Source organism: Streptomyces sp. NPDC005955, from assembly GCF_042871255.1.
GTDB lineage: Bacteria > Actinomycetota > Actinomycetes > Streptomycetales > Streptomycetaceae > Streptomyces.
The window spans coordinates 112,604-167,415 of the sequence record NZ_JBIAIF010000007.1 but is presented as its reverse complement, the minus strand read 5'-3'; the positions used below and the strand labels follow the sequence as shown (position 1 = coordinate 167,415).

Annotated in this window: 59 protein-coding genes and 1 tRNA gene; 37 read left to right on the top strand and 23 right to left on the bottom strand. The window is 71.9% G+C overall.

Features of this window, described 5'->3' with window-relative positions:
- Nucleotides 1–464: 464 nt before the first annotated feature.
- From ACFYOU_RS19205 to ACFYOU_RS19105, 21 genes are all read left to right on the top strand, one after another.
- On the top strand, nt 465–671 hold the full coding sequence (locus ACFYOU_RS19205) for a hypothetical protein (RefSeq protein WP_391307028.1): 207 nt from the start codon (nt 465–467) through the stop codon (nt 669–671).
- A complete protein-coding gene (locus ACFYOU_RS19200) occupies nt 671–835 on the top strand; it encodes a hypothetical protein (RefSeq protein WP_391307026.1) in 165 nt (54 codons plus the stop codon). The genes ACFYOU_RS19205 and ACFYOU_RS19200 overlap by 1 nt, the downstream gene beginning before the upstream one ends.
- Before the next feature lie 152 nt (nt 836–987).
- Nucleotides 988–1,170 carry a hypothetical protein gene (locus ACFYOU_RS19195; protein WP_391307024.1) on the top strand — a complete coding sequence of 61 codons (183 nt, stop codon included), beginning with the start codon at nt 988–990 and terminating at the stop codon, nt 1,168–1,170.
- Nucleotides 1,171–1,310: 140 nt separating this feature from the next.
- On the top strand, nt 1,311–1,784 hold the full coding sequence (locus ACFYOU_RS19190; protein WP_391307023.1) for a transcriptional regulator: 474 nt from the start codon (nt 1,311–1,313) through the stop codon (nt 1,782–1,784).
- Between the two features lie 90 nt (nt 1,785–1,874).
- Nucleotides 1,875–2,111 (top strand): DUF6284 family protein, encoded by a 237-nt coding sequence (locus tag ACFYOU_RS19185; protein ID WP_391307022.1) that lies wholly within the window; start codon nt 1,875–1,877, stop codon nt 2,109–2,111.
- Nucleotides 2,108–3,016, top strand: a complete 909-nt coding sequence (locus tag ACFYOU_RS19180) for a protein spdB (protein WP_391307020.1) — start codon at nt 2,108–2,110, stop codon at nt 3,014–3,016. The genes ACFYOU_RS19185 and ACFYOU_RS19180 overlap by 4 nt, the downstream gene beginning before the upstream one ends.
- Nucleotides 3,013–3,321: a hypothetical protein gene (locus ACFYOU_RS19175; RefSeq protein WP_391307018.1), complete on the top strand. Its 309-nt coding sequence runs from the start codon at nt 3,013–3,015 to the stop codon at nt 3,319–3,321. The genes ACFYOU_RS19180 and ACFYOU_RS19175 overlap by 4 nt, the downstream gene beginning before the upstream one ends.
- Nucleotides 3,321–3,683 (top strand): RRQRL motif-containing zinc-binding protein, encoded by a 363-nt coding sequence (locus tag ACFYOU_RS19170; protein WP_391307016.1) that lies wholly within the window; start codon nt 3,321–3,323, stop codon nt 3,681–3,683. Before ACFYOU_RS19175 ends, ACFYOU_RS19170 begins: the two co-directional genes overlap by 1 nt.
- On the top strand, nt 3,667–3,849 hold the full coding sequence (locus ACFYOU_RS19165) for a hypothetical protein (RefSeq protein WP_391307014.1): 183 nt from the start codon (nt 3,667–3,669) through the stop codon (nt 3,847–3,849). The genes ACFYOU_RS19170 and ACFYOU_RS19165 overlap by 17 nt, the downstream gene beginning before the upstream one ends.
- A gap of 103 nt (nt 3,850–3,952) precedes the next feature.
- Complete coding sequence (locus tag ACFYOU_RS19160) at nt 3,953–4,210, top strand: hypothetical protein (protein WP_391307012.1); 258 nt, start codon at nt 3,953–3,955, stop codon at nt 4,208–4,210.
- Between the two features lie 13 nt (nt 4,211–4,223).
- Nucleotides 4,224–4,610: a DUF6251 family protein gene (locus ACFYOU_RS19155; RefSeq protein WP_391307010.1), complete on the top strand. Its 387-nt coding sequence runs from the start codon at nt 4,224–4,226 to the stop codon at nt 4,608–4,610.
- A 78-nt stretch (nt 4,611–4,688) separates the two neighbouring features.
- Complete coding sequence (locus tag ACFYOU_RS19150; protein ID WP_391307009.1) at nt 4,689–4,922, top strand: DUF6257 family protein; 234 nt, start codon at nt 4,689–4,691, stop codon at nt 4,920–4,922.
- A gap of 88 nt (nt 4,923–5,010) precedes the next feature.
- Nucleotides 5,011–7,089, top strand: a complete 2,079-nt coding sequence (locus ACFYOU_RS19145) for a cell division protein FtsK (RefSeq protein WP_391307007.1) — start codon at nt 5,011–5,013, stop codon at nt 7,087–7,089.
- A gap of 148 nt (nt 7,090–7,237) precedes the next feature.
- Nucleotides 7,238–7,483, top strand: a complete 246-nt coding sequence (locus tag ACFYOU_RS19140) for a hypothetical protein (protein ID WP_391307006.1) — start codon at nt 7,238–7,240, stop codon at nt 7,481–7,483.
- Between the two features lie 24 nt (nt 7,484–7,507).
- The gene (locus tag ACFYOU_RS19135) at nt 7,508–7,696 is read left to right on the top strand and encodes a hypothetical protein (RefSeq protein WP_391307005.1); all 189 of its coding nucleotides are present in this window, start codon (nt 7,508–7,510) and stop codon (nt 7,694–7,696) included.
- Nucleotides 7,693–7,896 carry a hypothetical protein gene (locus ACFYOU_RS19130; RefSeq protein WP_391307004.1) on the top strand — a complete coding sequence of 68 codons (204 nt, stop codon included), beginning with the start codon at nt 7,693–7,695 and terminating at the stop codon, nt 7,894–7,896. Before ACFYOU_RS19135 ends, ACFYOU_RS19130 begins: the two co-directional genes overlap by 4 nt.
- A complete protein-coding gene (locus ACFYOU_RS19125) occupies nt 7,868–8,572 on the top strand; it encodes a hypothetical protein (RefSeq protein ID WP_391307002.1) in 705 nt (234 codons plus the stop codon). Before ACFYOU_RS19130 ends, ACFYOU_RS19125 begins: the two co-directional genes overlap by 29 nt.
- A gap of 92 nt (nt 8,573–8,664) precedes the next feature.
- A complete protein-coding gene (locus ACFYOU_RS19120) occupies nt 8,665–9,570 on the top strand; it encodes a bifunctional DNA primase/polymerase (RefSeq protein WP_391307000.1) in 906 nt (301 codons plus the stop codon).
- Nucleotides 9,571–9,573: 3 nt separating this feature from the next.
- Nucleotides 9,574–11,049: an ATP-binding protein gene (locus ACFYOU_RS19115; protein ID WP_391306998.1), complete on the top strand. Its 1,476-nt coding sequence runs from the start codon at nt 9,574–9,576 to the stop codon at nt 11,047–11,049.
- 444 nt (nt 11,050–11,493) lie between these two features.
- Complete coding sequence (locus ACFYOU_RS19110) at nt 11,494–11,685, top strand: helix-turn-helix domain-containing protein (protein ID WP_391306996.1); 192 nt, start codon at nt 11,494–11,496, stop codon at nt 11,683–11,685.
- Nucleotides 11,686–11,753: 68 nt separating this feature from the next.
- Nucleotides 11,754–13,133 (top strand): tyrosine-type recombinase/integrase, encoded by a 1,380-nt coding sequence (locus tag ACFYOU_RS19105; protein ID WP_391306995.1) that lies wholly within the window; start codon nt 11,754–11,756, stop codon nt 13,131–13,133.
- A gap of 154 nt (nt 13,134–13,287) precedes the next feature.
- On the opposite strand, the gene ACFYOU_RS19100 is transcribed toward ACFYOU_RS19105, so the two are convergent.
- Nucleotides 13,288–13,369, bottom strand: a tRNA-Tyr gene (locus ACFYOU_RS19100).
- Nucleotides 13,370–13,556: 187 nt separating this feature from the next.
- Here ACFYOU_RS19100 and ACFYOU_RS19095 point away from each other — a divergent pair.
- Nucleotides 13,557–14,045, top strand: coding sequence for a YajQ family cyclic di-GMP-binding protein (locus tag ACFYOU_RS19095; RefSeq protein WP_386999884.1), 489 nt, complete (start codon nt 13,557–13,559; stop codon nt 14,043–14,045).
- 169 nt (nt 14,046–14,214) lie between these two features.
- Complete coding sequence (locus tag ACFYOU_RS19090; RefSeq protein WP_391306993.1) at nt 14,215–14,673, top strand: NUDIX domain-containing protein; 459 nt, start codon at nt 14,215–14,217, stop codon at nt 14,671–14,673.
- A gap of 74 nt (nt 14,674–14,747) precedes the next feature.
- Here ACFYOU_RS19090 and ACFYOU_RS19085 read toward each other — a convergent pair whose 3' ends face one another.
- From ACFYOU_RS19085 to ACFYOU_RS19030, 12 genes are all read right to left on the bottom strand, one after another.
- Nucleotides 14,748–15,143: a YccF domain-containing protein gene (locus ACFYOU_RS19085; RefSeq protein ID WP_389771020.1), complete on the bottom strand. Its 396-nt coding sequence runs from the start codon at nt 15,141–15,143 to the stop codon at nt 14,748–14,750.
- Nucleotides 15,140–16,003, bottom strand: coding sequence for a zinc metalloprotease HtpX (gene htpX, locus ACFYOU_RS19080; protein ID WP_385496038.1), 864 nt, complete (start codon nt 16,001–16,003; stop codon nt 15,140–15,142). Before htpX ends, ACFYOU_RS19085 begins: the two co-directional genes overlap by 4 nt.
- 272 nt (nt 16,004–16,275) lie before the next feature.
- Complete coding sequence (locus tag ACFYOU_RS19075; RefSeq protein ID WP_391306990.1) at nt 16,276–17,967, bottom strand: proton-conducting transporter membrane subunit; 1,692 nt, start codon at nt 17,965–17,967, stop codon at nt 16,276–16,278.
- Nucleotides 17,964–19,574, bottom strand: a complete 1,611-nt coding sequence (locus ACFYOU_RS19070) for an NADH-quinone oxidoreductase subunit M (RefSeq protein WP_391306989.1) — start codon at nt 19,572–19,574, stop codon at nt 17,964–17,966. The genes ACFYOU_RS19075 and ACFYOU_RS19070 overlap by 4 nt, the downstream gene beginning before the upstream one ends.
- Nucleotides 19,575–19,580: 6 nt before the next feature.
- Entirely contained in the window at nt 19,581–21,572 is a 1,992-nt protein-coding gene (locus ACFYOU_RS19065) for an NADH-quinone oxidoreductase subunit L (protein ID WP_391306987.1), read from the bottom strand.
- The gene (gene nuoK, locus ACFYOU_RS19060; RefSeq protein ID WP_389771011.1) at nt 21,569–21,970 is read right to left on the bottom strand and encodes an NADH-quinone oxidoreductase subunit NuoK; all 402 of its coding nucleotides are present in this window, start codon (nt 21,968–21,970) and stop codon (nt 21,569–21,571) included. Before nuoK ends, ACFYOU_RS19065 begins: the two co-directional genes overlap by 4 nt.
- Complete coding sequence (locus ACFYOU_RS19055) at nt 21,970–22,686, bottom strand: NADH-quinone oxidoreductase subunit J (RefSeq protein WP_391306985.1); 717 nt, start codon at nt 22,684–22,686, stop codon at nt 21,970–21,972. Before ACFYOU_RS19055 ends, nuoK begins: the two co-directional genes overlap by 1 nt.
- Nucleotides 22,683–23,354 carry a 4Fe-4S binding protein gene (locus tag ACFYOU_RS19050; protein ID WP_391306983.1) on the bottom strand — a complete coding sequence of 224 codons (672 nt, stop codon included), beginning with the start codon at nt 23,352–23,354 and terminating at the stop codon, nt 22,683–22,685. The genes ACFYOU_RS19055 and ACFYOU_RS19050 overlap by 4 nt, the downstream gene beginning before the upstream one ends.
- 3 nt (nt 23,355–23,357) lie before the next feature.
- Nucleotides 23,358–24,323 (bottom strand): NADH-quinone oxidoreductase subunit H, encoded by a 966-nt coding sequence (locus ACFYOU_RS19045; protein ID WP_389771002.1) that lies wholly within the window; start codon nt 24,321–24,323, stop codon nt 23,358–23,360.
- Nucleotides 24,320–25,855, bottom strand: a complete 1,536-nt coding sequence (locus tag ACFYOU_RS19040) for an NADH-quinone oxidoreductase subunit C (RefSeq protein ID WP_391306981.1) — start codon at nt 25,853–25,855, stop codon at nt 24,320–24,322. The genes ACFYOU_RS19045 and ACFYOU_RS19040 overlap by 4 nt, the downstream gene beginning before the upstream one ends.
- Complete coding sequence (locus ACFYOU_RS19035) at nt 25,852–26,547, bottom strand: NADH-quinone oxidoreductase subunit NuoB (RefSeq protein ID WP_391306979.1); 696 nt, start codon at nt 26,545–26,547, stop codon at nt 25,852–25,854. The genes ACFYOU_RS19040 and ACFYOU_RS19035 overlap by 4 nt, the downstream gene beginning before the upstream one ends.
- Nucleotides 26,538–26,939: an NADH-quinone oxidoreductase subunit A gene (locus tag ACFYOU_RS19030; RefSeq protein ID WP_385496028.1), complete on the bottom strand. Its 402-nt coding sequence runs from the start codon at nt 26,937–26,939 to the stop codon at nt 26,538–26,540. Before ACFYOU_RS19030 ends, ACFYOU_RS19035 begins: the two co-directional genes overlap by 10 nt.
- Nucleotides 26,940–27,300: 361 nt before the next feature.
- Here ACFYOU_RS19030 and ACFYOU_RS19025 point away from each other — a divergent pair, with 361 nt between their 5' ends.
- The 6 genes from ACFYOU_RS19025 to rarD all read left to right on the top strand — a co-directional run bounded on the left by ACFYOU_RS19025 (nt 27,301) and on the right by rarD (nt 36,111).
- Nucleotides 27,301–28,545, top strand: a complete 1,245-nt coding sequence (locus tag ACFYOU_RS19025) for a sensor domain-containing protein (RefSeq protein WP_391306976.1) — start codon at nt 27,301–27,303, stop codon at nt 28,543–28,545.
- A 926-nt stretch (nt 28,546–29,471) separates the two neighbouring features.
- A complete protein-coding gene (locus tag ACFYOU_RS19020; RefSeq protein ID WP_391306975.1) occupies nt 29,472–30,824 on the top strand; it encodes a sensor domain-containing protein in 1,353 nt (450 codons plus the stop codon).
- Nucleotides 30,825–30,962: 138 nt separating this feature from the next.
- Nucleotides 30,963–31,622: a LuxR C-terminal-related transcriptional regulator gene (locus ACFYOU_RS19015; RefSeq protein WP_385496056.1), complete on the top strand. Its 660-nt coding sequence runs from the start codon at nt 30,963–30,965 to the stop codon at nt 31,620–31,622.
- Between the two features lie 233 nt (nt 31,623–31,855).
- Nucleotides 31,856–33,811 (top strand): 2-oxoacid:acceptor oxidoreductase subunit alpha, encoded by a 1,956-nt coding sequence (locus tag ACFYOU_RS19010; RefSeq protein ID WP_391306973.1) that lies wholly within the window; start codon nt 31,856–31,858, stop codon nt 33,809–33,811.
- Nucleotides 33,804–34,883 carry a 2-oxoacid:ferredoxin oxidoreductase subunit beta gene (locus ACFYOU_RS19005; RefSeq protein ID WP_389770986.1) on the top strand — a complete coding sequence of 360 codons (1,080 nt, stop codon included), beginning with the start codon at nt 33,804–33,806 and terminating at the stop codon, nt 34,881–34,883. Before ACFYOU_RS19010 ends, ACFYOU_RS19005 begins: the two co-directional genes overlap by 8 nt.
- 343 nt (nt 34,884–35,226) lie before the next feature.
- Entirely contained in the window at nt 35,227–36,111 is an 885-nt protein-coding gene (rarD, locus tag ACFYOU_RS19000) for an EamA family transporter RarD (protein WP_391307246.1), read from the top strand.
- Here rarD and ACFYOU_RS18995 read toward each other — a convergent pair.
- On the bottom strand, nt 36,108–37,529 hold the full coding sequence (locus ACFYOU_RS18995) for an MFS transporter (protein ID WP_391307245.1): 1,422 nt from the start codon (nt 37,527–37,529) through the stop codon (nt 36,108–36,110). The genes rarD and ACFYOU_RS18995 overlap by 4 nt on opposite strands.
- 146 nt (nt 37,530–37,675) lie before the next feature.
- Here ACFYOU_RS18995 and ACFYOU_RS18990 point away from each other — a divergent pair, with 146 nt between their 5' ends.
- Nucleotides 37,676–38,125, top strand: coding sequence for a winged helix-turn-helix transcriptional regulator (locus tag ACFYOU_RS18990; protein WP_391306970.1), 450 nt, complete (start codon nt 37,676–37,678; stop codon nt 38,123–38,125).
- 48 nt (nt 38,126–38,173) lie between these two features.
- Here ACFYOU_RS18990 and ACFYOU_RS18985 read toward each other — a convergent pair whose 3' ends face one another.
- Nucleotides 38,174–38,851: an ABATE domain-containing protein gene (locus tag ACFYOU_RS18985; protein WP_391307243.1), complete on the bottom strand. Its 678-nt coding sequence runs from the start codon at nt 38,849–38,851 to the stop codon at nt 38,174–38,176.
- A gap of 24 nt (nt 38,852–38,875) precedes the next feature.
- On the opposite strand from ACFYOU_RS18985, the gene ACFYOU_RS18980 reads away from it, so the two are divergent.
- From ACFYOU_RS18980 to ACFYOU_RS18960, 5 genes are all read left to right on the top strand, one after another.
- Nucleotides 38,876–39,334, top strand: a complete 459-nt coding sequence (locus ACFYOU_RS18980; RefSeq protein WP_389768435.1) for a VOC family protein — start codon at nt 38,876–38,878, stop codon at nt 39,332–39,334.
- 151 nt (nt 39,335–39,485) lie between these two features.
- Nucleotides 39,486–40,442 carry a M28 family metallopeptidase gene (locus tag ACFYOU_RS18975; protein WP_389768437.1) on the top strand — a complete coding sequence of 319 codons (957 nt, stop codon included), beginning with the start codon at nt 39,486–39,488 and terminating at the stop codon, nt 40,440–40,442.
- Nucleotides 40,443–40,696: 254 nt separating this feature from the next.
- Nucleotides 40,697–41,764, top strand: coding sequence for an iron ABC transporter substrate-binding protein (locus ACFYOU_RS18970; RefSeq protein WP_385496018.1), 1,068 nt, complete (start codon nt 40,697–40,699; stop codon nt 41,762–41,764).
- Between the two features lie 151 nt (nt 41,765–41,915).
- The gene (locus ACFYOU_RS18965; protein WP_391307242.1) at nt 41,916–43,433 is read left to right on the top strand and encodes an ABC transporter permease subunit; all 1,518 of its coding nucleotides are present in this window, start codon (nt 41,916–41,918) and stop codon (nt 43,431–43,433) included.
- A 25-nt stretch (nt 43,434–43,458) separates the two neighbouring features.
- Nucleotides 43,459–44,532: an ATP-binding cassette domain-containing protein gene (locus ACFYOU_RS18960; RefSeq protein ID WP_391306967.1), complete on the top strand. Its 1,074-nt coding sequence runs from the start codon at nt 43,459–43,461 to the stop codon at nt 44,530–44,532.
- 9 nt (nt 44,533–44,541) lie between these two features.
- Here ACFYOU_RS18960 and ACFYOU_RS18955 read toward each other — a convergent pair whose 3' ends face one another.
- The 3 genes from ACFYOU_RS18955 to ACFYOU_RS18945 form a co-directional block, all read right to left on the bottom strand.
- Nucleotides 44,542–45,477, bottom strand: coding sequence for an ABC transporter permease subunit (locus tag ACFYOU_RS18955; protein ID WP_391306965.1), 936 nt, complete (start codon nt 45,475–45,477; stop codon nt 44,542–44,544).
- Nucleotides 45,464–46,438 (bottom strand): ATP-binding cassette domain-containing protein, encoded by a 975-nt coding sequence (locus ACFYOU_RS18950; protein ID WP_391307240.1) that lies wholly within the window; start codon nt 46,436–46,438, stop codon nt 45,464–45,466. The genes ACFYOU_RS18955 and ACFYOU_RS18950 overlap by 14 nt, the downstream gene beginning before the upstream one ends.
- A gap of 91 nt (nt 46,439–46,529) precedes the next feature.
- Nucleotides 46,530–47,474 (bottom strand): alpha/beta fold hydrolase, encoded by a 945-nt coding sequence (locus ACFYOU_RS18945; protein ID WP_391306964.1) that lies wholly within the window; start codon nt 47,472–47,474, stop codon nt 46,530–46,532.
- Nucleotides 47,475–47,667: 193 nt separating this feature from the next.
- On the opposite strand from ACFYOU_RS18945, the gene ACFYOU_RS18940 reads away from it, so the two are divergent.
- Nucleotides 47,668–48,615 carry a WYL domain-containing protein gene (locus ACFYOU_RS18940; RefSeq protein ID WP_391306962.1) on the top strand — a complete coding sequence of 316 codons (948 nt, stop codon included), beginning with the start codon at nt 47,668–47,670 and terminating at the stop codon, nt 48,613–48,615.
- 105 nt (nt 48,616–48,720) lie between these two features.
- Here the strand turns inward: ACFYOU_RS18940 and ACFYOU_RS18935 are convergent, their stop codons facing one another.
- The 5 genes from ACFYOU_RS18935 to ACFYOU_RS18915 all read right to left on the bottom strand — a co-directional run bounded on the left by ACFYOU_RS18935 (nt 48,721) and on the right by ACFYOU_RS18915 (nt 53,883).
- Nucleotides 48,721–49,995: a sigma-E factor regulatory protein RseB domain-containing protein gene (locus tag ACFYOU_RS18935; protein WP_391306960.1), complete on the bottom strand. Its 1,275-nt coding sequence runs from the start codon at nt 49,993–49,995 to the stop codon at nt 48,721–48,723.
- 265 nt (nt 49,996–50,260) lie between these two features.
- The gene (locus ACFYOU_RS18930) at nt 50,261–51,271 is read right to left on the bottom strand and encodes a polyprenyl synthetase family protein (protein WP_391306958.1); all 1,011 of its coding nucleotides are present in this window, start codon (nt 51,269–51,271) and stop codon (nt 50,261–50,263) included.
- A 442-nt stretch (nt 51,272–51,713) separates the two neighbouring features.
- Entirely contained in the window at nt 51,714–52,589 is an 876-nt protein-coding gene (locus ACFYOU_RS18925; protein WP_391306956.1) for a Cof-type HAD-IIB family hydrolase, read from the bottom strand.
- Nucleotides 52,590–53,003: 414 nt separating this feature from the next.
- A complete protein-coding gene (locus ACFYOU_RS18920; RefSeq protein ID WP_391306954.1) occupies nt 53,004–53,294 on the bottom strand; it encodes a DUF4287 domain-containing protein in 291 nt (96 codons plus the stop codon).
- A gap of 40 nt (nt 53,295–53,334) precedes the next feature.
- Nucleotides 53,335–53,883 (bottom strand): dihydrofolate reductase family protein, encoded by a 549-nt coding sequence (locus tag ACFYOU_RS18915; RefSeq protein ID WP_391306952.1) that lies wholly within the window; start codon nt 53,881–53,883, stop codon nt 53,335–53,337.
- Between the two features lie 120 nt (nt 53,884–54,003).
- Between ACFYOU_RS18915 and ACFYOU_RS18910 the strand changes: the two genes are divergently transcribed.
- Nucleotides 54,004–54,630, top strand: a complete 627-nt coding sequence (locus tag ACFYOU_RS18910; protein WP_391306951.1) for a TetR/AcrR family transcriptional regulator C-terminal domain-containing protein — start codon at nt 54,004–54,006, stop codon at nt 54,628–54,630.
- The last annotated feature ends 182 nt before the right edge of the window (nt 54,631–54,812 follow it).

Below are 54,812 nucleotides of genomic sequence, written 5' to 3'. Positions count from 1 at the left end.
CTCGGGGCTCGCTGTCCGTGGCAACGGTCAGCGAGTGCAGCCCTGTCCTGCCCCCTCGTTCGAGAGGTCAGCAAATGACTCAGCGAATGCTCTGGGCGCTTTCGTGCTGGACCGGTACGAACGGCTAGCCCTTCGCGTCATCCCCCTTACTGCGGGCGTTCCGGGAGTTCCCCGGGCGTCGGCGGTCAGGGTTCCAGCACTGGGTGCTGGCGGTTGCCTCCCTCGCCCGTCCGGCCCGTTTCGTGGGGTCGTACGGGCGGGGTGTGGGGAGTCGGGAAGTGATCCGGCCCAACAAGGTGCGGCACCCGGGTTGCCCCCCGGGTGCCGCGTACAGGCACCTGATCTGGAGGACCTGTGGGAACGAGTTTGACAGAAGTGGAGCGAGCCGCGCTGGCCCGTAAGGCTGCTGAGGCGAATCGGCGTAGTGCTGATGCCGCTCGTGCTCGTGGCGGGCGGTGAACACGATGGGCTGGGGACGCAGCAACCAGGGCCCGTCGGAGGCGTTCGCCGCGGAGGAACAGGCACGGGCTGATGGTCTGGCCCGGCGGTGTGACGAGATCGCTTCGGCGCCGTCGCATCCGATGCGGAACAGCTTGGAGCACTTCCAGGCCGCGTACCGCAACGCGTCGGGGAACGCCGCGGAGCACACGGCTCAGCCGGAGGTGCGCTGATGGCGCAGGACGAGCGCACCGCACGCATGTTGGAACAGCAAGCTGACGGATGGGCCGCGGACTTGGGGTCGATGGACCCGCCGCCGGCCCCGGCTGAGCGGGCCTATCAACAGGCCCTGATCCGCGGCGCCTACGAGGACGCGGCTCACCTCACGGGCCGCTGACCCGCGGCTTGTGCGACACAGCCCTGGTCCCGCTCGTGCGGGGGCCGTGATGGTGCCGGATCGAATCCGGCCCGGGGCGCTTTCCTGTGCGTGCTGACGTGCAGGGATCTGCCGGATTCCCGGCGCTTACACCTTTGTTGAGAGGACATCGCATGCCGACGTACCGCTTCTACGCCACCGTTCAGATCCCGCAGGACCGTACGTCTGGGGAGGCCATGGGCGAGGTCACCGAGAGGACCACGGCCGCGGCCGACGCCGCCGTCCGGAAGTGGGCGGCGGACGAGCACGGCGCTGACGCGCAGAACGTGCGCCTGATCGAGAAGACCGGCCGCTGACCGCGGCTTTGCGTGACACAGCCCCGGTCCCGCTCGTGCGGGGGCCGTGACGGTGCCGGATCGAATCCGGCCCGGGGCACCCCTTCACCGCGTTGCGCTCCTGCCGGTCCGGCTGGGGCATCCCTGACCAAGGAGTTCCGATGGCTTCGGCCGCTGTTTTCGCTGCTGTCTTCGTCGCCCTGTACGTCGCCCACAGTGTGGGTGACCACTGGGTCCAGACCTCGCACCAGGCCGCGCATAAGGGTGCGGCGGGGTGGGTGGGCCGTCTGGCGGATGTCCGGCACGTCGCCACTCTGACCGCCACCAAGGCCGTGGTCCTCGCCCTGGTGGTCTGGCTACTGGACCTGCACCTCTCCGCGCTGGGTCTGCTGCTGGGGTTCGCGGTCGACGCGGTGACCCATTGGTGGGCCGACCGCCGCACCACCCTCGCCCGCCTGGCCCGGCTGCTGGGGCAGGCCGAGTTCTACGCCCTGGGCACTCCCGCCCACCCCGCGCACCCGGTCACCGTCGCCGGTACTCCGGCCGCGCATCTGGGGACAGGCGCCTACGCGCTCGACCAGTCCTGGCACCACGCGTGGCTGCTGGTCGCCGCGCTGCTCATCACCACCGTCTGAGCTGACCACCTGTTCAAACGGCGCGCGGCCCCGGTGTTCCAGCACCGGGGCCGCATTTCGGGCCGTTGCACCTGAGAGGAATCACGACCCATGACCACGGTACTGAAGATCGCCCCCAACGAGGGGCCGACGGATGCCGAGCTGGACGCGATCGACGTCGAACTTCCCCTGATTCGGGCGGAGATCGACTACTTGGACGCGCAGATCACGGTGTTGGACCGGCCCCCGTCCGAGGTGGACGCCCGCCGTCTGCGTCGGACCCGGCGCCGGGTGTTGGACGCCCGCCGGGCCCTGACCAACCGCGGCATCCCGGGGGAGGCGGCATGAAGGGGGTGCGGACGGTGCTGCCCGCCGTCGCGATGACGGCCGTGAGCATGGTGCTCACGTTGGCGGTGGTCGTGATGTGGTTGGGCGCCGCGATGCCGTGGCCGATCGCGTTGGTGGTCGGTTTGGGGTTGGACGGAGGGTGGCTGGCCACCCTCGCCTACGAACGCCGTCTCGCAGCACAAGGCGACCACAGCCGTGTGGTCACGGCTGTGGGGTGGGCCTTCGGTGTCGTCGCAACGGGCGTTCTGGTCGCCCACGCGGTGTCGGCGGGGGAGTCGACGGGTGCGTGGCTGGCTGTGGCGTGGCTGCCGATCGCGGCCAAAGCCTTGTGGGTGGTGCACGGATTGTGGGAGCAGACGGCGCTGACACCGTCCGCGTTGGGGGCGATCCGGGGTATCCAGCAAGAGGCCCGTGACGAAGCGGCCGTCGCTCGTGCTCGGTTGCGGGCGGACGCGGCGACGGAGGAGACGCGGTTGACGGCCGTGACGGAGGCTGGCGCCCGCGTCGCCCGCGTCCAAGCGACCACGGCCGTCACCCTGTCTCGGGCGTGGTCGATGCTGGAAACCGCGCGGGACGGGCAGGACACTGGTAGGGCTCTGACCAGCGTGACGACCCGCGTCACACCCGACGTCACACCCCAGTGGTCTCTTCCGGTCTGGGGGCCCATCGACCCGGTGTCCCCCCTGGCCCTGGACGGCACGTCGACGCTCACGGACGCGGCGTTGGACGCGGTGGTCACGGACATTCGGCACAGCCGATCGCCCGCCCTGTCCTACCGAGAAATGGCCACCCGCTTCCGCGCGGCGGGGCACTCCGCGTCTGAAGTACGGCTGCGGGGCGCGTGGAAGCGCGTCGTCACCGCCACCTCCGCGGACCGTGTTCCGGCGGGGGAGGACGGCTCATGACGCGCTGCCCCGCGGCCCACCCGGGCGATCCGACCCCGTGCCGCGGCCCGGTGGCCGTCGCGGTCCTCGACTCCCGGAACACCCGCATCGAGGGATGCGAGCACCACGCGGCCCGCACCCTGGCCACCCTGAACCAGGCCCGCGTCTACGACCTCCTCCACACCCCCGGCACCGCTTCCGGCGCCGCGGTCCGCGTGTTCAACGCCGCCGACGGGCTGCGCCCCCACTGTTGGGACACCACCTCGCCGCGCCCTTGGGCGGACCAGCGCAGCCGCGCGGAGCTCCGCGCGGCGGGGGGCGGGTGATGGGGGCGCTTCCGGTCTACCCGTGGAGGCTTGCGCCGGCGGGGCTGGCGACGCGGCGGCAACTGCGCGCCCGCGGGCTGCGGCCCGGCGGGCAGGACGTCGTCGCTCAGCTCGAACGGCCCCGCCGTCGTGGGCGGGGGCCGCTGGTGGCCTACCTCTACCGGGTCGACCGGGCGCTGCCGGTGCGTCCGATGACGCCGGGCCGTCGGGCCGCCCTCGCGAAAGCGATGACCGCCCGCTGCACCTGCCCCGCGTGTGGACAGACCGCCGGGTACTGCATCCCTCGGTCCTTGGGGGCCTGCCTGCCCTGCACCGACAACCGCTCTTCGGACAGGGAGGTCCGTGATGGGCAAGTGGCGTGACAAGACCCCGCGCAAGGGCGACGAGATCACCCGCCCCGACCCCGGCCCCATCAACCCCGCCGGCACCACCCCCGGCATGTGGGGCGGAGGCGGACAACGCCCCGGTTGGTCCCCCGCCGGCGCGCACCACGCCTGCCACCGTAGGAACAAGCCCAAGGCCAGCTAACCGCCCTGTCTGACGACAGCCCCGGTCACGCCGTGACGGTGCCGGATCGAATCCGGCCCGGGGCGCTCCCCTGCACCACACACATCACCGAAAGGACACCGGCATGTTCGGAAAGAAGAAGGCCGCCGCCGCTGCTGCTGATTGGGAGCGGCGGGGGAGGGCTGCGGCCGACGAGCGGATGGCGGAGCAGGACCGGGCCGAGGCGAACGCCCGCGCGGAGAAGTGGGGCCGCCTTGCCCGCCTCTCGGCGGCGAAGGGATACGACGCGAGCAAGCAGATCGCGATCGACGCCCGGGCCCAGGCCCTCCAGGACGCCCGGGACGCGGAGATCCGCGCCCTCAACGCCAAGCGCCGCCGCTGACCGGGAGGAAGCAATGGACCACCTGCCCGAACCGGCCCGAGTGGTGCAGCTCCCGGACGGCACCTACACCTACATCCACCCCAACCACCTCCCCACCACGCACCCGCCGGCCGCCACCATGCCGCAGCCGCAAGTGGTCCACGTCCACCAAGCGCCCCCAGACCGCACGGTGCAGCGCATCGCGCTCGGCTCCGGTATCGGCGCCGGGACGGTGGCCGCGGGGGTGTACTTCGGTCCGCTGCTCGTTGGCGCTCTGACCGCCATCGCCGCGAACCTCGCGATCCTGGCGTTCCTCGCCGTGGCCCTCGCGTGGGGTGTCGTGACCGTCGTCCGGTCTATCGGTGGCCCCGAGGGCACCACCGCCGCGAAGAACCTCGGCACCTTGCGGCGCAAGGGCTGACGGTTGCCCGATCCGCCCGCACGAGCCGTGCGGGCGGTGAGGGGAGCCGGGACAGCCCCGGCCCAGAAGGGCCCGAACATGCCGCACCGCAACCCGTCCTCGACCCAGCGGCCCGACGTGAAGCTGACCGCGGGAGAGAAGGCCACCCTGGCGTGGCTGGTCGCCCGGATGGCCAAGCGGGGCCTCGCGGACCCCGACAAGCAGGGCACCGGAACGGTCGACCTCTCCGACCTCCAGCGCAAGGCCGACCGCATCTACGAACGCGCCGCCCGCCGCCAGGACACCAACCGCGGGGCCGCGAAGAGGAAGTAGCCACGCCCCGGGGACGGCGATGCCTTGGCCGGACGGCCGTCCCCGGGGGTCTGCCCTCCCACTCTTCCGAGCAGCAGGAGCATCCAGCATGACAAACACGCCCACGGCGGCGCACCTGCGTCCCGTGCCCGACATAGACCATGACGATGGGACGTCCGCCGCGCCGGTCGCGGTGGACAACCCGCTCCTGCTCAACCCGGGCGTCACGGTGGAGAAACGTAAGCCGGTGCTGGCCGGGTGGCTGACGAACCGCCGGGACTTCCTGGCGACCGCCCGCCACACGGGCGCGAACCTCGGCTACGCCGCCCTCTACCACGGTGTCCGTGCCCCGGTATATGCCGGTCGGCTCGCGCTGATGGCACCGAGGGGAGCGTGCCGGTTCGTCGCGTCGACCAACCGGTGGGTGTGGGACCGTGAGGCCGCGCCCCTGCGTGACCACGCGGTGCGGGCCGAGGACGTCGAGGAGTACATGCGCCTGGCGAGGCTTCGGGCCGGTCGTATCCGGCTGCGCGGTCTGGTCACCCTCGTCGCCGCCGTGTTCGGCACCGGGTTCGCCCTGTGGCTGTACGTCGTCGCCCCCGCGTTCCTGTACGCGTTCGCGGCGGGCGGGGTCCTGCTGCTCGGCGCGGCCGGGCAGCAGCCCGACGCCCCGGTCGTCGGCCCGGCGGTGCTGAAAACCGAGGTGCAAAAGCTCACCGGCTCGATCGTGCTGCGCGGGCTGGACTCGATCGGGAACGCGAAGGTGTCCGCCGCCATCAAGAAGGGCGGCGACATGAACGGTCTGCGGTTCACCAGCGAGATCGTGCGGGACGGCCCCGGCTACCGGGCCGACCTCGACCTGCCCTACGGCGTCACCCCGGACGACATCATGGACGCCCGCAAGCCCCTGGCCTCCGGTCTTCGCCGCAAGGTCGGCTGCGTCTGGCCCTCGCCCGACCCCGCCGAGCACGACGGACGGCTGGTCCTGTGGGTCGGGGACAAGCCGATGAACGAGACCACCAAACCCGCGTGGCCGCTGCTGAAGACCGGGACGGTGGACCTGTTCAAGCCGGTCGTGTTCGGCAACGACCAGCGCATGCGCGACGTCGCCGTCACGCTGATGTTCGCGGCCGTCGTCGTCGGCTCCATCCCCCGCATGGGCAAGACCTTCCTCATGCGGCTGCTCCTCCTGATCGCCGCCCTCGACCCCCGCGCCGAGGTCCACGCGTTCGACTTCAAGGGCACCGGCGACTTCGGCGCCCTGGAACCCGTCTGCCACCGCTACCGCGCCGGGGAAGAGGACGACGACATCGCCTACGTCGTCCAGTCGCTGCGCGAACTGAAGGAAGAGCTGCGGCGGCGGGCGAAGGTCATCAAGTCTCTGCCGCGCTCGCGCTGCCCGGAATCGAAGGTCACCCCCGCCCTCGCCGACGACAAGTCCCTCGGGCTGCACCCGATTGTGGTCGGGTTCGATGAGTGCCAGGTGCCGTTCGAGCACCCCGAGCACGGCGCGGAGATCGAGGCGATCTGCACCGACCTGGTCAAGCGGGGCCCCGCGCTCGGCATCGTGACCCTGTTCGGCACCCAGCGCCCCGACGCGAAGTCCCTGCCCACCGGGATCAGTGCAAATGCGGTCCTGCGGTTCTGCCTGAAGGTCATGGGCCAGCCCGCCAACGACATGGTGCTGGGCACCTCGATGTACAAGTCGGGATACCGGGCCACCATGTTCTCCCGCTCCGACCGGGGAATCTGCTGGATGGCCGGTGAAGGCGACGACCCGCGCATCGTCGCCTCCGCGTTCGTGGACGCGGTCGCCGCCGAACAGGTCGTGGCCCGCGCCCGCCAGGCCCGCGAGGAGTACGGCAACGTCACCGGCCACGCCATCGGCAAGGGCCCCGACAAGGCCGCCAGCACCGACGTCCTCGCGGACGTGCTCGACGTCATGGCCGAGGGCGAGAAGGCCGTGTGGTGCGAGCGCATCGCCACCCGCTTGGCCTCGCTGCGGCCCGACACCTACGCCGGGTGGAAGGGCGAGAACGTCACCGCCACCCTCAAGCCCTACGGCATCAAGCCCGGCCAGGTCTGGAGCACCACCGACGACGGCAAGGGCGCCAACCGGCGCGGCATCGAACGCACCGACATCACCGCCGCCATCACACGCCGTAACGCCGACCGGGCCGCCGCCTGACCCAGCACACCCGCTAGACCTAGCGGCTGGGGCCGCTAGGTCTAGCAGCCGCACTAGCGCCCTACACGGCTTCTGACCAGCCACCTAGCGTCTAGCGGCCCACCTGCGGAAACCCCCGCAACCAGCCCTGGAAAGGGGAAGGCACCCCATGCTCACCGCTAGTGCCCTCATCGCACTCACCACCCTCGCCGGTTACGCACTGTTATGCGTGGTCGCGCCGTTCGGGACCTGCCGCACATGCCGGGGCTTCGGCCACAAGGTCGTCACCGACCGCAAGGGACGCCCCAAGCGCGACAAGCCCTGCCGCCGCTGCAAGGGCCACGGCAAACGCCTCCGCCTCGGCCGACGCCTCACCAACCACAGCCGCGCCGTCCACACCGCCGGGACCCGCTGAACCACCCACCGAAGGAGACACCACATGGCCGTCACCATCTCCCTCGTCGCCCTCTTCGGACTCGTCCTCTTCTTCCTCCTCAAGGGCGGCTCCCTCACCCCCACCGCCGCCTTCACCGCCACCGGCTTCGGATTCTTCCTCGCCTCCACCGGCGCCGCCGACCCCATCATCCACCTCACCACCACCCTCATCAACACCATCCCCGCGCTGTGACCAACCAGAAGAAGAACCCCGGAACCTGCACCCGCGACGACTGCGACAGCGGCATCGTCCCCAACCCGACCTGGCCGGGCGAACTGACCCTGTGCCCGGAGTGCAACCCGTGCCACGACGACGCACCGCCCTACGACGACTCCCCCCTGCCCGCAGCACTGAGAGGAACCCATGATCCGTACCGGATACGCCACCCGTGAGGGCACCGCCCTCGACAACGCGGACTCGGCCAGTGTGTACGTCCTCTCGGATGGCACTGTCGGGGCCGCCGTCATTGACGGTATCGGCCACGGCCCGCACACATCCCGCACCGCCCCGCTCCTCGCGGAAACCGCCGCCCGCTACAGCGCCCACCGGGGCCCGCTCCCCGGCCTCCTCGCCGCCGCGCTCCTCGTTGCCGACGAGGGGCCCGACGGCGAGGAGGCGGACGCGGTCGCCGTCGCCGCCCGCGTGGACGCCACCGGCAGCCACGTCGCGTGGGTGGGCGACTGCCGCGCCTACGGCTGGAACGGCCAGACCCTCACCCTGCACACCACCGACCACACCATGGGCGAATGGGTCCGGACCCGCCTCGACGGCCCGCCCATCGAGATCTCCCGCCCGTACGACTCGTGGGTTCGGCTGTCCCTGTCCACCGCGACCGTCGCCACCACCCACGAGACCGACATCCCCGACCCGGTGCTCATCCTCGTCTCCGACGGCGTCCACGACCAGGTCCCCGCCGACACCCTCACCGCCCTGGCCCGCGCACACGCCGACGACCCGCAGACCCTCGCCACCGCACTCGTCACCGCAGCCACCACCGACCACACCGGCTACCGCGACGACGCCACCGCCATCGTCCTCACCCTCCCGGCCCACCAGCACCACGCCTGACCACTTCGTCCAACGCCGAGGGCGGCCCCCGTCTCGCCAAAGTCCGGGGCCGCCCTCATCCAGCACAAGCCAATGAACTGGAGGACTCCAGCATGACTCAACCGACCCCCCGTCCGCGACCCCCCGTCCGGGTTCCCCGCCTCTTGACCATCGCGCTCGACCTGGCGGGTCGCAGGGTGCCTGTGCTGCCGTTGCGGGCTGGGAAGCTCCCCGTCGGTAACTGCGTCGACTGCGGGGCCCTCGCGTGCGGCGGGCGCCCGAACATGCTGACCCCGGGCCCCTGCGGGTGCCTGCGGCCGTGCCACGGCTGGGCCGCCGCCACCACCAACCCCACCGTCCTCGCCTCGCCCGCCTGGGCGTCCGCGTGGCAGTCCGCCGCCGGAGTCGCCTACCACCCCGGCGGGGCCGGACTCACCGTCGTCGACCTCGACGACGACGAGGCGATCGCCTGGGCCCGTCGGGCGCTCCCGCCCACCCGGACCGTGCCCACTACCCGGGGCGAGCACTGGATCTACCGGGGCGCGATGCCGTCCTCGAACGGTGTCCGGCCCGGTGTCGACGTGAAGAGCCTGATGGCCTACGCCCGGTGGCTCGGCACCGGCACCGGCACCGTGGCGCCCCTGCCGAACACGGTCCGGGCCTTGCTGGACCGCGCCGAGACCGCCCGCGCCCGTACCGCCGGGGTATCTCCTGTTGCGGTCCGGCCGTCCGTGGTGGTGCCATCCGGGCGGGCCGGGGGCTCGGGGTGCCGTCACCTCAGCCCCGTCTACCTGGAACGGGGTATCGCCATGGCGGAGCGGCGGATCACCGACGCCCCCGGTGCGGTCCACCACACCGTGTACAGGGTGTTCCTCGCCGTGCTGTCGACCCATGGCCGGTGCGGCTGCCTCACCACCGCGCACGTGGAGCGGCTGTTCGCCGCCGCGCACGCCAAGGGCGAGTCGCCCCGGCACTGTGCGGTCGCTTGGGCCAACGCCCGCACCGCGCTGGGGATGTAGCCGATGTCTGAGGACGAGAAGACACCGGCCCGCGAGATCATCACCGACTACGCGCAGGCTCACTTCCGGTACTTCCGCACCGTCGACGGCACCGTCTACGCCCAGCGCAACGGCCATCCCGTCGCCCGCCCGATCCGTTCCCAGGGCACCACCGGCAGCCACCGCCAGGAACTCATGGTCGGCCTGTTCCGCGACGGCATGGGCGTCTTCAACGGCACGGCCTTGAAGGAGGCACTCGACTTGATCGAAGCACTCGCGCTCACCGAGGACGTCCAGCCCGTGCACATCCGCGTCGCCCCCGGGTTCGACGGGGCGACCTGGCTCGACCTCGGGCGGGACGACGGCCAGTCCGTCCGTATCCACCCCACCGGGTGGGACATCCTCACCCCCGACCCGCGCGAGGTGTGCTGGCGCCGCACCCAACTCACAGGGGAACTCCCCCTGCCGGTCAAGGACACCGACGGCAAGGGCATCGACGCTCTGCTGCGGTTGTGCAACTTCGCCACCGCCGGGGCCGAGACCCTGGCCCTCGCGTGGCTGATCGGCTGCCTCGGCCCCGACGTCCCCGTACCCGCCCCCTTCCTCACCGGCCCGCAAGGCGCTGGGAAGTCGACCGCCGGGCGGATGCTGGTGCGGATCATCGAGGGCATGAGCGGTGACCTGCGACGCGCGCCGAAGGACGAGGAGAACCTGATCACGGCCGTCGCCGCCGGATGGGTCACCGCCCTCGACAACTTGAGTCACCTGGGCCCGGATCTGTCCGACTTGATGTGCTGCGTCGTGACGGGGGCGGAGAACATCAAGCGGGCGTTGTTCACCGACGGCGACGTCGTCCGCTCCCGCTACCGGCGCCCCCTGCTGCTGACCGGGATCGACGTCGGCGTCATCCGCCCCGACCTCGCCGAGCGCCTCCTCCCGCTCCGGCTGGAGCGTCCGAAGGTCCGGCGGACGGAAGCGGAGCTGTGGGCCGAGTTCGCTGAGGTGCTGCCCGTGATCCTCGGGAGCGTCCTCGATCTGGCCGTCACCGTCCGCGCCACCCGGGCCGACATTCCCACCGACCTGCGCATGGCGGACTTCGCCCACCTGTGCGCGCAGCTCGACACGGCCACCAGCCTCGGAGCTTTGGACGCGTACCGGGCAAGCCTCGACGACCTCAACGACGACGTCATCGAAGGCGACCTGTTGGCACAGACCGTCCTCAAGCACGCCGCCACCCTCGAACCGGGCGCGGCGACGCGGATGACGTCCGCCGAGTGGCTCCACGCCCTCACCCTGCTCTACACCGGCGACGGCGACTTCCGCCCCCTGCCCAAGGGCTGGCCCACCACCGGCAAAGTCCTCTCCGACCGCCTCAAGAGGTTGCAGCCCGTACTCGCCGCCCGCGGTGTCCAGATCGAATGGGGCCGCACCAAGGCCGCCCGGTCCATCGAAATGACCCGCCCCCACCACCCGGCCGACGAGCAGCCCTCCCTGCTCTGACCGCAGGGTGCGCGGGACAAGCAAGAGGAGCACCACACGGCACGCCCCGGGTGCTCCTCTTGCTGTTCGGCGGCTCGCCGCCGCGCTCAGGACGCGCCGCGAAGCGGCTCCTTCTTCAATCCCTGAGGGCCACACCACAACAGACACTCACCCTCTCTTTTCCTAAGAAGAGAGACGCTGCGTCACCTGCGTCACCGACGGCCCCAAAACCCCCGACGACCTGCGGGAACGAGGGTGACGCAGAGCCCCGAATCCTGCGTCACCCCGCGTCACCTGCGTCACCCCGGGGCGGACGCCTGCGTCACCGGGTGACGCAGGCGGTAGACCTCTGCGTCACCAAAAGCAGCAGGTCAGACGCCTAGATGACGCAGATGACGCGGTGACGCAGAAATCCCCACCTCGGACAACACCAGCCACCCGACAGCGCCCCGAAGGAACCTCGCTGTGGCCCAGCCCAAGATGCTCAAGCTCCCCGAAGTCCTCGAAGAGATCGACATGAGCCGCGCCGCCTTCTACCGCATGCGCGCCCGCGGCAAAGCGCCCAAGCTCATCAAGCTCCCGAACGGCCACCTCCGCGTCCGCCGCGCCGACCTCGACGCGTGGTGGGAAGCCAACGAAGTCACTCAGGCAGCCTGACCAAACCGTCACCATGCTGGGGCCCGTGAACGACGCGTTCACGGGCCCCAGCGGCATGAGGAGAACCGTTGCCGCTCACGTACGACGTCCGGGTGTACTCGATCGAGACCCGCAACGACCGGCCGAAGCCCTACCGCCTGCACTGGCGGGTCGGAGGCCAGAAGCACTCCAAGAGCTACACCCTGTATGCCCAGGCCGATGGGCGCCGATCCGAGCTGATGACCGCTGCCCGGAAGGGCGAACAGTTCGACAGCGACACCGGCTTGCCCGTCTCCGAGTTGCGCGCACAACGCAGCTCCGTCACCTGGTACGAGCACACCCGCACGTACATCGACCGGAAGTGGGCCGCCGCCCCCGCGAAGTCCCGCAAGAACTATGCCGACGCCCTGGCCACCATCACACCGGCGCTGCTCAAGTCAGCCAAGGGGCGACCTGCACCGTCGGTCTTGAGGGCGGCGCTCTACGGCTGGGCGTACAACAAGAACCGGTGGGACCTGACTCCCCCGGACGAGATCGCGGCGGCGCTCGCCTGGGTGGAGAAGCACTCCCTGCCCATCTCGGACCTGGAAGAGGCCAAGACGGTGCGGGCCGCGTTGGACGCACTGGGCCTCAAGCTCGACGGGACAGTGGCCGCACCCCGCACGGCCCGACGCAAGCGGGCTTGCCTCAGCGAGGTACTGGGGCTGGCCGTGGAGGAGAAGTACTTCAGCGTGCCGGTGAACCCCATCACCACGGTGAAGTGGACGCCTCCGCAGTCGGTCGAAGAGGTGGACCCCGACAGCGTCGCGAACCCCCGGCAGGTACGGATGCTCCTCCGCGGGGTTCGCGAACAGGGGAAGCGGGGCGCCCACCTGGAAGCGTTCTTCGGGTGCCTCTACTACGCGGCGATGCGGCCCGCGGAGGCCACGGCGCTCACCCTCGCCCAGTGCCACCTGCCTGAAACGGGCTGGGGGACGCTCACCCTCAGGAAGGGTTCGGTGCGTGCCGGGCGGGGGTGGACCAACGACGGTTCCGCGCACGAGACGCGGCATCTGAAGGCCCGGGCCGAGAAGGACTCGCGGCCGGTCCCGATCCCACCGCACTTCGTGAGGCAGCTCCGCCAGCACGTCGCGCAGCATGGCACGGCACCCGACGGACGGCTCTTCCGAACGGGCCGCGGCGGTCTACTCCAGGAGACCGGGTACGGCGAGGTCTGGGCGGCGGCCCGGCGGACGGCGCTCACGGAGCCCGAAGCAGCGTCGCTCCTCGCCCGCCGCCCCTATGACCTTCGTCATGCGGGGGTCTCGTTCTGGCTGAGTTCCGGCGTTGACCCGATGGAGTGCGCTCGCCGCGCCGGGCACTCGGTGGCGGTCCTGCTCCGCGTGTACGCCAAGGTTCTGGCCCGGACCCAGGACCGGGCCAACCGGCAGATCGAAGCGGCCATGCGGGACTGGAACGAGCCCGAGTAGTTGGGGAACACCTGGGGAACACGCACTGATCACCGATGGGATCCGGGCGGTACTCGGTGAGACACGGCAAGGTTCCCGTCGTCCCCTCCCCCGGACACGAAAGAACCCCCTGACCTGCTGTATCAGCGTGGTCAGGGGGTTCCTTACCCAAGTGTGGCGGCGCCAGGATTCGAACCTGGGAAGGCTGAGCCGGCAGATTTACAGTCTGCTCCCTTTGGCCGCTCGGGCACACCGCCTGGGTTGCTGCTGGAGATCAGCTTGACCGCTGGGCTCTCCGGCAACGACGTAAACGATACCCGATGTGCGGGGGTGCTCCGCCACTCGATTGAGCGGCACGCGGCGCGGGGCGGTGGCTAGGCTTTGCGGATGCGGTCAGGGATTCGTGGCCGCTCCCACGCAACCCGATCCAAGGAGCCACAGCACATGGCCGACTCCAGTTTCGACATCGTCTCGAAGGTCGAGCGGCAGGAGGTCGACAACGCCCTCAACCAGGCGGCGAAGGAGATCTCCCAGCGCTACGACTTCCGTAACGTCGGCGCGTCGATCGCCTGGTCCGGCGAGAAGATCCTGATGCAGGCCAACTCCGAGGAGCGCGTGAACGCGATCCTCGACGTCTTCCAGACCAAGCTGGTCAAGCGCGGCATCTCGCTGAAGGCGCTCGACACCGGCGAGCCGCAGCTCTCCGGCAAGGAGTACAAGCTCTTCGGCTCCATCGAGGAGGGGATCTCCCAGGAGAACGCGAAGAAGGTCGCGAAGATCATCCGGGACGAGGGCCCCAAGGGCATCAAGGCCCAGGTGCAGGGCGACGAGCTGCGGGTCAGCTCCAAGAGCCGGGACGACCTCCAGGCCGTCATCGCCCTGCTGAAGGGCCAGGAGTTCGACTTCGCGCTCCAGTTCGTGAACTACCGGTGAGCGGGGTCCTCGACCTGCACGACGCTCCCGGGTGAGCCCTGCGGGGCCGGTGGGGCACGACGGGGGCGCGTCGCCGAGCACCGTCTCGGGCGGCGCGCCCCCGGTCGGCGTGAGCGCCGGTCGTGGCCGGGCCGTGCCCGGTGGCCGACGCCCTGGAAGGAGGCACGACGTGAAGCGACTGATCGCCCGGCTGTGGCGCGGCCTCCGTGGCCCGGTGCAGTGGCGGGTGATGTGGATCGTGCAGGCGAAGTTCATGGCCGGGGTGACCGGTGTCGTGCGCGATGACGCGGGGCGCGTCCTGCTGCTGCGCCACCGCATGTGGCCCGAGGGGCGGCAGTGGGGTCTGCCCACGGGCTACGCGCTCAAGGGCGAGGAGTTCAGCGCCACCGTCGTGCGGGAGGTGCGCGAGGAGACCGGGCTGGACGTCCGCACCGGCCGGCTGGTCCGGCTCAAGAGCGGTTACCGGCTCCGGATCGAAGTGGCGTACGAGGCCACCCTGATCGGCGGCGACCTCACGATCGACCCGTTCGAGATCCTGGAGGCGCGGTGGTTCTCCCCGGACGCACTGCCTCAGGGCCTACAGGAGTCGCACCGGCCCCTGATCCTGGGGCGGTCGACCCCCGACTGACCGGGGCCCGGCCCGCCGGCGTCGCGTGAGCGCGGGTACGGCGCGCGCGGCGGGTTCCACCGCGCGGGCCGTCGTCACCAGCGGCCGACGAAGGGCTGGTCGGTGTCGACGATCTCCTTGCCGAGCGGCATCAGGGACACCGGTATCAGCTTGAAGTTGGCGATGCCCAGGGGGATCCCGATGATCGTGAGGCACTGGGCGATGCCCGTGACGATGTGCGTCAGGGCCAGCCACCAGCCCGCGAGGACGAGCCACAGGACGTTGCCCACGCAGGACGGGGCGCCCGCGTCCGGACGTTCCACCACGCGGTGGCCGAAGGGCCACAGGGCGTAGACGCCGATGCGGAGCGCGGCGACCGCGAAGGGGATGCCGATGATGGTGATGAAGAGGAGGCACGCCGCCAGCAGATAGCCGAGGAACAGCCAGAATCCGCTGAAGACCAGCCAAATGATGTTCAGGATTGTTTTCACTGGTGTCGACCTGCCATCTGTTCGAGACGGGCGATGCGCTCTGCCATCGGCGGGTGCGTGGAAAACATCTTGGAGAGGCCCTGGCCCGGGCGGAACGGGTTGGCGATCATCATGTGGCTCGCCGTCTCGATGCGCGGCTCGGGCGGCAGCGGCAGCTGCTTGGTGCCGGCGTCCAGCTTGCGCAGGGCGCTCGCGAGGGCCAGCGGGTCACCGGTCAGCTGGGCCCCGGACGCGTCCGCTTCGTACTCCCGGGAGCGGCTGATGGCGAGTTTGATCACGGACGCGGCCAGCGGTCCCAGGATCATGATCAGCAGCCAGCCGAGGATGCCGGGGCCCTCGTCGTTGTCGGAGCGGCCGATCGGGATCAGCCAGGCGAAGTTGACCAGGAACATGATCACCGAAGCGAGTGCGCCGGCGACCGACGAGATGAGGATGTCCCGGTTGTAGACGTGGCTCAGCTCGTGGCCGATCACCCCGCGCAGCTCGCGTTCGTCGAGGATGCGCAGGATGCCTTCGGTGCAGCACACGGCGGCGTTGCGCGGGTTGCGGCCGGTCGCGAAGGCGTTGGGGGCCTCGGTGGGAGAGATGTAGAGCCGGGGCATGGGCTGACGGGCCTGCGTGGACAGCTCACGGACCATGCGGTAGAGCGCGGGGGCCTCGAACTCGCTGACCGGGCGGGCCCGCATCGCGCGCAGGGCCAGCTTGTCGCTGTTCCAGTACGCGTAGGCGTTGGTGCCCAGGGCGACGAACAGGGCGATGATCAGCCCCGTACGTCCGAAGAGGCTGCCGATGACGATGATGAGTGCCGACAGTCCTCCGAGGAGAACGGCGGTCTTCAGCCCGTTGTGCCGGCGGTGCACAGTAAGCCCTCCTGGTGTTACGGCAGGGGAACCCTCTGCTCCTTGGTGCTCTGTCGCGGTGGTGCGGTCGTGCGGTGGTGCCGGAGCTCCTCCACCGTCCAGTGGACCTTCCCTTACTGGTCAACGCCAGGCGAGCGGGACTAGTTCCCTGGTGCGCGGGGCGCGGCGTGTCGGCCGACCGGGTGACGGCACGACGGCGGCACCCCCCGCGGACAGGGGGTGCCGCCGTCGGACGGCGGGCCGGTGCGGACCCGGTGGGCCCGCCCGGCCCGTCAGAACAGGACCGTGTCCGCGAAGCGCAGGACCAGCTGGGGGGCTCCGGACAAGACGATGCCGAGGAGGGCCGTCAAGGCGATCGCCGCGGCGATCGGGACCGGTACGGCGGCCACGGGGGACGTGCTCAGCGGGGCGGACGGGGCGGGCTCCGCGGTGACCGTGGCGGTCGTTGCTGTTGCGGCTGTCGTGGCGGCTGCGGCTGCTCCGACGGCTGCGGGGACCTCGGCGGGCGGTGCGGGGGCTGCGGGGGTCTCCGTGGCCTCGGGGGCCTCGGGGGCCCGTTCCGGTGCCTGGAAGAGGAGCGCCGTCCAGCGGAGGTAGTAGTACAGGGCGATCACGACGTTGACGGCCATGACGACGGCGAGCCAGCCGAGGCCCGCGTCGACCACCGACGAGAACACGGTGACCTTGGCGAACAGACCGATGATGCCCGGCGGCAGTCCGGCGAGGCAGAGCAGGAAGAACCCCAGCACCAGGGCGGTCAGCGGGCGCTCGGCGTACAGCCCGCGGTAGTCGGTGAGGCGGTTGAGGGGCCTGGTGCGGGCGACCAGCGCGGCGACGGCGAAGGCCCCGAGGTTCACGGCCGCGTACATCAGGGCGTACGCCACGGTGGAGCCCACGGCGCGCTGCGGGTCCTTCGCGTAGGCCGCCGCGGCGATCGGGACCAGCAGGTACCCGGCCTGCCCGACGGACGACCAGGCCAGCAGGCGGACCGCGCTGAACGCGGCCGCGGAGCGCTGGCGCAGGGCCGCCGCGTTGCCGATCGTCATGGTGAGGGCGGCGAGCACGGCGAGCGCGGGGCCCCAGACGTCCGCGTACGGGGGGAACGCGATGACGGTGACGAGGATCAGCCCGGTGAAGCCGACGGCCTTGCCGATGACCGACAGGAAGGCGGCGACGGGCAGCGGTGCGCCGACGTAGGTGTCGGGCACCCAGAAGTGGAAGGGGACGGCGGCCGTCTTGAAGGCGAAGCCGATGAGCGTGAGGACGACACCGGTCTGGGCGAGCGTCGCGTACCGGCCGTCCACGTCGGCGAGCGCGTCGGCGATCTCCGTGAGGTACATGCTGCCGGTGGTCGCGTACACGAAGCTGGCGCCCATGAGGGTCACGGCGGTGGCGGTGACGGACGACAGGAAGAACTTCAGGGCCGCCTCGGAGGACATCCGGTCGCCGCGCTTGAGCCCCACCAGGGCGAACGCGGGCAGGGAGGCCACTTCGAGGGCGACGATCAGGGTGGTGAGGTCGCGGGCGGCGGGCAGCAGGGCGGCGCCGGCGGCCGAGGACAGCAGCAGGAACCAGTACTCGCCGTCGGGCAGCACCCGGCCGCCCGGACGGTCGGCGTCGTCGCTCAGCAGGGTGATCGAGAGCAGCACGGTCACCAGGGCGCCGCCGATGACCAGCAGTTGCACGGCCAGGGTGAACTGGTCGGCGGTGTAGCTGCACACGTCGGGGGCGGACTTGCGGCAGAACGTGGCGCGGTCGGCGCCGACGAGCGGCAGCAGGGACAGCGCGGCGAGGGTGAGCGCGCCGGCGCTGGCCCAGCCGAGGAGGGCCTTGTGCCGCTCGGGCACGAACAGGTCCGCGACGAGGACGAGCAGCGCGGCGACCGCGGTGAGGGTGGGCGGCGCGATGGCGATCCAGTCGACGGACTGGACGAGGTTCCCGACGTCCGGGGCGGCGACGGTCACGACTTGCCTCCTGCGAGGAGCTGCTGCACGGCCGGATCGGTGAGGCCCAGCAGCAGTGCGGGCCAGAGTCCGGCGATCACGGTGAGGGCGACGAGCGGGGTCCAGGCCGCGTACTCGTGGCGGCGCACGTCGAGGAAGGCCCCGGCGTCCGGGGCGGCTCCGGTGGCCGGGGCGGTCTCGGCGGGGGTCTTCGGGGTGCCCATGCAGATCCGGCGGACCACGATGAGCAGGTACGCGGCGGTGAGCAGGGTGCCGAGGCCGGCGAGGGCCACGAAGACCAGGTACGCGGGGCGGTTGAGGCCGGCCGCGGGGTCGAAGGCGCCGAACATGGCGAGCATCTCGCCCCAGAACCCGGCGAGCCCGGGCAGTCCCAGCGAGGCGACCGCGCCGAAGGCGAACAGCCCGCCGAAGCGGGGCGCGACGCCGTACAGGGCGGCCCCGGTGTCACCGGCGAGGGTGTCGAGGTCGGTGGTGCCGGTGCGGTCCTTGAGGGCGCCGACCAGGAAGAACAGCAGCCCCGTGATGAGTCCGTGGGCGATGTTCGCGAACAGGGCGCCGTTCACGCCGGTCGGCGTCAGGGTGGCGATGCCGAGCAGGACGAAGCCCATGTGCCCGACGGACGAGTAGGCGATCAGGCGTTTGAGGTCGCCGCCCGCTCCGGGCCGGGCGAGCGCCAGACAGGCCAGCGATCCGTAGATGATCCCGGCGACGGCGAACGCGGCGAAGTACGGGGCGATCGTGTGCATGCCGTCCGGGGTGATCGGCAGCAGGATGCGGACGAAGCCGTAGGTGCCCATCTTGAGCAGCACGCCCGCGAGCAGCACCGAACCGACGGTCGGGGCCGCGGTGTGCGCGTCCGGGAGCCAGCTGTGCAACGGCCACACCGGGGTCTTGACGGCGAGTCCGATGCCCACCGACAGCACGGCGATGACCTGCACGGACGTACTGAGCGACCGGCCGTCGTCAGCGGCGAGCGCCACCATGTCGAAGGTGCCGGCCCGCAGCCCGATGAGCAGCAGGCCCAGCAGCATCACGACCGAACCGAGCAGGGTGTAGAGGATGAACTTCCAGGCGGCGGCCTTGCGGCCGGCGCCGCCCCAGCGGGCGATGAGGAAGTACATCGGGATGAGGACCATCTCGAAGGCGAGGAAGAACAGCAGCAGGTCGAGCACGGCGAAGGTCGCCAGGGTGCCGGCCTCCAGCACGAGCACCAGGGCGACGAACGCCTTCGGGGACGGGCCCGCGGGCGGCTTCGCGTAGCTGTACAGGGCGCACAGGAAGGTCAGCAGCGCGGTGAGGACCAGCAGCGGGAGCGAGATGCCGTCGATGCCGAGGTGGAGGCGGACGTCCAGTGCCGGGATCCAGCTGACGTCCGTCGTGGCCTGCATCTTCGCCGGGTCGTCGTGGTCGAAGCCCAGGGCGAGCACGAGCGCCGCGACGAGGACGGCACCGGTCACGGTGACGCCGTGGCGCAGCACGGCCTGGTCGGGCGAGGTGCCCCGCAGCCCGGGCGGGGCGGGCAGCAGGGCCGCCGCGGCGCCCAGCAGCGGAGCGACGACGACGAACGCCAGGAGGAACTGCATCACGGACTCGTTGATATCGATCACTGCGGCTCACGCTCCGACGGTGGCGACGAGGACGGCGGCGACCGCCAGGACGACGGTGCCGGCGAACAGCGCGCTCAGATAGGTCTGCGTGTTGCCGGTCTGGGCCCGCCGCGCGGCGGTGCCGAGGAGCCGGGGCAGGGCTCCCGCGCCCCGCACGTAGGTGTCGATCACCGCGCCGTCCAGGAAGCGCACCAGTCGGGCCGCCTCGACCACCGGGCGGACGAAGAGCACCCGGTAGACGGCGTCCAGGTGGAAGCCGTTCGCGGCGTGCCGGTGGAGCGGGCCGAGCAGGACCCGACCGGGGTCGGCCGGGTCGGGGTGCGCGGCGAGGTACCCGTACGCGCGCTCGTGGCTGGCGAGGGCTTCCTCCTCGACCAGGGAACCGTCCGCCCCGGGGTGGGCGACGACCGCGCCGAGGGGGGGCCGGGGGGCGCTGATCGTGTGCCGCCAGGTGCCGTACACGAGGAGCCCGCCGATGAGGGCGGCGCCGGTGCCGAGCACGGAGGTGGTGAGGGTCGGGGTCAGGGAGTCCCCGCCGAGCCAGTCGGGCAGCACGCCGACGGCGAGGCCGAAGGCGAGCGAGGGCACGGCGAGCACCCACAGGACGGTGGTCATCGCCAGCGGCTGCCGGCCGTGGTCGGGGGCCTCCTCGCCCCGGCCGCGGAAGGCGAGCAGCCACAGCCGGGCCGCGTAGGCGGCGGTGAGCAGGGCGGTGAGCAGACCGGCGACCAGGACGGTCCACCCGGCGCCGGTGGGGACGCCCGCGGTGTCGCCGTGGGCGGCGTGCTCGGCGCCGACCAGCACGGCCTCCTTCGAGAAGAAGCCGCTGAAGGGCGGGATCGCGGCGAGGGCGAGCAGCGCCACCGTCATCGTCCAATAGGCGTCCGGGATGCGGGACCGCAGATTCCGCATCCCGGACATGGCGGCGAGCGAGTTGGTGCCGGCGGCGTGGATGACCACGCCCGCGGCGAGGAACAGCAGCGCCTTGAACGCGCCGTGCGAGATGAGGTGGAAGACGGCGGCACCCGGGTCCGCGACGGCGAGCGCCCCGGTCATGTAACCGAGCTGGCCGATCGTCGAGTACGCGAGGACGCGTTTGATGTCGTCCTGGGCGAGCGCGGCGAGCGCCGAGCCGAGCATCGTCACGGCGGCCATCACCGCGAGCACGACCAGGGCGGCGGCCGAGGCGGCGAAGACGGGCAGCAGCCGGGCGACGAAGTAGACGCCGGCGGCGACCATCGTCGCCGCGTGGATCAGCGCGGAGACGGGGGTGGGGCCGGCCATCGCGTCCGGCAGCCAGGTGTGCAGCGGGAACTGCGCCGACTTGCCCGCCACGCCCGCGAGCAGCAGCAGCGCGATCACCGTGGGGTGGTCGAGGCCGCCCGCCGCGACGGTGTGCAGGACGGTGGAGATCCGGAACGAGCCGGCGTCCGCGGCGAGCGCGAACAGTCCGATCAGGAAGGGGACGTCACCGAGCTTGGTGACGAGGAACGCCTTCAGCGAGGCGGCGCGGGCCTCGGGCGTCTCCCAGTAGTGGCCGACCAGGAAGTACGAGCAGATGCCCATGACCTCCCAGCCCACCAGCAGCACCATCAGGTCGCCCGAGTAGACGACCAGGAACATCGCGGCGGTGAACAGGGACACGAGCGCCGCGTACGAGGGGTAGCGGGGGTCGTGGCGCAGGTACGCCGTGGAGTAGACCTGCACGCAGGTGGCGACCACGCCGACGAGGACGGCGACGAGGGCGGCGAAGCCGTCGATGCGCAGCGCCAGGTCGATGGGGACCGAGCCGGTGGGGGTGAGTTGGGTGGCCGCCTCGATGGTCGCCCCGCCGCCCTGGCGCACGGCGACGAACACCGCGAGCACCAGTGCGGCCACGGTCGGCAGGATCGCCAGGGGGCGGACGAAGCCGGGCGCGGTGCGGCCGAGGAACAGTCCGGCGGCGGCACCGAGGAACGGCAGGACGGGGACGAGTACGGCGAGGGTCGTGGTGGTCACGCGGCGGCCTCTGTGATGGGTGCCGTGGCGGGGGGCGTCCGGGTTCCGGGAGCGTCCGGACCGCCGTCCGGTCCCGGTCCGTCCTCGGCGGTGTCGCGGAGCTTGTCGATGTCGGAGGAGCCGCGGTTGCGGTACACGGCGAGGACGATCGCGAGGCCGATGCCGATCTCGGCGGCGGCGATGGCGATCGTGAACAGGGTCAGCGCCTGGCCGGAGTGCAGGGTGTCGCGGGCCGCCTCGCTGAGCCAGACGTCGAAGGCGACGAGGTTCAGGTTGACGGCGTTGAGCATCAGCTCCACGGACATCAGCACCAGGATCGCGTTGCGGCGGGCCAGTACGCCGTACAGGCCCGTGCAGAAGAGGAGGACCGAGAGGACCACGGGGTAGGCGAGGTGCATCAGTCGTTCTCCGTCCGCTGCGCCGGGCCGGGGCGCTGTCCGGTGCCGGGGCGCTGTGCGGCGTCCGGACGCGGCGCAGTGCCTGGACGCTGTGCGGTGCCCGGGGAGGTGCGGCGGGGGCGCGCGGTCTTGGCGGGGCGCGCCGGCGGCTTCTCCTTGCGGGAGAGGACGATCGCGCCGACCAGGGCGGCGAGCAGCAGCACCGACAGCGCCTCGAAGGGGAGCACCCAGTTCTGGAACAGGCTCGCGCCCATCACGTCGGTGGAGCCCTGGGCGGCACCGTCCAGTTCGAGGCGGGTGGTGCGGAACGCGTCCACCACCACCCAGACCAGGGCGGCGGCCGAGGCCACGGCGACCGCCAGGGCGACCCACCGGTTGCCCGAGTCGGCGTCCGGGGACGGTCCGATGGGCGCCCGGGTGAGCATCAGCCCGAACAGCAGCAGCACGACGACGGAGCCGACGTAGATGAGGACCTGCACCCAGGCGATGAACTCCGCGGTGAGCAGCAGGTACTCGACGGCGATCCCGCCGAGGGCGACCACCAGCCACAGCGCGGCGTGCACGAGTTGGGTGGTGGTGACGGTGATGACCGCGGCGCCGAGGGTGACCACGCCGACGAGGAGGAAGGCGATCTCGACGCCCGTCGGGGAGAGGAAGCCCGCGGTCTCGGCGGCGAGCGGAACGGGGTGCGCGGGAAGGGTCGTGAGGGGGGTCACCGGGGTCCCTCCTGCTCGGGAGCGGTGCCGTCACCGGAATCGGGGGCGGGGGACGGGGCGGGGTCGGGGCCCGGTGCCGCCGGGGGCTCAGCGCTCTCGGCGGCTTCGGCGGCCTGGGCGGCCTCAGCGGCGATCTTCTCCGCCGTCTTGCGGGCGGCGGAGAGTTCCTTGGGCTCCTCGGCGGCCGGGTCCAGCGCGGGCGGCGCCGGAACCGTCCACATCCACTCGCGGAGCTTGTCCCGCTCGTGGGTCAGCTCGCGGATGTCGGTCTCGGCGTACTCGAACTCCGGCGACCAGAACAGCGCGTCGAAGGGGCACACCTCGATGCAGATGCCGCAGTACATGCACAGCGAGAAGTCGATGGCGAACCGGTCGAGCACGTTGCGACTGCGCTCACGGCCACCGGGTGCGGCGGGCGGCACCGTCTCCTTGTGGGAGTCGATGTAGATGCACCAGTCGGGGCACTCGCGGGCGCACAGCATGCACACCGTGCAGTTCTCTTCGAACAGACCGATGACGCCCCGGGTGCGGGGCGGCAGTTCGGGCTGGACGTCGGGGTAGCGCGCGGTGACCGACTTGCGGGTCATCGTCCGCAGGGTGACGGCCAGCCCCTTGGCCAGACCGGACCCGGGGAACTTGCGCGGGGTGCGCGCGGGCGACTCGGCCATGGATCACATCACCACCTTGACGACGCCGGTGAGGGCGATCTGGGCGAGGGCGAGGGGGACGAGCGTCGTCCAGGCGAGGCGCTGGAGCTGGTCCTCCCGGAGCCGGGGGTAACTGACGCGCAGCCAGATGATGACGAACGCGAGGACGGAGATCTTCAGCAGGGTCCACACCCAGCCGAGGCCCTCCCCTCCGAACGGACCGTGCCAACCGCCCAGGAAGAGGACGGTGGTCAGGGCGCACAGCACGACGATCCCGGCGTACTCGGCGAGCAGGAACAGCGCGAAGCGCAGTCCGGTGTACTCCGTGTACGCGCCGAAGATGATCTCGGAGTCGGCGACGGGCATGTCGAACGGCGGCCGTTGGAGTTCGGCGAGTCCGGCGACGAAGAAGACGAGCGCGCCGACGATCTGCCAGGGCAGCCACCACCACTCGAACGCGTTGACGATCCCCGGCAGCGAGACGGTGCCGGCGGCCATCGCCACCGACGCGGCGGCCAGCAGCATCGGCAGTTCGTAGGCGAGGAGTTGGGCGGCGGTGCGCAAGCCGCCGAGCAGGGAGAACTTGTTCGCCGACGCCCAGCCGGCCATCAGCGATCCGAGGACGCTGACGCCCATGACCGCCAGGGCGAAGAAGACGCCCGCGTCCAGGACCACCCCGACGGCGCCCTCCTGGGGGCCGATGGGGATGACCACGAGGACGAGCAGGTACGGCAGGAGCGCGACGGCCGGGGCGAGCTGGAAGATCCGCCGGTCGGCCCGGGCGGGGACGATGTCCTCCTTCTGGGCGAACTTGACGCCGTCGGCGACCAGCTGGGCCCAGCCGTGGAACCCGCCCGCGTACATCGGGCCGAGGCGGCCCTGCATGTGGGCCATGACCTTGTGCTCGGTCTGCCCGATGACCAGCGGCAGCACGAGGAAGACGGCGAAGACGACGAGGAGTCGCAGGGCGACGTCCAGCGCGTCGTTCACTGCGGGCCTCCTGGGGGGTTGTCTTCGCTACTGGTACGGGGACGACGGCTACGGGGACGTTGGGCGTCGTCGGGAGCTGCTTCGTCGGGAGCGGCTTCGTCGGCCGGGTCGGAGCCTTCCGCCTGACCGGCGGGTTTGTCCGGGTCGGCGGGTGCGTCCGGGGCGACGGGTTTGGCCGCGGCCCCTTCGCCCTGCTCCGACGGCCCGGCCGGTTCGCGTTGCTCCGACGGCTCCGGCGGCTCGGACGGCGTCCGCGGCGGCTCGACCGGCTGCGGCGGTTCGCTCACCGCGGCGGACTCGGTGGTGCGGGGCTCTCCGCCCGGCGCCGCCGCCTCGTCGAAGGCCGGGCGCGCGTGGTGCCAGGGCGCGTCGGAGGAACCCCGGGTGCGCGGGGCGGCGGACGGCTGGTCCGCGGGAGTGGTCGGCGCGCCGGCCGCGGCGTCCGGAGGTACTGCGGCATCGCCGCCGTCGCCGGTCCGGCCCTCAGCCCGGGTGCCCTCGTCCGGCTGACCGGTGGGTTCCGGTGCGGTGCCCCTGCCAGGTGCGGTGGCCGCACCAGGTGCGCCAGGTGCGGTGGCCGTACTGGGTGCAGGGGCCGCGCCAGAATCCGTGGCCGTACCGGATTCCGTGGCCGTACCGGGTTCCGTGGCGGCCCGCTGCGAGGCGGAACCGCTCTCCGCGGACCGGGTCCGACGGGCCGGCCGAGCGGCCTGCGCCCCGGCCGACGCAGCGGCACCCTCCGGGGCGCCCGCGCCGGTGACCGGCGGAGATTCCGTACCAGCCGTGCCAGCCGCACCGGCCGCTTCGGCCGGACCCGGCTGGCTCGCCGACCCGGCGGCGGCCGTACGGGTGCGCCGCACCGGCCGGTCACCGGCGGTACGCCCCGCGGCGCCCGCACCGGCGCGACCAGCAGCGCCCGCGCGCCCCGCCGCACCCGCCCGCCCCGCACCGCGCGCCGGCGCGGGAGGCAACGTCCCCTTCAGGGGCCCCCACTCGTTGGGATCGGGCACCCCCGGCGGCAGCATCTGCCGGCGCTTGGGTCCCCCGTGCTCGGACTCGCCGGGCTCCTTGGCGCCGGGCCACGCCTTGACCACCCGGGCCGCGAGGACGAAGTCCTTGCGCAGCGGGTGGCCTTCGAAGCCCTCGGGCAGCAGCAGGGGGTCGAGACCGGGGTGGCCGGCGAAGTCGACGCCGAACATCTCGTGGGTCTCCCGCTCGTGCCAGGCGGCCCCCGCGTACACCCCGATCGCGGAGGGCAGGACGGCGGCGTCCCGCGGCACGGTGGTCCGCACCAGCAACCTGCGCACCGGGGCGAGGGCGACGACGTGGGCCGAGACCCGGAACCCCGCCTCGGCCTCGTCGACGGCGCTCAGCCAGTCGAAGAAGGTGCAGCCGAGGGTCGTCCGCGCGGTCTCCAGGGCGGTGAGCCAGCCGGCGGCGGGTACGTCGACGGTGAGGACGTCGTAGGACTCCTCGGCGGTGGCCTCCGGACCGAACAGGTCCGTGACGGCCTCGGGCAGCCAACCGGTCACCGGTCGTTCCCCTCTCCGGCGACCGGGGCGGAGCCGGCGGCGGTCGCGGAGCCGGGCGCGGCGGGCGGACGGACGAGGTCGCTCTGGAGCGCGGCGGCCGACGGACGGCCCCCGGTCGCGTACCGCTCGCCCAGGGACTCGCGGGCGATCTTCTCCTGGAGCTTGAGGATGCCCTGGAGCAGCGCCTCGGGCCGCGGCGGGCAGCCGGGCACGTACACGTCGACGGGGATGATCTGGTCCACGCCCTTGGTGACGGAGTACGAGTCCCAGTAGGGGCCGCCGCAGTTGGAGCAGGCGCCGAAGGAGATCACGTACTTGGGCTCGGGCATCTGTTCGTACAACCGCTTGACGGCCGGGGCCATCTTGTCGGTGACGGTGCCGGAGACGATCATCAGGTCGGCCTGCCGGGGTCCCGGTGCGAAGGGGATCACTCCGAGGCGGATGAAGTCGTGGCGGGCCATCGACGCGGCGATGAACTCGATGGCGCAGCAGGCGAGTCCGAAGTTGAAGACCCACAGGCTGTAGCGGCGGCCCCAGTTGAGGACCACCTTCATCGGCTCGGGGGCGAGCCGGGCCAGCGTGCCGAGCCTGCGCGGCTCGGGCAGGAACACGGGTCCGGGCGCGGTGGCGGGGTCCGTGTCGGACGCGGGCGTAGCGGGGTCCGCGTCGGACGCGGACGGGATCACGCCCATGTCAGGACGCCCTTCTTGTACGCGTAGAGCAAGCCCACGGCGAGGAAGCCGAGGAAGATGAACATCTCCACGAGGGTCGTCGACCCGTATCCCTGTTCCGCGAAGACGGTGGCCCAGGGGAACAGGAAGATCGAGTCGACGGCGAAGATCACGTAGAGGAACGAGTAGACGTAGTAGCGCACCTGGGTGTGCGCCCAGCCCTCACCGACGGGGTCGACCCCGCACTCGTAGGTGAGGAGTTTCTCCGGGGTCGGCACGACCGGGCGCAGCAGTCGTCCGGCGCCGAAGGCGACCGCGACGAAGAGCACCCCGATCAGGGCGAGTAGTCCCACGACGGAGTACGACTGGAAATAGCTCTCCGAGCCCTCCGCGAGAACGGTCGGTTCCGGCACGTCCGCCCCTCGCTCCTTGCCTCGTGCGCCCCATGGCCGCACCGACCCGGACGCCGGGCGGCGGAGCGGGCGGGACGCCAGTGGATGCGCGGTGTACGACGTTCTCTACGCACGGGAGTCTAGGCCCTGCTAAAGGAGGGGTAAGCAGCCCGTCACCGGTCAGGAGGGTTCCGTGGGGCCCCCGGGCCCGTCACGAAACGGACCTGACGGGCCACGGACGACCTGCGGCGGGGGCCGCCCCGGAGGTCGGGACGCCCGCCTCCGGGGCCGCGGGGCGGCTGGCTGGGGGTGGGGATATCCACAGGGCGAGAAGGCGGTCCACCTCATGGCGCCGACGCCGGTGACCAGGCACGCTCTAGACATGACCGCACGAATGACCACTTCCGCCCGGGGCCGGGACGCGACCGACGCGGCCGAGCCGGTGGCCGGTGCCGAGGGCACCGAAGAGGCGCTGCCGCCCGCCCGTTTGGCGTACGGGGCTCAGACCTGGCGGGAAATAGCGCATCTCCTGCTGAATCTGCCGATGGGTTTGATCGGCTTCGTGTACGTGGTGACCACGCTGACGATCGGCGTCGGCCTGGCCATCACGGCCGTCGGGCTGCCGCTGCTGGCGGTGAGCCTGTTGGGCGTGCGGCAGTTCGGGCGGGCCGAGCGGGCCCGGGCCCGGGCCCTGCTCAGGGTGCGGGTCGAGGAGCCCAGCCCGCTGCCGCTCCAGGGCATGCCGTGGCTGACGCGGCTGCGCACCTGCGTGGCGGACCCGGTGGCGTGGCGGGCGGCGCTCTACGAGGTCATACGGCTGCCCTGGGGGGTGTTGACCTTCGTGGTGACGTTGGTCTCCCTGTTCGTGCTGTGGCCGGTGCTGCCGTTCATCGCCCGGGCGTTGACGGACGTCGACCGGATGCTGGTGCGCGGGCTGCTCTCCCCGTCCGACGAGTTGGAGCGGCGCATCGCCGAGTTGGAGTCGGACCGGGGGGTCGTGGTGGACACCGCGGCGGCGGACCTGCGGCGCATCGAACGGGACCTGCACGACGGGGCGCAGGCCCGACTCGTCAATCTGGCGATGGGGCTCGGGCTGGCGAAGGAGAAGCTGCTGGAGGACCCGGACACGGCCGCGGTGATGGTCGAGGAGGCCCACGGTGAGGTGAAGCTCGCCCTCCAGGAGCTGCGGGACCTGGCCCGGGGCATCCACCCGGCGGTCCTCACCGACCGCGGGCTGGACGCGGCCCTGTCCTCGGTCGCCTCGCGGTGCACGGTGCCCGTGCGGGTGACGGCGGATCTGGGGAGCCGGCCGGCGGCGGCGATCGAGGGCATCGCCTACTTCACGGTCTCGGAGCTCCTCCAGAACGTCAGCAAGCACAGCCGGGCCCGGTCCGCGGCGGTGGAGGTGTGGCGATCGGGCGAGCGGCTGCTGATCCAGGTCACGGACGACGGGATGGGCGGCGCGAGCCTCGACGGCGGTACGGGCATGGCGGGGCTCGCCGACCGACTGGGCGCGGTCGACGGCCTGTTCGTCGTCGACTCCCCGGTGGGCGGCCCGACGACGGTCACCGCGGAGTTGCCCTGGCGGGACCGCGAACGCCCGCCCTCCCGCCCCGGCCGGGGATAGCCCCCCGGCCGGGGCGGGAGGGCCCGGTGGCCCGGGCCCGCGCGCTGCCCGGGGCGCTCCGGGTGCGGGTTCGGGGGCGGGTACGGGCCCTCCGGCCCGGGGGTACGGGGGTACGGGCCGCAGTTTGGGGTTCGCGGACCGGGGAGCGCGGTTCGGGGTCCGCGGTTCGCGGTTCGGGCCCTAGGCGCGGAGGCTCTGCGCGGGCCGGGGGCGTCCCGTCGGGGCCGCAGCCGGCGTTCGGGGCCGGGGGTTCGGAGGCCGGGGCCAAGGCCGGAAGGCAAGGTCCCTGCCCGAGGCCAGAGTCCGAGGGCACCCAGCCCCGGGGTTCGGCGTCCTGCGCCCCGTCGGCAGTCGGGCGCCGACGGCTCAGGGGCCGATGGCCTTGCCTGGGGCCCGGAGCCGGGGGCGTTCAGGCTCCGGTCGGGGTCCGGGGTCCGTGGCCGCAGTTGGCGTTGGGGGCCAAGGGTCCGGCGCCGGGGGCCGGCACCCCCGGGACCGGGGTCGGGGGTCCGGGACCCCCGCGGACCGGGGCGCACCGGGCCGCACCCGGGCGTCGGCGGCTCGGGCCCGGGAGGGCCGGGCTCGGGGCTCCCCGTGACGCCGCGCCCCTGCGCACCACGCACCGCGTGGCCCCACGGCCCGGGCCCCCGGTCCGACCGGGGCCAGGTGCGGGACCGCGCCGGGTACGTGGCGGTGGGAGCGGGACCGGGGAGGAGGCTGGCGGGCGGGACGGTGTCGCCGAGGGGGTAGGGAAAACCCCCGGTCGGAACGGAGACGTGCCACATGGTGGGGGGCGCCCCGCTCGGGGAGCCTGGAGGTACTTCGGCGGGCCGCTCGAACGGCCCGCCGACGAGCGGGGACGGAACGACCGGGAGACACCGGCCGTGCGGGGCAGCAGCGAGCGACACGAGAGAAGGACGACGAGGATGGCCACGGAGTACGGACAGGGTTACGGGCGGCAGGGCCGGCCCGAGTTCGACGGCGCGGGGCCCGGGCGGCGGCACCTGCTCCCGGCGGGGCTGCGCGAGCCGTTCACGGCCCGCACCTGGCGCGAGTTCGGGTTCGCCCTGCTGAGCCTCCCGATCAGCATCATCGCCTTCACGTTCAGCGTGACGATGCTCTCGGTCGGGGCGGGACTGCTGGTCACCTTCCTCGGCGTACCGGTGCTCGCGGCGACCCTGTCCGCGGCGCGGGGGTTCGCCGCGTTGGAGCGGGGGCGGGCGCGAACGTTGCTCGGCATGGACATCGGTGACGCCGAGCCGCTGCGGGTGGCCCGGCCGGGTCTCATGGCGTGGATCGGCGCGGTCTTCAAGAGCGGCTCCTCCTGGCGGAACCTGCTGTACACGCTGCTGCACTTCCCCTGGGCGGTGTTCACCTTCACCACGGCGCTGACCCTGTGGGTGGTCTCCTGGGGCCTGTTGACCTACCCGCTGTGGCACTGGGTGTTCCCCACCTACGTGAACCAGGACGGCATACAGCTCTACGGGGACGAGAACAGCGCGATCCACCTGGACAACGCCTTCGAGCTGACGGTGACGTCCCTGGTCGGCCTGGTGCTGACGTTGGCCACGCCGTGGGTCGTCCGGGGGCTGACGATGGTGGACCGGCTGCTGATCCTCGCGCTGCTGAGCCCGTCCCGGCTGGCCTCCCGGGTGGTCGAGCTGGAGTCGGACCGGGGGGTCGTGGTGGACACCGCAGCGGCGGACCTGCGGCGCATCGAACGGGACCTGCACGACGGGGCGCAGGCCCGACTCGTCAGCCTCGCGATGGACCTCGGCCTCGCCAAGGAGAAGATGACGGAGGACCCGCAGGCGGCGGCGCGGATGGTGGACGAGGCGCACGGCGAGGTGAAGACGGCGCTCCAGGAGTTGCGGGACCTGGCCCGGGGCATCCACCCGGCGGTCCTCACCGACCGCGGGCTGGACGCGGCCCTGTCCTCGGTGGCCTCCCGGTGCACGGTGCCCGTGCAGGTCGAGGTGGACCTGCCGGCCCGGCCGGCGCCCGCGATCGAGGGCATCGCCTACTTCACGGTCTCGGAGCTCCTCCAGAACGTCAGCAAGCACAGCGGGGCGAACCGGGCGAGCGTGGACGTGTGGCGGGTGGAGAGCCGGCTGCTCATCCAGGTCACGGACAACGGCATGGGCGGAGCGACGGTCAGCGGCGGTACGGGGCTGGCGGGCCTCGCCGAGCGGCTCGACGCGGTGGACGGCATCCTCGTGGTCGACTCCCCGCCCGCCGGCCCGACCCGGATCACCGCCGAGCTCCCCTGGCGCACCTGACCCGCCCCGCCGTAGCGCCCTAGACCCGCAGAACCGCAGATCGGAGTGCCCCCGTACCCCGCGGGGGCACTTTGCTGGAATGCTGGACCTAAGGGACAGCAAGCGTTACATGGGGGGCCAGCAAGCGTGGAGACAAGGGTGAAGGTCGTCATCGCCGAGGATTCGGTCCTGCTGAGGGAGGGCCTGACCCGGTTGCTGACCGACCGGGGGCACGACGTGGTGGCGGGGGTGGGCGACGCGGAGGCACTGATCAAGACGATCACGGACCTCGCGGGCACGGGGGACCTCCCGGACGTGGTGGTGGCCGATGTGCGGATGCCGCCGACGCACACGGACGAAGGGGTGCGCGCGGCGGTCCGGCTCCGCAAGAGCCACCCGGGGCTGGGGGTCCTGGTCCTCTCCCAGTACGTGGAGGAGCGGTACGCGACGGAGCTGCTCGCGGGGTCGAGCCGGGGTGTCGGGTACCTGCTGAAGGACCGGGTGGCCGATGTCCGCGAGTTCGTGGACGCGGTGGTGCGGGTGGCCCAGGGGGGCACCGCGCTGGACCCGGAGGTGGTGGCCCAGTTGCTGGGACGCAGCCGCAAGCAGGACGTCCTGGCGGGGCTGACCCCCCGGGAGCGCGAGGTGCTGGGGCTGATGGCGGAGGGACGGACGAACTCGGCGGTCGCCCGGCAGCTGGTGGTGAGCGACGGGGCGGTGGAGAAGCACGTCAGCAACATCTTCCTGAAGCTGGGACTCTCCCCGAGTGACGGGGATCACCGGCGTGTCCTGGCCGTTCTCACCTATCTGAACTCATGAGCCGCCTGACCGCCCCTCACACCGCGCGCGGCGTTGCGGGAGCGGCGCCGCGCCGCGCGAGGGGGTGCGGGTGATCATGGAACCAGCGGGCCGCGCACGGTCCGAAGCGTCTCAAAAATGCGTCCATCATACGAACAGCCGAAGGAAGGCGACCCTTACCGAAGTAGGGTGGGCCTGGGAAGACCGGTGTGCTGGTCCTTCCCGAAGAGCCGCGCCGAGGGAGGTCCAGTTCAGTGACCAGCCAGGTCAGTAGCCCAGCCGAGCCAGCCGACGGGACCGTCGTGGAACACGTGGGCGAACAGCGCACACCGCCGACCGGATCGCCGGGTGGTGAGAAAGAGGTCCGCAAACTGGACCGGGTGATCATCCGCTTCGCCGGTGACTCGGGCGACGGCATGCAGCTGACGGGTGACCGCTTCACTTCGGAGACGGCGTCGTTCGGCAACGACCTGTCGACGCTGCCGAACTTCCCCGCCGAGATCCGCGCGCCCGCAGGCACCCTGCCGGGCGTGTCGTCGTTCCAGCTGCACTTCGCCGACCACGACATCCTGACCCCGGGCGACGCGCCCAACGTGCTCGTCGCGATGAACCCGGCCGCGTTGAAGGCGAACATCGGTGACGTCCCGCGGGGCGCCGAGGTCATCATCAACACGGACGAGTTCACCAAGCGGGCCATGCAGAAGGTCGGGTACGACACGTCCCCGCTGGAGGACGGTTCGCTGGACGGCTTCAGCGTCCACCCGGTGCCGCTGACCACGCTGACGGTCGAGGCCCTGAAGGAATTCGACCTGTCGCGCAAGGACGCGGGCCGCAGCAAGAACATGTTCGCGCTGGGGCTGCTGTCCTGGATGTACCACCGCCCGACCGAGGGCACCGAGAAGTTCCTGAAGTCGAAGTTCGCCAAGAAGCCGGAGATCGCGGCGGCGAACATCGCGGCGTTCCGCGCCGGCTGGAACTTCGGCGAGACCACCGAGGACTTCGCGGTCTCCTACGAGGTCGCCCCCGCGTCGAAGGCGTTCCCGACCGGCACCTACCGCAACATCTCCGGCAACCTCGCCCTGTCCCTCGGGCTGGTCGCCGCCGGTGAGCTGGCGGACCTGCCGCTGTACCTCGGCTCGTACCCCATCACCCCCGCCTCGGACATCCTGCACGAGCTGTCCAAGCACAAGAACTTCGGCGTGCGGACCTTCCAGGCCGAGGACGAGATCGCCGGCATCGGCGCGGCCCTGGGCGCGGCGTTCGGCGGCTCCCTCGCCGTCACCACGACCTCGGGTCCGGGGGTGGCGCTCAAGAGCGAGGCGATCGGCCTCGCGGTCTCCCTGGAACTGCCGCTGGTGATCGTGGACATCCAGCGCGGCGGCCCCTCCACCGGCCTGCCCACCAAGACGGAACAGGCCGACCTGCTCCAGGCGATGTACGGCCGCAACGGCGAGGCCCCGGTGCCGATCGTGGCGCCGCAGACGCCGGCGGACTGCTTCGACGCGGCGATCGAGGCGTCGCGCATCGCGTTGGAGTACCGCACACCCGTGTTCCTGCTCAGTGACGGCTACCTCGCCAACGGGTCCGAGCCCTGGCGCATCCCGGAGACCGGCGAGCTGCCCGATCTGCGGGTCCAGTTCGCCACCGGCCCGAACCACACGCTGGAGGACGGCACCGAGACCTTCTGGCCGTACAAGCGCGACCCCGAGACGCTGGCCCGACCCTGGGCGGTCCCGGGCACGCCGGGCCTGGAACACCGGATCGGCGGCATCGAGAAGCAGGACGGCACGGGCAACATCTCGTACGACCCGGCCAACCACGACTTCATGGTGCGCACCCGGCAGGCGAAGATCGACGGGATCGCGGTGCCGGACCTGGAGGTCGACGACCCCTCGGGCGAAGCGAAGCTCCTGGTGCTGGGCTGGGGCTCCACGTACGGGCCGATCACGGCGGCGGCGCGGCGGCTGCGGACGGCCGGCGAGCACGTCGCCCAGGCGCACCTGCGGCACCTCAACCCGTTCCCGCGGAATCTGGGCGAGGTCCTGGCGCGTTACGACAAGGTGGTGATCCCCGAGATGAACCTCGGCCAGCTCGCCACCCTGGTCAGGGCCAGGTACCTGGTCGACGCCCGGTCCTTCACCCAGGTCACGGGGCTGCCGTTCAAGGCCGAGCAGCTCGCCACGGTTCTCAAGGAGGCCATCGATGGCTGACGTCACCACCGAAGGCCCGGGGGGCATCAAAGCGCTCTCCCTGGTCCCGAAGGCCACCGCCAAGCAGTCCATGAAGGACTTCAAGTCGGACCAGGAGGTGCGCTGGTGCCCCGGCTGCGGTGACTACGCGGTCCTGGCGGCGGTCCAGGGCTTCATGCCGGAGCTGGGGCTGGCCAAGGAGAACGTGGTCTTCGTCAGCGGCATCGGGTGCAGCTCCCGTTTCCCGTACTACATGAACACGTACGGGATGCACTCCATCCACGGCCGGGCGCCCTCCATCGCCACCGGGCTCGCCTCCTCGCGGCAGGACCTGAGCGTCTGGGTGGTGACCGGTGACGGCGACGCGCTGTCGATCGGCGGCAACCACCTGATCCATGCGCTGCGGCGCAACGTGAACCTGAAGATCCTGCTGTTCAACAACCGGATCTACGGCCTCACCAAGGGCCAGTACTCGCCGACCTCCGAGGTCGGGAAGATCACCAAGTCGACGCCGATGGGTTCGCTGGACGCGCCCTTCAACCCGGTGTCGCTGGCGGTCGGCGCCGAGGCGTCGTTCGTGGCGCGGACGGTGGACTCCGACCGTCAGCACCTGACGAGCGTGCTGCGGGAGGCCGCCGCCCACCCCGGTACGGCCCTGGTGGAGATCTACCAGAACTGCAACATCTTCAACGACGGCGCCTTCGAGGTCCTGAAGGACCGCCAGCAGGCCCTGGAGGCCGTGATCCGGCTGGAGCACGGCCGGCCGATCCGGTTCGGCGTGGACGACGCCAAGGGCGTGGTCCGGGACGGTCTGACCGGTGACCTCAAGGTGGTGGACGTCACCGAGGAGAACCAGAGCCAGATCCTCGTGCACGACGCGCACAACCCGTCGCCGACCACCGCCTTCGCCCTGTCGCGGCTCGCGGACCCGGACACCCTGCACCACACCCCCATCGGCGTCTTCCGTTCGGTGGACCGCCCGGTCTACGACACCTTGATGGCGGACCAGCTCGACGCCGCGGTGGAGCGGTACGGCAAGGGCGACCTCAGCTCGCTGCTCACCGGGGGCGACACCTGGACGGTCGTCGGCTAGTCCCCGACCGACCCCCGACCCGGGCCCGGGGTGCGGAACGTACGGCGTACGTTCCGCACCCCGGGCCTTCGGCGTACCGGGGCACCGACGGCTGTCATGACCGTATGCCGGTACGGGCATGACAGCCGGGGGTGGCCGGCGCTACCGTCGGGGAACGCGCGCGCCGACCGGGGTGCGACCGTGGCGAGGAGGAGCCTTGGCGGCGTCGGAAGCGGGAACCGCCGGGACGGTCCCCACCGTGGCGGCGGGCCCGCCGACCCCGGGCGCGGCGGGCGGCGGCCGCACGACGGACCGGCCGCGCGGCGGCCCGCAGCAGGGCCGGCCGGCCCGCGGCGAAACGCGCATCGGGCTGTTGAACGGGGTCGCCGCGTACGGCATGTGGGGACTCGTCCCGCTGTTCTGGCCGTTGCTCAAGCCCACCGGGGCGGTGGAGATCCTCGCCCACCGGATGGTGTGGTCACTGGTCGCGCTCGCCCTCGCCCTGCTCGTCGTCCGGCGTTGGGCGTGGATCGGGACGCTGCTGCGCCAGCCCCGGAAGCTGGCGCTGATAGCGGTCGCGGCGATCCTCATCGCCGTCAACTGGGGCGTGTACATCTGGGCCGTCAACACCGGGCACGTGGTGGAGGCGTCGCTGGGCTACTTCATCAACCCGCTGGTGACCATCGCCATCGGGGTGCTGCTGCTGAAGGAACGGTTGCGGCCCTGGCAGTGGGTGGCGGTCGGCACGGGGCTCACGGCCGTCGTGGTGCTCGCCGTCGGGTCCGGCCGGCCGCCGTGGATCTCGCTCTGCCTGGCGTTCTCGTTCGCCGTGTACGGGCTGGTGAAGAAGAAGACGGGACTCGGCGGGCTGGAGTCGTTGGCCGCCGAGAACGCCGTCCTGTTCCTGCCGGGCCTCGCGTACCTGGTGTGGCTGGGCTCCCGGGGCGAGGGGACCTTCGGCACCGAGGGCGTGGGGCACGCCGCGCTGCTCATGGCCACCGGAGTGGTGACCGCCGTGCCCCTGGTGTGCTTCGGGGCGGCGGCGATACGGGTTCCGCTGTCGACGTTGGGCCTGCTCCAGTACCTGGCGCCGGTGTTCCAGTTCGGGCTCGGGGTGCTGTACTTCCGGGAGGCCATGCCGGTGGAACGGTGGGTCGGCTTCGGTCTGGTCTGGGCGGCCCTGTCGATCCTCACCTGGGACGCGGTCCGCACCGCCCGCGGAGCCCGCAAACGGCTCGCCCCGGGTTAGGCGGGCGCGGCCAGCCGTTCGTCCCGCGGGGCGGGTGCACCGGCGGACGGTGCCTTCGGCGGACGGCTCCGGTGCACCCCGTACAGCGCGAGGGCCAGCCCGACCAGGGCCATGCCCAGCGGCACCGTGAGCGCCCAGCGGAACGCGCCGAGCCGTGCGTCCCCGCCGGCGAGCCCGTACACCGCGGTCACCGAGGAGATGCCGATGGCCGAGCCGAACTGCACGCAGGTGGTGAGCAGTCCCCCGACCAGCCCCTGTTCCGAGGAGTCGACGCCGTCGGTCGCCGCGACGGTCAACGGCCCGAAGACGAAGGCGAAGGCGATCCCGGTCATCAGCAGCCCCGGGAACATCGCCGCGTACGACCAGTCGCTCCCGATCCGCAGCGCCAGCCCGTAGGAGAGGGTCGCGAGGACGAACCCGCCGAGCACCACCCGGGCGGTGCCGAACCGGCGCACCAGCACCGGGGTGAGCGTCGGGGCGAGGAGCGCGTCCACGCCCATCGCGATCAGGGCGAACGCCGTCCGGAGCGTGGACCAGCCGCGCAGTTCCTGGAGGTAGAGGGTGAGCACGAACTGGAAGCCGAAGAAGGAGCCGACGAACAGCAGGGCGCCCAGGTCGGCCCGGACCATCGCGGCCCGGCGGAAGATCCCCAGCCGGACCAGTGGACGGGCCGCGCGCCGCTCCACCCGGACGAACACCACCGCGCTCAGGGCGCCCACGGCCAGCACCGCCACGGTCAGCGGCCACCCGTGGAACCCGTGCTCGAAGCGGACCACCCCGTAGGCGGTCAGCAGCATCGCCCCGGCCGCCGTGACCGCGCCGAACACGTCGAAGGACCCGGTGCCCCGCGGCGGGCGCGGGGGGTCGACGGGGACCAGCCAGAGCGCCGCGGCCAGCAGCACCACCGCGAACAGGACGGGCGCGAAGAACACCCACCGCCACCCCAGCGCGGTGAGCAGCCCACCGGTCACCAGACCGAGGGAGAAACCCGCGGCGTTGGCCCCGGCGTAGATCATCAGCGCTCGGGTGCGCGCCGGACCCTGCGGGTACGAGGTGGTGATCAGCGAGAGGGCCGCCGGGGTCATGAACGCGGCGGCGACCCCGGTCACGAAACGCGCGGCGACGAGCATCCAGCCGTCCGTGGCGAGGCCGCCGAGTCCGGAGAAGGCGACGAAGACGGTGAGCCAGAGCAGGAACATCCGGCGCCGACCGAGTAAGTCCGCCGCGCGCCCGCCGAGCAGGGTGAAGCCCGCGTACCCGAGGACGTAACCGCTCATGACCCAGGCCGCCGTGCCGGTGCCGAGACCGAGGTCGGCGCGGATCGTGGGGACCGCCACCCCGAGCATGGCGACGTCGGCGCCCTCCAGGAAGATCGTTCCGCAGAGCACGAGCAGGAGGGCCCAACTCCGTCTGCTCATCCGGGGGGTGGTCTCCGCGCCCATGGCGGGGCTCCTTCGAGGGGTCGCTGTGCCGCGCACCCGTCGGGGCACGTCCGGTCGGGTTACCGGCGTGAGGGTCAGTTCCCTCTTGTAACCACCTTGATCGTGCGGCACCCTCGGGAGTTGTGGAAGAGGGCACTTCGAAGTCACCGAGTAACCCGGGCGGCACCGTGGGCGGCGCGCGCCCCGACCCCGATCCGTTCCAGTGGGACACCCGTGAGGACTGCGAGGTCCGGCAGATCCTGGACCGGATCGCCGACAAGTGGTCGCTGCTGGTCATCGCGCTGCTCGACGGGCACCGGATGCGGTTCACGGAACTGCGCCGGGAGATCGACGGCATCAGCCAGCGGATGTTGACGGTCACCCTGCGGCAGTTGGAGCGCGACGGCCTGGTGCTGCGCACGGTGTACCCGGTGGTGCCGCCGCGCGTGGAGTACGAACTGACGCCGCTGGGGCGCACCTTGCACCAGACGGTCCACCTGCTGGTGGAGTGGACCGAGGAGCACCGCACCGAGGTGGCCGCGGCCCGTGCCTCGTACGACGAGCGGGCCGCGGCGGAACAGGGCGACCGCTGACCCGTTGACGGTGCAGGGCGACCGCCGCCGCGGCGGGGCGCGCAGGGGTCACCGAGGGGCGGGCGGGGTCTGCCGTGCGCGGTGGGCGCGGACCTTGTGACGGTTCCCGCAGCGCTCCATGGCGCACCAACGGCGTCGACCGGGGCGGGAGGTGTCCACGAACAACAGGGAGCAGTTGTCCGTGGCGCACTCCCGGACGCGGTCGGCGTGCGGACCGGTGAACAGCTCGACGGCGTCCCGGGCGACGGTCGACAGGAGGTGGGGCGCGGTGGCGCCGGGGGCCCAACCGCGCTCGCCCCCGGGGGTGAAGCACACCACCAGGGGGGCGTGGGCCGCGGCGGCGTTGACGATCCGGTACGCGGCCGGGTCCGGCTGACGCCCGTTCACCCGGTCGGCGGCCAGGCCGTGGAGTGCGTCCCGCAGGGCGCGGGCGGCGGACAGGTCGCCCTCGGTGACGGAGAGGTCGAGGCCCCCGGGGAGGCGGCTCAGGGCGGCCCAGCGGATCAGGTCCGCCGGCTCGTGCAGCACCTCGAACCGGGCGAGCCAGCCCGGGCCGCCGGTGAGCAGCAGTTCCAGACAGAGCGCGCCGGGGTCGAAGCGGAAGGTCGTTCCGGCCCGGTCGCGCAGGGCGAGGCCGTCCCCCGGAGCGCGCCGCGGGGCACCCAACTGGAGTCCGCTCACCACTACTTCGGCCGTGGGGCCCTGGTCTTCGCTTGCCGTCTCCATCACCTAACCACTATAAGTGGTTACATGACCTCACGGACACTGCACTGGAAGCTCGTCGTCGACGCCGGAGACCCCCACGCCCAAGCCGCCTTCTGGGCCGCGGCCCTCGGGTACGAGATCGAGGACAACAGCGCCCTCATCGAACGGCTGCTGGGGTTCGGAGCGGCGACCGAGGACCAGACCGTCGAGTCGGGAGGGCGCCGCGCCTGGCGGGACCTCATCGCCGTGCGGCACCCCGACGACCCGTTCGACGGGGACACCGGGACGGGACTCGGGCGGCGACTGCTGTTCCAGCGCGTACCGGAACCGAAGACCGTCAAGAACCGGCTACATATCGACGTGCACGCGCCAAGCGGGGAACGGGCGGCGGAGGAGGCGCGACTGATCGCCCTGGGGGCGTCGGTGCTGCGCCGGGTGACGGAACCCGCAGGTGGATGGGTACTGATGGCCGACCCGGAGGGGAACGAGTTCTGCCTGCACTGACGGACCGGCACCCCGGGCGCACGGGCCGGGTCCGCTTACCGGACGGTCCACCGTTATCCGAACACCAGTGTCCAAATAGCGCCCTTGAGGGAATCCCTCGTTCCGCTGACCATCGGGCTCCCCCGTCCCCACGGAATCCGGAGCCCCCACCATGCCCTCCACCCTCACCCGGGCCGCCGTCGCACGACGCGCCCTGACCGCCGCCCTCGCCGCCGGGGCCACCCTGCTGACCAGTGGTTTCGTCACCGGGACCGTCGCCGCTCCGAGAGTCGCGGCGCCCGACATCCCGGTGACCGCCCTCCAGGCCCATCTGACCCAGTTCCAGTCCATAGCCAACGCCAACGGCGGCAACCGGGCCCACGGCCGGCCCGGCTACCGCGCCTCGCTCGACTACGTGAAGGCCAAGCTGGACGCCGTCGGGTACACCACTTCCATCCGGAGCTTCACCTCGGGCGGGCGCACCGGCTACAACCTGATCGCCGACTGGCCGGGCGGCGACCCGAACCAGGTGGTCATGGCCGGGGCCCACCTCGACAGCGTCGCCGCGGGCGCCGGCATCAACGACAACGCCACCGGCTCGGCGGCCGTCCTGGAGACCGCGCTCGCCGTGGCGCGCACCCAGTACCGGCCCACCAAGCACCTGCGGTTCGCCTGGTGGGGCGCGGAGGAGTCGGGGCTGGTCGGCTCCCGCACCTACGTGAACGGGTTGTCGGCGGCGGACCGCTCCGTCATCAAGGGCTATCTGAACCTCGACATGGTCGGCTCCCCCAACCCGGGCTACTTCGTCTACGACGACGACCCCGTCATCGAGCAGACCTTCAAGAACTACTTCACCGGGCTCGGCGTCCCCACCGAACCGGAGACCGAGGGCGACGGCCGCTCCGACCACGCCCCGTTCAAGAACGTGGGCATCCCGGTCGGCGGACTGTTCACCGGCGCCAGCTACGCCAAGAGCGCCGCCCAGGCCGCCAAGTGGGGCGGGACCGCGGGGCTGGCCTTCGACCGCTGCTACCACCGGGCGTGCGACACCACCGCGAACGTCTCGGCGACCGCCCTCGACCGCAACAGCGACGCCCTCGCCCACACCCTGTGGGCCCTGTCCTCCTGACGGACCCCGGGCGGGAGCCGTCGCGCCGACGACGGCTCCCGCCCGGTCGGACCTCCCGCCCGGTCGGACCTCCCGCCCGGTCGGACCTCCCGCCCGGTCGGACCTCCCGCCGAGAACGAGCAGTATGACCAAAAACGACCAGCCACTGACCAAAAATTGACACTGAGGCAAGCCTCACCTATTCATTAGGGCGTCCGAAAACACGTTCCCGCAGGTCGTCGGTGCACCGGCCCCGGGTTGCTCAGGAGGCCCTCATGCGTCGCCCGCTCGTCCGTCGCGGTACCGCCCTAGCCCTTTCCGCCCTGCTCCTGCCCGCGCTCGCCGCCTGCGGTTCGAGCGACGGCGACGACAAGGCCGAGACCAAGAAGGGCGGCGACTCCCAGGCGAAGGCCGCGGACGAGCTGGTCATCTACTCCGGCCGCAACGAAGAGCTGATCGCCCCGATCATCGACAAGCTGGAGAAGGCCACCGGCACCAAGGTCGAGGTCCGCTACGGCGACAGCGCCGAACTCGCCGCCCAGATCCTCGAAGAGGGCAGCCGGACCAAGGCCGGACTCTTCTTCTCGCAGGACGCGGGTGCGCTCGGCGCGCTCTCCGGGGCCGGGCTGCTCGCCGACGCGCCGGCGAAGTCGCTGAAGAAGGTCGACAAGGCGTTCCGCGGCGCCGAGAACGACTGGGTCGGCGTCTCCGGCCGCTCCCGGGTGATCGCGTACAACCCGAAGCAGACCACCGAGGTCCCCGACAGCGTCAAGGAGCTCACCGAGCCGAAGTGGAAGGGCAAGGTCGGCTACGCGCCCACCAACGCCTCGTTCCAGGCGTTCGTCACCGGCATGCGCGTCCTGGAGGGCGACGCGGCCACCCTGAAGTGGCTGAAGGGCCTCAAGGCCAACGGCGCCAAGCAGTACGCCAAGAACGGCGCGATCCTCGACGCGGTGGACGCCGGTGAGGTCTCCCTCGGTCTGATCAACCACTACTACTGGTACGAGAAGGCCGCCGAGGTCGGTGCCGACAAGGTCAACGCGAAGATCCACTTCCTCCCCGGCGGCGACCCGGGCGCACTGATCAACGTGGCCGGCGTCGGAGTCCTCAAGAACGGCAAGCAGCAGGCCGCCGCCGGGAAGGCCGTCGACTACCTGCTCTCCGCCGAGGCGCAGAAGTACTTCGCCGAGGAGACCAAGGAGTACCCGCTGGCCTCCGGCGTGACCTCCACCGTGAAGGACCTGCCCCCGCTCGCCTCCCTGGACGCCCCGGAGATCGACCTCGGTGAGCTGGAGTCGCTCCAGAAGACCCTGGAGATGCTCAAGGAAGCCGGGCTGGTCTGACGGCCGCACGGCAGGAACACCGGACTCCACGGTGAACGACAGCGTGACCGCGCGGACCGCCGCGCGGGAGCGGGGCGCCGCTCCGCCGCACCCGGACGGACCGTCCCGGGCGCGGCGGGGCGGCTCCGCCCGTTCCTCGGCCCCCGGCTCCGTGCTCGCCGCCGCCCGGCGACGGACGCCGCCGCTCGTCCTGCTGCTGCCCGCCACCGCCGCGGCGCTCGTCGCCCTGCTCCCGCTCGGCTACCTCGGGGTGCGCGCCCTGGAACGGGGGTGGGGCTTCGCCTGGGACATCGTGTCCGAACAGCGCACCCTCGAACTCCTCGGCCGCAGCCTCGGGCTGACCGCGATCGTGGTGGGCGCGTCCCTGGTGCTCGGGATCTCCCTGGCCTGGCTGACCGTGCGCACCGATCTGCCCGGCCGCAAGGCGTGGGCGGTGCTCGCGACGCTGCCGCTCGCCGTGCCCAGCTACGTCGCGGCGTTCACCTGGATCTCCGCGGCGCCCTCGCTCGCGGGGCTGACCGGGGCGTCGATCACCCTGACCTTCGCCTGCTTCCCGTACGTCTACCTCCCGGTGGCCGCGGTGCTGCGGGGCATCGACCCGGCGCAGGAGGAGGCGGCGCGGTCGCTGGGCAGCGGCGCACTGGGAGCCTTCCTCAAGGTCACCCTCCCGCAGCTGCGCCCCGCGGCGGCCGGCGGCGCGATCCTCGTGGCGCTGTACGTCCTGTCGGACTTCGGTTCGGTGTCGATCACCCGCTACGACACCTTCACCCGGGCCATCCACACCTCGTACCAGGCGAGCTTCGACCGCACCCCGGCCGCCGTGCTCGGCTGCGTGCTGGTCGCCATGACCGTGCTGCTGGTCCGGGCGGAGAACCGCACCCGGGGCCGGGCCGGGCACGCCCGCACCGGCCGGGGCAGCGCCCGACCACCGGTCCGACTGCGGCTCGGCGCCTGGACCGCTCCCGCACTCGTCTGGTGCACCGCCGTCGCCGGCGCCTCCGTCGCCTTCCCGCTGGCGACCCTCGGCTACTGGCTCACCGTCGGCAACTCCGGCTTCGACGGGGAGAAGTTCTGGCCCGCGGTGCTCGCCACCCTCGGCGTCGCCGCCGTGGGCGCCACCGTCACCACCCTGCTCGCCCTCCCGGTCGGGGTGCTGTCGGCCCGCTACCGGGGGCGCCCCGCCCGACTCCTCGAACAGTCCGTGTACGCGGGGCACGCCGTCCCCGGGATCACCGTCGGACTGGCCCTGGTGTTCTTCTCCATCCGGTACGCCTATCCGCTGTACCAGGAGTTCCCGCTGCTCATCGTCGCGTACGTGGTGCTGTTCCTGCCGGTCGCCGTCGCCTCGGCCCGCGCCGCGGTGCTCCAGGCGCCGCCCGTGCTGGAGGACGTGGCCCGCTCGCTGGGCCGCAGCCCCCTCCAGGTGCTGCGGGAGGTCACCGTGCCGCTCGCCGCACCCGGCATCGGGGCGGGCGCGGCCCTCACCTTCGTCGTGATCATGAAGGAACTGCCCGCGACGCTGCTGCTGCGACCCACCGGCACGGACACCCTCGCCACCCGGCTGTGGACCGAGACCGGCGCCGGCGCCTTCGCCGGCGCCGCGCCCTACGCCGCGGCCATCGTGCTGCTCGCCGCCGTCCCCTCCTACCTCCTCGGAAGGCGCTCATGACCTCCGCCCCGCTGGGCAGGCCCCTGTGACCGGGCTGCGCATCACCTCGGTGTCCAGCTCGTACGGACCGGGCGACCCGGTGCTCGACGGGGTGGACCTCACCGTGCCCGAGGGCGAGGTCGCGGCCCTGCTCGGCCCCTCCGGCTGCGGCAAGACGACGCTGCTGCGGGTGATCGCCGGGTTCCTCGATCCGGACGCCGGTGAGGTCTCGGTCGGGGGCCGGACCGTGAGCGGACCGGGCGTACGGATACCGCCGGAGCGGCGCGGGATCGGCCTCGTCGCCCAGGAGGGGGCGCTGTTCCCGCACCTGAGCGTGGCACGGAACGTCGCCTTCGGGCTGCGCGGTGCCCCCCGCGACGAACGGCGGTCACGCACCGCCGAGATGCTGGAGCTGGTGGGGCTCGGGGACTTCGGCGAGCGGATGCCGCACGAACTGTCCGGCGGACAGCAGCAGCGGGTGGCACTGGCCCGGGCCCTCGCGCCGCGCCCCGCGCTGGTCCTGCTCGACGAGCCGTTCAACGCGCTCGACAGCGGGCTGCGGGCGGGACTGCGCTCCGACGTCCGGACGGCGCTCCGGGCCGCCGGGGCCACCGCGCTGTTGGTCACCCACGACCAGGAGGAGGCCCTGTCCTCGGCGGACCGGGTCGCCGTGCTGCGGGCCGGCCGGGTCGTGCAGTGCGCGCCTCCCGAGGAGTTGTACGCCCGCCCCGCCGACCCGTGGGTGGCGTCCTTCGTCGGGGCGGCCGTACGGCTGCCCGGCACGCTCGACGCGAACGGTGCCGGGGGCGGGGCCGGGCGGGCGGTCACCGCGCTCGGACCCGTCACGGTCACCGACCCGGACGCCGGGGCAGCCGAGCGGGTCGGCACGGTCGTCCTGCGCCCGGAGCACCTGCGCCTGGTGCCGTCCGCGGAAGCCGGGCCGGACACCCCGACGGGACGGGTCACGGAGGTCCGCTTCCACGGGCACGACGCGCTGGTCCTCGTCGCCGTCGCGCAGGCGGGCACGGTCACCGTACGGGTGCCCGGCCCCGTCGCGGTGCGCTCCGGTGACGTGGTGGGCGTACGGGTCACCGGGGACGGCACCTTCCACCGCGGGTGACGGGGGCCGTTACGTCGTGACGTCCTTCGTGGTGAACCGTGCCCACGCCGCCGACCCGAACACCGCCGCGTACAGGGCCTGCACGCCGAGGTTGCGGACGATGTCGTCCCAGTACACCGGGGCGCGCATCACATCGGCGAACGACAACCAGTGGTGCGAGAACAGATACGGGTGCAGCACGTCCAGTTGGGGGATCTGGTCCAGGATCTGCACGGTGATCAGCAGCCCGACGGTGGTCGCCATCGCGGCGATCCCGCTGCTGGTGAGCGTGGAGACGAACAGCCCCAGCGCGGCGACCCCGAGCAGGGACACCGCGACGAGCAGCGCGATGAACACCGCCCGGGCCAGACCCTCGGCGAACCCGATGCGGGTGCCCGAGATGGTGGTGACCTCGCCCAGCGGGAACAGCAGCGCCCCGACCGCGAGTGCCGACACGGCCACCACCAGGGTCGCCACCAGGCAGAACGTCATCGTCGTCGCGTACTTGACCAGCAGCAGTCGGCTCCGGCCCGCCGGTGCGACGAGCAGGTAGCGCAGGGTGCCGGCGCTCGCCTCGCCCGCGATCGCGTCCCCCGCGACCACGCCGACCGCCATGGGCAGGAAGAACGGCAGGGTCGCGGCGAGTCCCGCGAACACCAGGAACAGCCCGTTGTTGGTGACCTGGGCGAGGAAGGCCGGGCCCGCCTCCCCGGAGCCGCCGCCCGCCGTGGAGCCGCCGCCCGTCTCCACCCGGATCGCGATGCCGATCAGGATCGGCACCGCCGCGAGCACGGCCAGCAGGGCGAGGGTGCGCCAGCGCCGGAACGTGGTGCTCAGTTCGGACCGCAGCAGCCCGAACGTCCAGGTCCACCGGGCGGTGCGCTCCCCCGGCACCGCGCCGGTCGCGGGGGTCGTGCCGGTCGTGCCGGTCGTGGGGGTCGTGGGGGTCGTTTCACTGGGCGACATCGAAACCCTCCCCCGTGAGCGCGACGAACGCGTCCTCCAGCGAGCCCCGCTCGATCCCGAAACCCCGCACCCGTACGCCCGCCGCCACCAGCGCCGCGGTGACCTCCGCGGGGTCGCCCTCGGGGGGCTCCGCCAGCACCCGGTCCCCGTCGGCGGAAACGTCCGTGAGCCCCCGTTCCTTCAGCACCCGCACCGCCTCCCCCGGGTCGGGGGTGGTGACGACGAGTTGCCCGCGGGCGCCCGCGGCCAACTCCGCGACCGGGCCCTGGGTGATCAACCGGCCCCGGGCCATCACCGCCGCATGGGTGCACACCTGCTCGATCTCGTCGAGGAGGTGCGAGGAGAGGAACACCGTCGTCCCGTCCGACGCCAGCTCACGCACCAGGGCACGGATCTCCCGCATGCCCTGCGGGTCGAGGCCGTTGGTCGGCTCGTCCAGGACGAGGAGGCGGCGGGGCCGCAGCAGTGCCGCCGCGAGCCCCAGCCGCTGCTTCATCCCGAGGCTGTAGGCCCGGGCCCGTTTCCCCGCGGCGGCGGTGAGCCCCACCCGGTCCAGGGCGGCGCCGACCCGGGTCCGACGGGTACGGGGATCGGCGGTGGGATCCGCCGCGTCGTACCGCAGGAGGTTGTCCCGCCCGCTCAGGAAGCCGTACAGCGCGGGGCCCTCGATCAGGGCGCCCACCCGGGGCAGCACGGTGCGCGCGGCGCCGGGCATGGAGTGCCCCAGCACCTCGGCGGACCCCCCGGTCGGCTCGATCAGCCCCATCAGCATGCGGATCGTGGTGGTCTTCCCCGAACCGTTGGGGCCGAGGAACCCGAAGACGGTCCCCTCGGGCACGCTCAGGTCGAGCCGGTCGACGGCGAGTTGCCCGCCGCGGTACCGCTTGGTGAGACCCCTCGTCTCGATGACCACGCCCGGCGTCCCGTCGACACGTCCCCCGTCGACACGCGTCGCCTCGATCCGTTCCGTCACGCGCCCCACCTCCACCCCTGACGCTACCCGCCGCGCACGGGGTGTTGCCGGTCCCGCCGGGCCACCTGATCAGGAGCCGCTAGTCGGCATCCTGCTGTTCCAGCCACTTCGTCATCACCCGGTTCGTCTCTTCCGGCATTTCCTGCTGGATCCAATGACCGCAGTCCAGACTGACCACTTCCACCCGGGGCACGAACTCCGGCAGCCTTTCCGACTTCTGGATCTGGTCCCGGTCGCCGTAGATCATGAGCGTGGGCTGCCGGACGATCGGGTCCGCGTCCGCCAGCAAGTGCCAGTTGCGGTCGAGGTTCCGGTACCAGTTCACACTGCCCGTGAACCCGGTCGAGGCGAAAGCGGAAACGAAAACGGCCAGTTCGCCGTCGCTCATGACGGGATCACCGAGCGGCGTTTCCGCTCTGGCGAGATCGATCAGCGCCATACCCGGCTGAGGCTCCCTGGGGGGTTCGTTCTTCCGGTACAGATTGCGCAGGAACCGGAAGGTGTTCTCGTCGAACACGGCGTCCGCGACGCCCGGCTGCCGATTGAAGTGGACGAAGTAGAAGTCGCCGCCGAGCACGGCTTCCATGAGCTCGATCCAGGGCGTTTCTCCACGCTCCTGGTACGGCAGGCTCAGGTTGATCACCTTGTTCACCCGGTTCGGATGCAGCAGGCTCAGACCCCAGACGACCATGGCACCCCAGTCATGACCGACGAAGGTGGCGTCCTCGTACCCGTAGTGATCGAGCAGTGCGACGAGATCACCCGACAGGTGCGCGATGTCGTAGTCCGTCACTTCGGCCGGACGGGACGAATTGCCGTAGCCCCGCTGGTTCGGAACGATGACGTGGTAGCCCGCTGCGGCGAGGGCGGGAATCTGATGACGCCAGGAGAAGGCGTGCTCCGGCCAGCCGTGACAGAGCACGATGGGCTTTCCGGCGTTCTGCCGGCCCGCTTCGAAGACTTCCAGCTCCACACCGTTGACCGGAACAAGGGTGGGCTCGGGGAAATCAGCTGGATCGAACATGGCTTCGCCTCTCTTGCTTTTCGGGGTGATCGGGCTCGAACGGCGGAGCTTCCCGAAAAATGCGCCGATGCACCCCGGGTGGGCCGGGAGGACGATTCGGCTCTGGGCAATGGGGCTCGCCGTGAGGCCATGTCGCCATCCTGCCGACAAAACCGGCCACCCCATGACCGGTTTTCATGGAAGTGTCGTCAGCATGCGAACCGATCGGCTGGTGGCCGTCCTCCTCCTGCTGCAACGGCGCGGGCAGGTGACGGCGGCGGAGGTCGCCCGGGAGCTGGAGGTCTCCGAACGCACCGCCCGCCGCGACCTCGACGCCCTGGCCATGGCCGGGGTGCCCGTGTACTCCCTCCAGGGCCGCAGCGGCGGCTGGCGCCTCGTGGGCGGCGCCCGCACCGACCTGTCCGGGCTGACCGCCGGTGAGGCCCGCGCCCTGTTCCTGGTCGCCGGTCCGGCCTCGACCGCGACACCGGCCGTGAAGGCAGCACTGCGCAAGCTCGTCCAAGCCCTGCCGGAGCCCTTCCGGGTCCAGGCCGAGGCGGCAGCTTCGTCGCTGGTCACGGACCCGCAGCGCTGGGGGTCGAGCCGGATCGAACCGCGCCCGCCCCGCTTCCTCGACGCACTCCAGGACGCGGTGATCCGCGGCGTCCAGGTACGGCTCGGCTACGTCGACGGCACAGGCGCCGAAACCGAGAGGACCGTGCACCCGCTGGGCATCGTCGCCAAAGGCCCGTCGTGGTACCTCGTCTCCCACACCGAGTCCGGCCGGCGGACCTTCCGCATCGACCGCGTCTCGTCAGCCGAACCGACCGACGATCCCGTGCACCGGCCCGAAGACTTCGACCTCGCCGAGAGCTGGCACGAGATCGCCGACGAGATCGAGCGCAGGCGCGCACCCCTCGAAATCCAGGCGGTATGCGCACCCTCCGGGATGTACCTGCTCCGGATGATGCTCGGCAGCCGGCTCCAGGTGGGGGGTTCCACGACCGACGGCCGGATCGAGGTCCTGATCCGCGGCCACAACGAATACGCACTCGCCGGCGAGCTCGCCGGGCTGGTCGAATGGCTGGAGGTGACCGGCCCTCCAGGTGTGCGGGACCACCTGGCCGCGATCGGCACCGCGCTCGTCGAGCGGTACGGCTGAGGCCGTCCCCCGGTCTCGATCAGCCTGTGCGCCCCCTTGCAGGGGCGGGCTGCGGCGCGGCGCAGCGATCCCGCCGCGCCGCAACCCGCCCCCGGGCGTTGCGGCCTAGCGGTCGCTGTTGGCCGCCTTGACCAGCGCGTCCTTCGTCACGGCACCGACGTACACCGTGCCGTCGTCCGTCACCAGGGCGTTGATCAGACGCGTGGAGTACACCGTCCCCGAACCGAAGGAACCGGAGACCTCGTCCCCGAGGGAGTCGAGGAACTGCTGGGCCGCGCCCGCTCCTTCGTCTCCCCGGCCGGACTCGTCGGACGCGGCGGACCCACCGGGCTCACCGATCCGGGCGATGGTGCTCCAGCCCTCGCCGAGGGTCTTCGACCCCGCGCCGCTCTGGGCACTGCCGAGGCCGGGCAGCCCGAAGCCGTCGAACCGGCCCAGGTCCTCCGAGCCCTTGTCGTTCTTGGCGTCCGCCAGGTCGTCCGCCTCGGTGACCTCGGCACCCTTCGGCGGGGTGAAGTCGAACGTCGAGGCCGCGGGCTTGGCGAAGTCGACCTTGGTGAAGCTGACGTCGACGATCGCGCTGCCCCCGGATGCGGGCACCAGCGTGAACTTCAGCGGGACGCCGGTCTTCGCGTCCACCGCGATCTGCACCGAACCGACCGTGGAACCGGCCTGCTTCGGCTTGAGGACGAGCTTGTAGGCGTCCCGCCCGGCGACCCGGGAGCTGCCGTCCACCGTGACCGACGTGGTGTCGCCGGCCGCCTGGAGCACCTCGTCGGCGAACTCCTTCGGCGTGGCGGGCACGTCAGCGCCCCGCTTCGGGGCGTCCTCGCCGGGGGCGCCCGCGGTGACGTCCTTCGCGTGGAAGACCTGGTTGGAGCCGCTGTCGTAGGCCCAGACGTCACCCTCGTTCTGGATGAGGCTGTACTCGGAGCCCTTGCCCAGGATCGACAGCTTGGTGCGCTCGGGACCGTCGGCGGCGACGCGCAGCGTGTGCGTGCCCGAGGCGAGCTCCATCAGCTTGGACTGCGGGTCGGCCGAACCGCTGCCGCCCTCTCCCGCCTCCGGCACGAAGGAACTCAGCGCGTCACCGAAGTCGGGCAGTCCCAGGTCGGTGCTGATCTTCACCGTGCCGGACAGCTGTTCGGTGTCCGAGGCGGCGATCTTCTCGATGAGCTGCTGGGCGCTGATCTTCGGCAGGTCCGGATCGCCCGAGTCGGCGAGCGCGGGGACCAGGCCTATGGTCGCCGCCGCCACTCCCACGACCGTCACCGGGACGGCGTAACGGGCCGCCCGGCGGCGTCCCGCGCGGGGGCGTGCGGGGCGTGCGCCCGACTCGCTGTCCGCGCCGGAAGTCTTGTTGGATTCGTACGGTGCCATGTGTGCCCTACCTCCGTGGTCGGCGGCGACCTTCCGTATCCCTCTTGGGTCCACCCCGCGCCGCCATTCTCACTCGAACTGCTCAGGAGTGGTCTTCCCCCATGACACCAAACCGGAGGCGGTGGGGCGTCAGACCTCGGAGCCAACTTCACGTACTGCCCGGGTATGACATGAGCGGAGGAACCCTTACCCCTCCCGTAGGGGATGGGCCCGGGTCAGGGGCGGATCGAGGGGCCGGGCCACGGGGGGGGGAGCGCCGGGAGACTCAACCGGCGCGGTGCACCACGGCGTCACACAGTTCGACCAGCGCGGCCTTGGCATCGCACTCGGGTAGCGGGTCCAGGGCGGCGCGCGCGTCCTCGGCGTAGCGCACGGTGTCCTTGCGGGCGTGCTCCAGCGCGGGGTGCGCCCGCAACCGCGTCAGGGCCTCCCGGTGCCGGGCGTCATCGCTCAGGTCGGAGGCGAGGAGTTCGCACAGGGCGAGGTCGTCCGGGTCGCCGAGCCGCTCGGCGCGCTCCCGGAGCCGCAGCACGGGCAGGGTGGGGATGCCCTCGCGCAGGTCGGTCCCCGGCGTCTTGCCCGACTCGTGCGAGTCGGAGGCGATGTCCAGGACGTCGTCGGCGAGCTGGAAGGCGATGCCGAGCCGTTCGCCGTACTGCGTCAGCACGGTCACGACCGTCTCGTCGGCCCCGGACATCATCGCGCCGAAGCGGCCGGCCACGGCGATCAGGGAGCCGGTCTTGCCGCCGATCACGTCGAGGTAGTGCGCCACCGGGTCGCGCCCGTCCCGGGGGCCCGCGGTCTCCAGGATCTGCCCGGTGACCAGTCGTTCGAACGCCTCGGCCTGGATGCGGACGGCGTCCGGTCCCAGGTCGGCCAGGATGTGCGAGGCGCGCGCGAACAGGAAGTCGCCGGTCAGGACGGCCACCGAGTTGTCCCAGCGGTGGTTCGCACTGGGCACCCCGCGCCGGACGTCGGCCTCGTCCATCACGTCGTCGTGGTACAGCGTCGCCAGGTGCGTCAGCTCGACGACGACGGCCGCGGGCACCACCCCGGGCGAGTCGGGATCGCCGAACTGGGACGCCAGCAGTGCCAGCAGGGGGCGGAACCGCTTGCCCCCGGCGCGGACCAGGTGCTGGGCCGCCTCCGTGATGAAGGGCACCTCGCTCTTGGTGGCGTCGAGCAGCCCCTCCTCGACAGCAGCCAATCCGGCCTGGACATCGGCTTCGAGAGCCTGGTCCCGCACGCTCAGCCCGAAAGGCCCGACGACGGTCACGAGGGGGTCTCCTGTCTGCTGACGATCACTAGGTCGTACACATGGCTGGTCGATGTGTCGCTGCCCTCACTCAAGTCAGCGTATCCGGTCCCCTTTCGATCACTGTGAGCCCCCGCCCGCCCATGGCGGTCGGCACGCGATCGACGTTGCCGCGTTTTTGATCAGCTCATCTGATTTCACCCGAGATGGAGGAGAAACCACCGAAAGGCAGGAAAAGCCAGCTCCGGGACAAGGTTCCCATCCCCGCTCAACGCCCCCACCACCACCCCCGCCCAGCAACACCGAAAGATCGACGCACCCGATCAAGCGGCGCGGGGCCCAGCACGCGCCCGATCAAGGGGCGCGGGGAACTGCGCGAACCCCCAGCGCACCCCACAGGAACCACTCACGCGCAGCGAATCGCATCCGCCCAGGGCCAAGCACCCCGGCCCCCCGGCCCCGCTCAGGGCCGAGCACGCCCCGCCCGAGCCCGGGACCGCCCCTGACTCACGATCCCCGCCCGGAGGCCCGGCGCCACCCCGTAGAGCCGCTCCAGCACCACCGCGACCCCGTCGTCCTCGTTGGACACGGTGATCTCGTCGGCAACGGCCTTCAGGTCCTCGTGCGCATTGGCCATGGCGACCCCGTGGCCCGACCACAGGAACATGGGAATGTCGTTGGGCATGTCGCCGAAGGCGAGGGTCGCCGCCGGACCGGTGCCGAGCAGCGCCGCGGCCCGCGCCAGCGCGGTGGCCTTGGTGATGCCGAGCGGCTGGAGCTCCACCGCGCCGGGGCCCGCCATCGTGATGGTGACGAGGTCGCCGACGACCGCGCGGGCCGCGGCGGCCAACGCGTCCTCGGGGAGTCCGGGGCGATGGATCAGCACTTTGGTCAGCGGTCGGGACCACAGTTCGTCGCGGTGCCGGGCGCGCTCCCCCGACAGGGTCGGGTGGGTGACCGTGAACCCGGGCTCCATGAGCATCAGCCCGTCCGTGCCGTCCTGGTTGACCGCCGCGTACACGGAGCCGACCTCGGCCTCGATCTTGCCGAGCGCGACCTCGGCGACCTCCCGGTCCAGCGTGACCGACCAGACGATCCGCCCGGTGCCGGCGTCGTAGAGCTGGGCACCCTGACCGCACACCGCGAGCCCCTGGTGACCCAGTCCGCGCAGCACCGGCACGACCTGCGGAACGGGCCGGCCGGTGGCCACGATGTGCGTCGCGCCCGCCGCGACGGCAAGGGACAGGGCGGCGCGGGTGCGCGGCGAGAGGGAGTCGTCGTCGCGCAGCAGGGTGCCGTCGAGATCGGTGGCGATGAGGGCGAGTGCAAGTCCGGGCATGATCCCGAGAATACGGACGCCGCACGCCCAACGGGCCCACAGCGGCCAGGAGATGACCGGGAGGGGGTCGGTGCGGTAATGGAGTCTGACGGTATTTCAGGCTCCGTTCGGCCCCGGTGCCGTCCGCTCCCGAACACCCCTGCGTACGAAGCTCTCCATGCGCCCGTCTGTGCGAAGGCGGCCCGGGGGCACCGGCTGCGGCCCCGCACCGGCGACGGCGGGTCGGGGCGCCGCCCCGGCCGTGACCGACAGCCGGGGCACCGCCCCGTCGACGCACGCGCCGGGCCGAAACGCCCGCCGGCCGCAGGCGCCCGGAAGCCCGCCGCTCCCGCGGCACTTCTCGTTGGACGCCTACGGCCGGCGTGTCCCACCCGCCGTCACGGCTCACCGCCCCGATTCGGACGGGGAGCCGCCTCAGGAGGGGCGCGTCGCCTTGCCGTCCAACCAGAGGGTGTCGGAGTCGTCGCGGTGCGAGCCGGTCGTACCGACGTGCTTCGCGTCGATGCGCGGGCCGTTCTTGATCACGTGAACCAGCGCCATGCCGTGGCCGCGCCCCAGGCCGTAGTCCTCCTTGAGCCACGCGAGGATCGCTCCCGCCTTGGTGGACGGGGCGTCGAAGCCGCGCTCCTGCGCCAGGGCGATGAAGGCACGGGGGGTCAGTCCGGTCTTGGTCTCGATGGTGTCCAGGTACGCCTGAAACGACATGTGATCCTCTCCGATGGTTGAAGGGCGAAGGGCGGGCGGGTCAGGCGGGCTGGTAGGTCAGGTCCAGCACACCGGTGGAGAAGGTCGTCGAGGCGGTGAGGCGCAGGGGGACCCGGCCCGCGCCTTCGGGGAACAGGCGCATGCCGGTGCCGAGCACGATCGGGTGGACCATGAGCCGCAGTTCGTCCAGGAGACCCGCCTCCAGGAGGGTTCGGGTGAGGCTGATGCTGCCCGAGAGGTTGATGTTCCCACCGGGCTGCTGCTTGAGGTCCTTGAGGAAGGCGATGACGTCGCCGTCGATGACGGTGGTGTTGTTCCAGTCCGCCTCGGTCAGGGTGGTCGAGGCGACCAGCTTGCGGATGCCGTTCAGCGCGTCCGCCATCGGGCCGGTGCGCTCCGGCCAGACCGCGGCGAACGTCTCGTAGGTCAGACGTCCCATCAGCAGGGTGTCCGCCTCGGCCTGCAACTGGGCGAGAGCCGCGCCCATCTCCTCGTCCAGGTAAGGAAAGTGCCACTGCTCCGGCGCTTCCACCACTCCGTCCAGCGATATGAACAGCCCCGCCGCGATCTTGCGTCCCGTGGTCGTCATGACCAGTTCCCTCCGTTGACGTCGGCGTCCGGGTCGACCCGGCGCTAGTACTGGACCGTACAGTACTCACACGAGTACTGCACAGTCCAGTACTATTCCGAGGATGCCAAGGAGGCGGACATGCAAGGACCCGAGGACGGTCGCTCGGCCCGCAAGCGCAAGGCGATCATGGAGGCGGCCACCGAGCTGTTCCTGTGCAAGGGCTACCCAGGCACCAGCATGGACGAGATCGCCGCCACGGCCGCAGTGTCCAAACAGACCGTGTACAAGCAGTTCACGGACAAGGAGACGCTGTTCTCCGCCATCATCACCAACGCCAGCGGCAAGGTCGGCCCGTTCGTCGAGCTCGTCGACGCCCTGCGCGACACCGACGACCTCGACCGGGACCTGACCGAGCTCGCCCGGCGCTACATCACCACCGTCGTCGAACCCCGGGGGCTGCAACTGCGCAGGCTGCTCGTCGCGGAGGCCGACCACTTCCCCGAGGTGGCGGCCGACTACTACCGGCGCGCACCCGAGCGGACCATCGCCGCTCTGGCGGCCTGCTTCGAGCACCTCGCGGCGCGCGGGCTGCTGCGGTTGGACGATCCGCTGCTCGCCGCACGCCACTTCGCCTGGCTCATCCTGGCCATCCCCATGGACCGCGCCATGTTCTTCACCCGCGACGCCATCCAGAGCCAGGCCGAACTCGAACGGCTGGCCGATGAAGGGGTCCGCGTGTTCCTCGCCGCCTACGCGGACCGGTAGGCCGCGCAGGCCGATCGGCAGCCGGCCGGGCCCGGCGCCTCGATAGGCCGGGCCCGGCGCGTCGCACGGGGTGGTGCGGGTCGGGCACCGGTCGGGTGCACGGCCCCGGGCAACGGCTCGGGCAGCGCCCCGGGCAGCGCTCGGGGCGACGGCCCGGAGCACCACGGACGCCCCTGCGGTCC

Coding starts and splice junctions, on each gene's coding strand:
- ACFYOU_RS19205 (WP_391307028.1), top strand. CDS start 465: ATGGGCTGGGGACGCAGCAACCAGGGCCCGTCGGAGGCGTTCGCCGCG.
- ACFYOU_RS19200 (WP_391307026.1), top strand. CDS start 671: ATGGCGCAGGACGAGCGCACCGCACGCATGTTGGAACAGCAAGCTGAC.
- ACFYOU_RS19195 (WP_391307024.1), top strand. CDS start 988: ATGCCGACGTACCGCTTCTACGCCACCGTTCAGATCCCGCAGGACCGT.
- ACFYOU_RS19190 (WP_391307023.1), top strand. CDS start 1,311: ATGGCTTCGGCCGCTGTTTTCGCTGCTGTCTTCGTCGCCCTGTACGTC.
- ACFYOU_RS19185 (WP_391307022.1), top strand. CDS start 1,875: ATGACCACGGTACTGAAGATCGCCCCCAACGAGGGGCCGACGGATGCC.
- ACFYOU_RS19180 (WP_391307020.1), top strand. CDS start 2,108: ATGAAGGGGGTGCGGACGGTGCTGCCCGCCGTCGCGATGACGGCCGTG.
- ACFYOU_RS19175 (WP_391307018.1), top strand. CDS start 3,013: ATGACGCGCTGCCCCGCGGCCCACCCGGGCGATCCGACCCCGTGCCGC.
- ACFYOU_RS19170 (WP_391307016.1), top strand. CDS start 3,321: ATGGGGGCGCTTCCGGTCTACCCGTGGAGGCTTGCGCCGGCGGGGCTG.
- ACFYOU_RS19165 (WP_391307014.1), top strand. CDS start 3,667: ATGGGCAAGTGGCGTGACAAGACCCCGCGCAAGGGCGACGAGATCACC.
- ACFYOU_RS19160 (WP_391307012.1), top strand. CDS start 3,953: ATGTTCGGAAAGAAGAAGGCCGCCGCCGCTGCTGCTGATTGGGAGCGG.
- ACFYOU_RS19155 (WP_391307010.1), top strand. CDS start 4,224: ATGGACCACCTGCCCGAACCGGCCCGAGTGGTGCAGCTCCCGGACGGC.
- ACFYOU_RS19150 (WP_391307009.1), top strand. CDS start 4,689: ATGCCGCACCGCAACCCGTCCTCGACCCAGCGGCCCGACGTGAAGCTG.
- ACFYOU_RS19145 (WP_391307007.1), top strand. CDS start 5,011: ATGACAAACACGCCCACGGCGGCGCACCTGCGTCCCGTGCCCGACATA.
- ACFYOU_RS19140 (WP_391307006.1), top strand. CDS start 7,238: ATGCTCACCGCTAGTGCCCTCATCGCACTCACCACCCTCGCCGGTTAC.
- ACFYOU_RS19135 (WP_391307005.1), top strand. CDS start 7,508: ATGGCCGTCACCATCTCCCTCGTCGCCCTCTTCGGACTCGTCCTCTTC.
- ACFYOU_RS19125 (WP_391307002.1), top strand. CDS start 7,868: ATGATCCGTACCGGATACGCCACCCGTGAGGGCACCGCCCTCGACAAC.
- ACFYOU_RS19120 (WP_391307000.1), top strand. CDS start 8,665: ATGACTCAACCGACCCCCCGTCCGCGACCCCCCGTCCGGGTTCCCCGC.
- ACFYOU_RS19115 (WP_391306998.1), top strand. CDS start 9,574: ATGTCTGAGGACGAGAAGACACCGGCCCGCGAGATCATCACCGACTAC.
- ACFYOU_RS19095 (WP_386999884.1), top strand. CDS start 13,557: ATGGCCGACTCCAGTTTCGACATCGTCTCGAAGGTCGAGCGGCAGGAG.
- nuoK (WP_389771011.1), bottom strand. CDS start 21,970: ATGCACCTCGCCTACCCCGTGGTCCTCTCGGTCCTCCTCTTCTGCACG.
- ACFYOU_RS19050 (WP_391306983.1), bottom strand. CDS start 23,354: ATGGCCGAGTCGCCCGCGCGCACCCCGCGCAAGTTCCCCGGGTCCGGT.
- ACFYOU_RS19035 (WP_391306979.1), bottom strand. CDS start 26,547: ATGGGCGTGATCCCGTCCGCGTCCGACGCGGACCCCGCTACGCCCGCG.
- ACFYOU_RS19025 (WP_391306976.1), top strand. CDS start 27,301: ATGACCGCACGAATGACCACTTCCGCCCGGGGCCGGGACGCGACCGAC.
- ACFYOU_RS19020 (WP_391306975.1), top strand. CDS start 29,472: ATGGCCACGGAGTACGGACAGGGTTACGGGCGGCAGGGCCGGCCCGAG.
- ACFYOU_RS19005 (WP_389770986.1), top strand. CDS start 33,804: ATGGCTGACGTCACCACCGAAGGCCCGGGGGGCATCAAAGCGCTCTCC.
- ACFYOU_RS18995 (WP_391307245.1), bottom strand. CDS start 37,529: ATGAGCAGACGGAGTTGGGCCCTCCTGCTCGTGCTCTGCGGAACGATC.
- ACFYOU_RS18985 (WP_391307243.1), bottom strand. CDS start 38,851: ATGGAGACGGCAAGCGAAGACCAGGGCCCCACGGCCGAAGTAGTGGTG.
- ACFYOU_RS18980 (WP_389768435.1), top strand. CDS start 38,876: ATGACCTCACGGACACTGCACTGGAAGCTCGTCGTCGACGCCGGAGAC.
- ACFYOU_RS18975 (WP_389768437.1), top strand. CDS start 39,486: ATGCCCTCCACCCTCACCCGGGCCGCCGTCGCACGACGCGCCCTGACC.
- ACFYOU_RS18970 (WP_385496018.1), top strand. CDS start 40,697: ATGCGTCGCCCGCTCGTCCGTCGCGGTACCGCCCTAGCCCTTTCCGCC.
- ACFYOU_RS18955 (WP_391306965.1), bottom strand. CDS start 45,477: ATGTCGCCCAGTGAAACGACCCCCACGACCCCCACGACCGGCACGACC.
- ACFYOU_RS18945 (WP_391306964.1), bottom strand. CDS start 47,474: ATGTTCGATCCAGCTGATTTCCCCGAGCCCACCCTTGTTCCGGTCAAC.
- ACFYOU_RS18940 (WP_391306962.1), top strand. CDS start 47,668: ATGCGAACCGATCGGCTGGTGGCCGTCCTCCTCCTGCTGCAACGGCGC.
- ACFYOU_RS18935 (WP_391306960.1), bottom strand. CDS start 49,995: ATGGCACCGTACGAATCCAACAAGACTTCCGGCGCGGACAGCGAGTCG.
- ACFYOU_RS18925 (WP_391306956.1), bottom strand. CDS start 52,589: ATGCCCGGACTTGCACTCGCCCTCATCGCCACCGATCTCGACGGCACC.
- ACFYOU_RS18920 (WP_391306954.1), bottom strand. CDS start 53,294: ATGTCGTTTCAGGCGTACCTGGACACCATCGAGACCAAGACCGGACTG.
- ACFYOU_RS18915 (WP_391306952.1), bottom strand. CDS start 53,883: ATGACGACCACGGGACGCAAGATCGCGGCGGGGCTGTTCATATCGCTG.
- ACFYOU_RS18910 (WP_391306951.1), top strand. CDS start 54,004: ATGCAAGGACCCGAGGACGGTCGCTCGGCCCGCAAGCGCAAGGCGATC.